Below are 57322 nucleotides of genomic sequence, written 5' to 3'. Positions count from 1 at the left end.
GTCGGCCAGGCCAGCCCTGACGCGTCCACCGCCGAGCTCGCCGAGCTGATGGTGGGTCGCCAGGTTGACCTCACGACCGCGAAGCGCGTGGCCACCCCCGGCGCCGACCGCCTCGTCGTCAAGGGACTGAGCCTCGTCTCGCAGACCGGTACCGTGCTGCTCGACGACGTGAACTTCACCATCCGTGCGGGCGAGGTGCTCGCGGTCGCCGGTGTGCAGGGCAACGGGCAGACAGAGCTCACCGAGACGCTGATCGGTCTCCGCCACGGCGCAAAGGGCAGCGTCAAGCTCGGCGGCACGGAGATGCTCGGCAAGTCGGTGCGCGATCTCATCGACTTGGGGATCGGATACATCCCCGAGGACCGTTCCAAGGACGGACTCGTCGGCGAGTTCTCCGTCGCCGAGAACCTCATGCTGAACCGCAGCTGGGGCGCCCCCTTCGTGCGCGCGGGCTCCATCCGGCGCGGGGTGCTCAGCGCGTTCGCGGACAAGGCGATCAAGGACTTCGATGTTCGCACTCGCGGCGCCAGCGCTAAGGCGGGGCGCCTGTCCGGCGGCAACCAGCAGAAGGTCATCATCGCGCGCGAGCTCGAGGCCGACCCACAGTTCTTTGTCGCGTCGCAGCCCACCCGCGGCGTCGACGTTGGGTCCATCGAGTTCATTCACGAGCGCATCATCGGCCTGCGCGATGCGGGGCTGCCCGTCCTGATCGTGTCGACCGAGCTGGACGAGGTCGTCAACCTCGCCGATCGCATCGCCGTGATGTACCAAGGCCGCATCGTCGGGATTGTCCCGTCGGACACGCCACGTACCAAACTGGGAGAGATGATGGCGGGGATCTCCGCATGAGTGAAACCTCGGCAACACCAGCCCCCGTGGCTCCCGCCCCCGCGCAGGATCCGGTCCCCCCGGGGACCGCGAATCTCGTGCTGCGCGAGATCCTCGGGTCGGGCTTCTTCCGCACCCTGCTCGCGATCGTGCTGGGCTTCGTCGTCGGCGGCATCCTCATGGCGGTCACGAACCAGGACTTCATTGACTCGGCCGGCTACATCTTCGGCCGCCCATCGGACGCACTCGGCGCCGGCTGGAACGCCATCGTCGACGGGTACACCGCGCTCTTCCAGGGGTCGATCTACAACCCCAAGGCCAAGTCGTTCGCGGGGGCGATCCGTCCCTTCACTGAGACGCTACGTTTCTCGGCGCCGCTCATTCTTGCCGGCCTCGGCATCGCGCTCGGCTTCCGGGTCGGCCTCTTCAACATTGGCGGTCTCGGCCAGATGCTCGCCGCGATTGGCGCGTCGTCGTACGTCGCCTACGCGTTTCCGCTGCCCGGCGCGCTGCACCTCATCGCAGCGATCGTCGCGGGCGTGCTCGCCGCGGCACTCTGGGGCGCGATCGCCGGCCTACTCAAGGCGACGACGGGCGCGCACGAGGTCATCGTGACCATCATGCTCAACTACATCGCCTTGAACCTGGTCACCCTGGCCATGCGCTCCGGGATCCTGCACGACCCGACAGCCGGCAGCAACCCCAAGACACCCGACCCGCTCGAGTCTGCGCTCTACCCGCTGCTGCTTGGCCCCCAGTTCAAGCTGCACGTCGGCTTCCTCGTCGCGCTTGCCGCGGTCGTGCTCTACTGGTGGCTGATGGAGCGCTCGGCACTCGGCTTCCGCCTGCGCGCCGTCGGCGAAAACCCGAACGCGGCGCGCACGGCCGGCATGAACGTACCTTTGCTCTACGTCATCGCGATGGGCGCGAGCGCCGGATTCGTGGGGCTCGCGGGCGTCAACCAGGTCCTCGGCAGCGTTGACGGCGTCACCCCCTCCATCCACTCGGGCATCGGCTTCGACGGCATCACCGTTGCGCTGCTCGGTGGCGGTGGCGGCATCGGGATCCTGTTCGCCGGTCTGCTGTTTGGCGCAATGAAGGCGGGCGGGCCCTCGATGCAGATTGCCGACGTCAGCCCGGAGGTGATGGTGGTGGTGCAGGGCGTGATCGTGTTGTTCATCGCCGCGCCGCCGCTCGTGCGCGCGATCTTCCGGCTGCCGAAGCCTGTGGCGAGTGGCCCGATCCGAAGACTCTTTACCGGGAAGAAGGGTGACGCCTGATGACTGAGCTCAAGCTGGCCGGGGTCGGCAGCGATACGCCTGTGCGTCGCCCGATCGACTGGCGCGCCCCGATTACGCTCAGCGTGGTCGCCGTGCTCGGATTCGTCGTATTTGGCCTGCTCGGCCGCGACCAGACCGTGACCTTCTCGTGGGCGTCGCGCGGCGTGCCCACCTTCATCCCTGACTGGGTCGCAAACTCGCAGGTCGTCGGTTTCGCGACCGGCGTGCTGATGCTCGTCATTGCGGTCTATGCGACCTGGCTTGCGGTGCAGCGGCGTCGGGTACCCGGTTGGTTTGTCGCCATCTTCGCGCTCTCCTTCCTCGTGGCCCTGCTCGGCTGGGTCGGCGCGGGGGACCGGGTGCCGTTCGTGTACCTGCTCACCGGCGCGATCGCGTTCTCCGTCCCCGTCGTGCTCGGCGCGCTCGCGGGCGTGCTCGGCGAGCGGGTCGGCGTCGTCAACATCGCGATCGAGGGCCAGCTGCTGATGGGCGCCTGCATGGCCGCCTTCGTGGGCACCCTGACCAATAACCTGCTGCTCGGGCTCTCGGCCGCCGTGATTTCCGGCGCGCTCGTCGGCATGGTGCTCGCCGTGTTCGCAGTGCGATATGCCGTCGAGCAGATCATCGTCGGTGTGGTCGTCAACGTGCTCGTCGCGGGCGTCACGAGCTTCCTGTACACGACGCTGATGACCCGCGACGAGGCCAGGTACAACAACCCGGGCACCCTGCCCTTCATCAAGATCCCGTTCCTGTCCGAGATTCCGGTCTTCGGCCCCGTGCTGTTCAACCAGCGCATTACGACGTACCTGATGTTCATTCTGATTCCGCTCATCGCAATCGCCCTCTCGAAGACCCGCTGGGGCCTGCGCCTGCGCGCCGTCGGCGAGCACCCGCTCGCGGCCGACACCGTCGGCATCAACGTGCCGCGCACGCGGTTCTGGGTCGTCACCGGTGCAGGCCTCTTGGCCGGCCTCGGCGGCGCGGCGATGTCGATCGGCTCGGTCGGCTCGTTCGTGCGAGATATGAGCGCTGGACAGGGCTATATCGCGCTCGCCTGTGTCATCCTCGGGCGCTGGAACCCGTGGGCCGCGACGGCCGCCGCCCTGCTGTTCGGATTCTCCAAGCAGTTCGGGGTGTGGGCCGGCCAGTCGGGCTCAGGGATCCCGAGCGACTTGATCGCGATGATTCCCTACATTGTGACGCTCATCGCCGTCGGTGGCTTCGTCGGGCGCTCGGTCGCGCCGGCCGCGGTCGGCAAGGCCTACACGAAGGCGGAGGGCTAGCCATGACCGACATCGACTGGGTCTCGCTTCGTGCGGCCTCGATCGAGGCGATGGGTCGCGCGTACGCGCCCTACTCGGAGTTCCCCGTCGGCTGCGCCGCGCTCGTGGACGACGGCCGCATCGTCACCGGCTGCAACGTCGAGAACGCGAGCTACGGCGTCGGGCTCTGCGCCGAATGCGCGCTCGTCGGCCAGCTGCACTTGAGCGGCGGCGGTCGGCTCGTCGCGTTCGACTGCGTCGACGGAAGCGGGGCGACGCTCATGCCCTGCGGCCGTTGCCGGCAGCTGCTGTACGAGGCGTCCGCGCCGGGCATGCTCCTGAACACGGTCTCCGGGATCCGGACGATTGACGAGGTGCTGCCCGACGCGTTCGGCCCGCGCCAGCTCGAGGAGTACGCGGAACGTCCAGACCAGGGATGAGGTCGCGGCAGTTCGAGGCGGGCCGCGGGCGTAGGATGACCCGGTGCTCACTCCCGAAATGAACCGTCGCTGATGGCCGCCCCTCAACCCATTCGCCCCTGGCCTGCGCTCTGGTCGCTGGTCATCGGCTTCTTCATGATCCTGGTCGACACCACGATCGTCTCGGTTGCCAACCCGACGATCAAGGACGCCCTTGGGACCGACCTCAACACGACGCTCTGGGCGACGAGCGCGTACCTGCTCGCGTATGCGGTGCCGCTACTCATCACGGGTCGCCTGGGCGATCGCTTCGGGCCGCGTCGGATCTACCTCATCGGGCTCGTCGTCTTCACGATTTCGTCCCTCGCCTGTGGCCTGTCCGGTTCGATCGAGGCGCTGATCGTCGCCCGCGTCTTCCAGGGCTTTGGCGCGTCCATGATGACGCCGCAGACGATGGCGGTCATTACCCGCATCTTCGCGCCGATGGAGCGCGGTGCCGCGATGGCGATCTGGGGCGCGACCGCGGGCGCCGCGACGCTCATCGGGCCGATCCTCGGCGGCCTCATCATCGACTCCCTCGGCTGGGAGTGGATCTTCTTCATCAACGTGCCGATCGGCATCATTGCCTTCGTGCTCGCGATGCGGAACGTCCCCGCCCTGCAGACCCACCCGCACCGCTTCGACCTCATCGGTGTGGCGCTCAGCGCGGTCGGCCTGTTCCTCTTGGTGTTCGGCATTCAAGAGGGTGAGAGCTACAACTGGGGCCAGATCTGGGGCCCGATCTCGGTCTGGGGCCTCATCATCGCTGGCGCCATCGTCATGGTGATTTTCGTGGTGTGGCAGCGCGTGCAAAAGGGCGAGCCGCTCCTCCCGCTTCGCGTCTTCCGCGACCGCAACTTCGCCGTCGGCAACCTCGCGATCACGACGGTCGGCTTCTCAGTCACGGGCATGGCCCTGCCCCTCATCTTCTACGCGCAGACCGTGCGCGGCATGACTCCGACCCAGTCGGCGCTGCTCATGGTGCCGATGGCGGTGCTCTCGGGCGTGCTCGCCCCGTTCGTCGGCAAGCTGATAGATCGCGGCGACCCCCGTTGGATCGCCCCGCTGGGGCTGTTCCTCATGGCCGTCGGCCTCGGCGCGTATTCGCTCGTGATGACGCCCGACGCCCCGATCTGGATGCTCCTCATCCCGAGCGTCATCCTCGGCTTCGCGAACGCCGGTATGTGGGGCCCATTGGCCTCGCTCACCACCTACAATCTGTCGCCCGCGCTCGCGGGGGCAGGATCCGGGGTCTACAACACCACCCGCCAGGTGGGCGCGGTGCTTGGCTCGGCCGCCATGGCCGTGGTCATGCAGGCGCGCTTGGCTGCCGAGTTGCCGGCCGCCGCCGGCGGGGGAGCGGGAATGGGTGGCGAGTCCGCCTCCGGTGTGCTCCCCGAGGCGCTGCACGAGGGGTTCTCCGCGGCGATGGCCCAGTCGCTGCTGCTGCCAGCCGCCGTCGTGCTGCTCGGTGCCGCCGTGGCGCTCTTCTTCGCACGGCGCGGGGCGCCCAAGCACGAGCAGGAGCGGACGGGCGCCGCGAAATAAGCGCGACTGGGTCCTGCCCGCCCTGCCCGCCTCTCCCGCCGCGCACCGCCACCGCAACATAGCTCCCAGGAGTACGCTCAACCCATGAGTATGGGTGGCGGGGGCGGTCGCGGCGGAGGCCGAGTGTCGAGTGGCGATTTTGCCGCGCAGCGGGCGGCTAACCGCCAGGCGCCGACGGTGGCGAACCTCGGCCCTCGCATTCTCGATTTGTTCCGCCCCTATCGGGCGCCGCTCATCGCCATTATCGGTCTCGTCATCGTCTCGGCGGCCCTCGGCATCGCCCCGCCGCTCTTGACCCAGCGCATCTTCGACGATGGGCTGTTCCCCAAGACTGGCGGCCCGAACCTAGACCTCCTGCTTTGGCTTGTCATCGCGATGGTGGCGGCGTTCGCCCTCTCCTCGGCGATTGGGCTTGTGCAGACGTTGCTCACCGCGCGGGTCGGCAATCGGGTCATGGGCGACCTGCGGATCCGGCTGTTCTCGCACCTGCAGGCGATGGAACTCGGCTTCTTCACCCGCACGAAGACCGGCGTGATCCAGTCCCGCCTGCAGAACGACGTCGGCGGCGTCTCGAACGTGCTCACGAACACGGTCAGCAACGTCGTCGGCAACACGGTGACGGTCATCGCGGCGTTCATCACGATGCTCGTGCTCAGCTGGCAGCTCACGGTGGTTGCGCTCCTACTCATGCCCGTGCTCGTCATCGCGCAGCGCCGGGTGGGCCAGGTGCGCGCACGCATCGCGGGTCAGACGCAGGAATCGCTGTCCGAGATGACCTCGATCACGCAGGAGGCGCTCTCGGTATCGGGGGTGCTGCTCGCGAAGACGTACTCGCGCCAGCGGGCCGAGACCGAGCGCTACTCCGACGAGAATGCGACGCAGATTCACCTGCAGGTGAAGCAGTCCATGAGTGGCCAGGGCTTCTTCGCCCTCGTGAACATCTTCCTCTCGGCAGTCCCCGCCGCCGTCTACCTCATCTCGGGCTGGCTCATTTCGGGCGGCGACATGACGATCACCGCCGGCACGATCGTCGCGTTCACGACGGTGCAGGCACGGCTGCTGTTCCCGATGATGGCGCTCATGCGCGTCGCGCTCGACCTGCAGACCTCGAAGGCGCTGTTCGCCCGCATCTTCGAGTACCTCGATCTGAAGCCGGCGATCGTGGATCGCCCGGACGCGCGGCCCCCGGTCGCGGCCCCCGGCTCGGCGCGCATCGCGTTCGAGGACGTCGTCTTCCGCTACCCCGACCAGACCCCTGACGAGCGCCCGACCCTCGACCACGTGTCGTTCACGGTCGAGCCGGGTGAGTTCGTGGCGTTTGTCGGCGCTTCAGGATCAGGCAAGACCACGATCAGCTACCTCGTGCCGCGCCTGTATGACGCCAGCGAGGGGACCGTCCGCTTCGGCCCCGATGACGTGCGCGAGCTGCAGCAGGAAGCGCTCATGGACCAGATCGGCATGGTGACGCAGGAGTCGTACCTGTTCCACGCGACGATCGCCGAAAACCTGCGGTACGCGAAGCCCGACGCGACGGACGCCGAGCTCGAGGCGGCGGCCCGCCAGGCCAACATCCACGACACCATCGCGGGCTTCACGGAGGGCTACGACACGATCGTCGGTGAGCGCGGCTACCGGCTCTCGGGCGGCGAGAAGCAACGCATCGCGATCGCGCGCGTGCTGCTCAAGAACCCGCCGGTGCTGATTCTGGACGAGGCGACGAGCGCGCTCGACACCGTGAGCGAGCGGGTCGTGCAGCGTGCGCTCGACAGCGCCCGGAGCGGCCGCACGACGATCGCGATCGCCCACCGGTTGTCCACCGTCATTGACGCCGATCGCATTTACGTGTTCGGCGCGGGGCGGATCCTGCAGCACGGCACCCACGAATCGCTGCTCGCCGACGGCGGGCCCTACGCCGAGCTGTACGCGCAGCAGGGTGGCACTGCGGTCTAGTGGGCACGGCGGCGTAACGTCGGCAGATCGGGTTGAATAGGGCTATGGCAATCCGGATCCTGGCAGTGGGCAAGAAGCACGAATCGTGGGTGCTTGACGGGATCGACCGATACGAAAAGCGCTTGGCGAAGCCCTGGCAGACGAAGTGGCAGTTGCTGCCGCACTCGGCGCGCGAGGGTGAGGCAGCGCGGGCCGAAGAGTCGGAGCGGATCCTGTCGAAGGTCGGGCCGGACGACTTCCTGGTGCTGCTCGACGAGCGCGGCAAGAACCTGGACTCGCCGGAGCTCTCGCGCACGGTGCGGAGCGCGCTTGACGCTAGCCGACCCGTGACGCTCGTGATCGGCGGCGCCTACGGGGTGGACGACCGGGTGCGCTCGCGGGCGAACGTCGTGTGGAGTCTGTCGAGGCTGGTATTTCCACACCAGCTCGTACGGCTCATCATCGCGGAGCAGCTCTACCGCGCGCAGGAAATCGCCGGGGGGCGGCCGTACCACCACGTCTAAGGCCCCAGTGTCGGCGGTCCTGTTTAGCGTGAGCCCATGAACCCGTTTCGCCTCACCACCCGTCGCATCCGCAGCCAGGCCCGCGCGCCGGGCCCGCCGCTCTGGCCGCTGGCGCCCCCGTCCGTGGCGCCGCGTCGACCGCGCTGGGGCGTCACGCCGGGGCCCGCCGCCTGCGCGGTGCCCTGGCGGGTGGTGCGGAGCGACGCGGGCGGGGTGATCGAGCTCCAGAACGTGGGCGGCGAACCGCTCGCCTCAGTACGCTTTGCGCTCGCGGGGAGCGGCATGCTCGGGCTTTCACTTCCGTGCAGGATCGAGCCGGGGGAGCGGCTGCGCGTGGTCGTGCGTGGCTCGCTCGCCGAGGGGGCCGCGGCTGGCGCCGACGCGATGCTCGTGGTGCGGTGGTTTCGCCCGGATGGGTCGGAGCTGTTGTGGCCGATTGCGCTGTGACGGTCCCGGCAGGTCGCCGTCCGCGTGCGGGCCGCGCCCTATTGGGCGTCGCGCTCGCGCAGCTGTTCTTCGCGGGCGCGGATCAGGTCGGCCGCGGTGATGCGGCGTTCGATCGGGGCGACGTGCTCGGCGGTGACGTACCGGGTGAGGTCAGAGACGCTGGTGTCGAGGGCGGTCGCGATGCGCGTCATGGTGTCGAGCTTGGGGTTCGCCTGGCCGCGCTCGATGCGCCCGATGTTGCTCGGGTCGACGTGCGCCAGCTCGGACAGGTCGTGCTGGCTGATGTTGAGCGCTTCACGGATCTCCTTCATGCGCTTGCCGAGGGCACGCGCCGGGAGGCGAGAGGAGGGGAGATCCATACTCATAATGCTGGCGGCGCCCCGGGTGTTTGATCTACAAGCGTTCGCGCCTAGGGCGTTTGTGCCCTTTTCGCGCAACCCGCGCGACACGCCAGGACCCGGCCTGTGGGGAAATTATTTCGCTCGCTCCACACCTGTGGATAACTGTCCGTTTGGGCCGGATTGCTGCCAAAAGTTCTCCCCAGGGCGCAGTGAAAGACCGTGAAAACCCCGTGGAATATGACACTGCTGTAACTACACCATGTTGTGGTCGGCAGAGGTGTGGTTCACTATATGTAGTGCCTCGGTCGAGGTTCTGGAGACTTAGCGGAGGGTTTACAAATGGCGATCACCGTCTACACCAAGCCGTCGTGCGTGCAGTGCACCGCGACCTACCGTGCGCTCGACAGCAAGGGTATTGAGTACAACATCCTCGACCTTTCGGAGGACCCTTCGGCGCTCGAAGCCGTCAAGGAGCTTGGTTACCTGCAGGCGCCCGTCGTGGTGACTGACGATGAGCACTGGTCGGGCTTCCGCCCCGACAAGATCGCGGAGCTCGCCGGCCGTCTGGCCGACTAACTTCCGCAGCAACGCCGCGCCCGCGAGGGCGCACCCGACGGGGCAATGGCGAAGGGGAGATGCGAAAGGAGCTGATCTCGTGGCAAACCTGGTGTACTTCTCGAGCGTCTCGGGAAACACGCACCGGTTCGTCGAGAAGCTCGGCCACCCGGCCCTCCGCATCCCGATCTTCGCCCACGACGAGCCACTTCACGTTTCCGAACCTTTCGTGCTCATCCTCCCCACATACGGTGGCGGGCCCGACACGCGCGCTGTCCCCAAGCAGGTCATCCGGTTCCTCAATGACGAGCGAAACCGGAACCACCTGCGCGGGGTCATCGCGGCGGGCAACACCAACTTCGGCGAGGCCTACGGGCTTGCGGGCGACATCATCGCCCGCAAGTGCGCGGTGCCTCACCTCTATCGATTCGAACTTTTTGGTACACCGGACGACGTCACCGCCGTCCACGAAGGATTGGAACACTTTTGGAGACTGCAGTAATGGCGTCCTCGAAGGTCAGCGAGATGGACTACCACTCGCTGAACGCGATGCTCAACCTCTACGACGCAAACGGCAAGATCCAGTTCGAGAAGGATCGTGAGGCGGCGCGGCAGTACTTCCTGCAGCACGTCAACCAGAACACGGTCTTCTTCCACAACTTTGAAGAGCGCCTGCGCTTCCTCGTGGACAACGACTACTACGAGAGCGAAATGCTCGAGCAGTACTCGCTGGAGTTCATCGAGACCCTCACCAACGAGGCGTACGCGATGAAGTTCCGCTTCCCGACCTTCCTGGGCGCGTTCAAGTTCTTCACCTCGTACGCGCTCAAGACGTTTGACGGCGGCCGCTACCTCGAGCGCTTCGAGGATCGCGTCGTGATGGTGGCCCTCGGGCTCGCCCAGGGCGACCAGGAGTTCGCCCGCAGCCTCGTCACCGAGATCATTTCGGGCCGGTTCCAGCCCGCGACCCCCACCTTCCTGAACCTCGGTAAGGCCCAGCGCGGAGAGCTCGTCTCGTGCTTCCTGCTGCGCATCGAGGACAACATGGAGTCGATCTCGCGCGGCATCAACTCCTCGCTGCAGCTCTCCAAGCGCGGCGGCGGTGTGGCGCTCTCGCTCTCGAACATTCGCGAGGCCGGCGCCCCGATCAAGAAGATCGAGAACCAGTCGAGCGGCATCATTCCCGTGATGAAGCTCCTCGAAGACAGCTTCAGCTACGCGAACCAGCTCGGTGCGCGTCAGGGCGCGGGCGCGGTGTACTTGAACGCGCACCACCCCGACATCATGAAGTTCCTCGACACCAAGCGCGAGAACGCGGACGAGAAGATCCGCATCAAGACCCTCTCGCTGGGCGTCGTGGTGCCCGACATCACGTTCGAGCTGGCCAAGTCGGGCGAGGACATGTACCTCTTCTCGCCGTACGACGTTGAGCGCGTCTATGGCGTGCCTTTCGGCGACATCTCGGTCACCGAGAAGTACCACGAGATGGTCGACGACGCGCGCATCAAGAAGACGAAGATCAACGCACGCCACTTCTTCCAGACCGTTGCTGAGCTGCAGTTCGAGTCGGGCTACCCCTACATCGTGTTCGAGGACACGGTGAATCGGGAGAACCCGATCAAGGGCCGCATCAACATGTCGAACCTCTGCTCAGAGATCCTGCAGGTCAACACCCCGACCACGTACAACGAGGACCTCAGCTACAACGAGATTGGCAAGGATATTTCTTGCAACCTCGGCTCGATGAACATCGCGATGATGATGGACGGCGCGGACTTTGCCGGCAGCGTCAACACCGCCATCCGCGGCCTCACCGCGGTGAGCAACATGAGCCACATCTCGTCGGTGCGTTCGATCGAGGACGGCAACGACAAGTCGCACGCCATCGGCCTCGGCCAGATGAACCTGCACGGCTACCTCGCCCGCGAGCGCATCCACTACGGCAGCGAGGAGGGGATCGACTTCACGAACATTTACTTCTACACGATCCTGTTCCACGCGCTGCAGGCCTCGAACGAGATCGCGATCGAGCGAGCTGAAACCTTCGTCGGCTTCGAGGACTCGAAGTACGCGTCGGGAGAGTTCTTCGACAAGTACACCGATCAGGAGTGGACGCCGGCGACCGCGCGCGTGCGCGAGCTCTTCGAGAACGCTGGTGTCGCGATCCCGTCGCAGGAGGACTGGGCCGCGCTCAAGTCCAGCATCATGACGCACGGCATCTACAACCAGAACCTGCAGGCGGTGCCGCCGACCGGCTCGATCTCGTACATCAACAACTCGACGTCGTCGATCCACCCGATCGCCTCGAAGATTGAGATTCGCAAGGAGGGCAAGCTCGGGCGCGTGTACTACCCGGCGCCGTTCCTCACGAACGACAACCTCGCGTACTACGACGACGCGTACGAGATTGGCCCCGAGAAGATCATCGATACGTACGCCGCGGCGACGCAGCACGTCGATCAGGGCCTGTCGTTGACGCTGTTCTTCAAGGACACGGCGACTACGCGCGACATCAACAAGGCGCAGATCTACGCGTGGCGTAAGGGCATCAAGACGATCTACTACATCCGTCTGCGCCAGCTCGCGCTTGAGGGCACTGACATGGAAGAGTGCGTCAGCTGCATGCTGTAGTGCGCGCTCGTTAGGCGCGAGCGACACCTGAATCGATTTTGAGACTACGAGCCGAAAAAGGAAACGATGAACCCGAAGCCGTTCAAGCTGGGACACGCGGTCCAGGCGATCAACTGGAACCGCATTGAGGACGAGAAGGACCTCGAAGTTTGGCACAAGCTGACGACGAACTTCTGGTTGCCCGAGAAGGTGCCGCTGTCGAACGACGTCCAGTCGTGGGCGACGCTGACGCCCGAAGAGCAGCTGCTCACCATGCGCGTGTTCACCGGCCTCACCCTGCTCGACACGATTCAGGGCACGGTCGGGGCGGTCTCGCTCATTCCTGACGCGATCACCCCGCACGAGGAAGCCGTCTACACGAACATCGCGTTCATGGAGTCGGTGCACGCCAAGAGCTACTCGTCGATCTTCTCGACGCTGTGCTCGACGCAGGAGATCGACGACGCGTTCCGCTGGTCGACGGAGAACGCGTATCTGCAGAAGAAGGCGCAGATCATTGTCGACTACTACGAGGGCGACGACCCCTTGAAGCGCAAGGTCGCCTCGACGCTGCTCGAGTCGTTCCTGTTCTACTCGGGCTTCTACCTGCCGATCTACTGGTCGTCGAAGGCGAAGCTCACGAACACGGCCGACCTCATCCGCCTCATCATCCGCGACGAGGCTGTGCACGGGTACTACATCGGCTACAAGTTCCAGAAGGGCCTCGAGAACGAGACCCCCGAGCGCCGCGAGGAGCTCAAGGACTACACGTTCTCGCTGATGTACGAGCTGTACGAGAACGAGGTGAAGTACACGCAGGACCTCTACGACGGCATCGGCCTGACTGAAGACGTCAAGAAGTTCCTGCACTACAACGCGAACAAGGCGCTCATGAACCTCGGCTACGAGGCGATGTTCCCCAAGGAGATGACGGACGTCAACCCGGCGATCCTCTCGTCGCTCTCGCCCAACTCGGGCGAGAACCACGACTTCTTCTCGGGCTCGGGTTCGAGCTACGTCATCGGCAAGGCTGAGGCCACCGAGGACGAGGACTGGGACTTCTAGGTCTCTTTTGCTTCACGCGAATGCGTGGTTCCCTTTCGAGGGTGCCGCTCATTCGGTGTTTCTGACGGCACCCTGGGCTACGCAGGATCCTGGCCGTCGGCCTGGGCCGAAGGGACGCGCCTGACGTTGAACCCGTGCAGGGTGGAACTCGAGGTGCTGGGCAAGTCACCGGGTCCTGGCGCGGCAGACCGTGCAGAGTGGTGCGATGGAATTCATCTTCGTCGTTACCGCGGCGGCGGCATTGGCCTCGCTACTCGTAATCCTGTTGGACTCGATTGAAAGACTCTTCGCGAATCGAAAGCAGATTGGCGAGTCGGGCAATCAGGTACCGGGTCTCGACGACTTGTACTCCAGCGAGGTGGTGTACCGAGCAGGTCTGCGCGACTTTCTACTGCCGATTCTGGCGTCCATGATTACCGGAGTCATCGCGGGGCTTATCTCAAGTCGAATCCCGGCGCTTTTCTCGTCATTAGAATCTCCCGAAGTCGTGCTCTTTGAGCTCCTTTACCTTCTGGGGTTAAGTGTCTTGGGTCTTTTTGCGGCGGCAATTGTCTTCCTCGTCTATCTGAAAGTTCCGAACCGTCTTGGCTCAATCGCGAGTTCCCCGGTGCTGGTCGTATCTGTGGCAGCCAAGATGCTTCGTGAGGGTCTGCTTGGTTCAGAGCTGCGTGAACTCCGAGAGAATTTGACTGGTTGGCCGGCGCGTCTCGCACGATACGCGGCAGGTGTGGCTGGTGATGCGCCTGTGCCAGAAGTTGGAAAGCGGCTTGCCTCCACAAGCGAGGAGCACCTGCGCTACATAGAAAACCCCTTCCGGCGCAAGAACAGAGAACTCTGGGTTGCGCTGTTGCGTGCGTTTCCCTTTCGATGGGGTTGGGGGCTAGCCGTCGCACTCGCTTTTCCAACAGTGCTTTCTGCGTCCATATTTTATTTCGGGTGGAAAGAGGGCTGGGGTTGGGAAGCCGGGTTCATTGTCCCCCTTTGGGTGGGATTGGCCATTGTTCCTGTCATGATCGCCGTGTTTGACGTAGCAACAAGACTGCCCTTCACCAAGCTCGCCTACCATCGCGGAGTCGCCGACATTGCACTGGCAGAGTCGATGGTGAACGAGCTGGAGCTCAAATTGGAAGCAGAACGTGTACGCGCGAGTGGGCAACTACGACCTGACGCACCAGGCCTGATCCGGCGGGCGTGGCGCAGGATCTGGTAGTCAAGCGCCGTGCGTCATCACTCCCGGCGGCGCCAACGCGTGACAAAATCACCCTGTGCGATCCATCACCCAGGCAAGGAAGCTGAGCGGCGTCCGATACGACGTGCGCGGCCCCATTCTTGAAGAGGCCGAGCGGCTCGAGCGTGAGGGCCATCAGATCCTCAAGCTCAACATCGGCAACCCGGCGCCCTTCGGGTTCGAGGCCCCGCCCGAGATCCTCGCGGAGATCACGCGCGCGCTCCCGTTCGCGCAGGGGTACAGCGACTCCCGGGGGATCCTGCCGGCCCGCGAGGCCGTCGCAAACTACTACAACCAACTGGGCGTGAAGGATGTCGGTCCCGAACACGTGCTCGTCGGGAACGGCGTGAGCGAGCTGATCTCGCTCGTGCTGCAGGCGCTCGTCGACGTCGACGACGAGATCCTCGTGCCGTCGCCCGACTACCCGCTGTGGACCGCCCAGGTCACGCTCTCCGGCGGCCGGCCCGTGCACTATCCCTGCGTCGAGGCGAACGGGTGGATGCCCGATCTCGAGGCGATCGAGGCGCTCGTCACCCCGCGCACCAAGGGCATCGTGCTCATCAACCCCAACAACCCGACCGGGGCGGTCTACTCGGCCGAACTGGTCAAGGGGTTCGCGGCCCTCGCCGAGCGGCACGGGCTGGTGCTGATGTCGGACGAGATCTATGAGCGCATCTTGTACGACGGGGCCGTCCATGAGCATGCGGCGCTGCACGTGTCCGAGACGCTCTGCCTCACCTTCAGCGGGCTCTCGAAGGCGCAGCGGGTCGCGGGGTTCCGCTCGGGCTGGGTGGTGACCTCGGGCAACCGCGCGATGGCGAAGGACTTCCTCGAGGGCTTGACGCTGCTCGCCAACATGCGCATGTGTGCCAACGTGCCGGCCCAGTATGCGATCCCGGTCGCCCTCGCTGCCGAGCACAACTGGTCGGGCATCTCAGAGCTGTGCGGGCCGGGCGGCCGGCTGCGCGAGCAGCGCGACGTCGCCCACCGCCTGCTCACCCAGATCCCTGGGGTGAGCTGCGAGCTACCGGGTGGCGCGATGTACCTCTTCCCCAAGCTCGACCCCGAGCAATACCTGATCGCCGACGACCAAGCGTTCGTGATCGACCTGCTGCGGGCGACGCGCGTGCTCGTCACGAACGGGCGCGGGTTCAACCTGGCGACCCCGGATCACCTGCGCTTCGTGACCCTGCCGACGACCGGGGTGCTGACCGAGGCGATCGGGCGCATCGCCGAGTACCTCGAGATGGTGCGTGTCCGGTAGCACCTCGGGTTCGCCCGCACCAGCAGGGGGACATGCCCGCTCCGCGTGGTACCCGCTGAGACTTTTGGCTGGGTGGAACGGCGGCCGTTCGTTGCGACGAGCACGATGGCGACGACGTGCCACCCGCTGAGGCTTCCGAGCGTGCTGGTCTCCCTGGTTCTCCGAGTATCGCCAGCATGGACAGGGTCTGCGAAACAGCCGCCCGCTGCGCCCACCCGACCACAAGTCGCGGAGTTCTGCTGCGGAGTGGGCGCCTCAGCGGGTAGGGCCAGGGGAGTGCAGGTAAATCACTCCGGAAATGAGAATCATGTCGGACCATTTCGGGCGAATTCGTCCTGAATGCTTGTCGTTTCCGTAATGTTTGACGGGGCCGGGCCGCCGGCGCAGGCCGCCGGCGCAGGCCGCCGGCGCGGGCCGGCGCAGGGCGCCGCCGCGCCTACGCCCCAAGCTCGGCCGAAATACGCGCCGGGGAGAGCGCGGCGTCGATCGCGAGTCGTGCAGCGCCGAGAATGGCCGAGTCGCCCGCCGCACGCGACGGCGCGATGGTCAGGTGCTCGGTCGAGAGCGGGATTGAGCGCGCGTAGACGACCTCGCGCACGCCTGCCAGCAGGTGCTCCGCCGCCTGCGCCATGGTGCCGCCGATCACGATCGTCGACGGGTTCATCAGGCTGACGCACACGGTGAGCACCTCGCCGAGGTCGCGGCCTGCCTGCCGGATCGCCTGGATGGCGCGCACGTCGCCGGCCTTGGCGAGCGCGACGACCTCGATCGGCCGTTCGAGCAGCGCGTCCGGGGTGCTCAGCGCGTGCGCGAGCGCGCGGCCCGAGGCGACGGCCTCAAGGCAGCCACGGTTGCCGCAGGCACAAGGGGTGCCGCTCGCACGGGTGAGGGCAACGTGGCCGATGTCGCCCGCCGCACCCTGCGCGCCCCGGCGCAGGGTGCCGCCGGAGATGATGCCGGCGCCGATGCCGCTCGCGACCTTCACGAAGATGAGGTCGGTGACGTCCGGCCACGACGACGTCTGCTCGCCGAGCGCCATGATGTTCACGTCGTTGTCGACGAGCACGGGTACGCCGAACTCGGCGCCGAGGGCGCCGGGGATGTCGAAGCGGTCCCAGCCCGGCATGATGGGCGGGTTGATGGGGCGCCCCGTCGAAAACTCGACCGGGCCGGGCACGCCGATGCCGATGCCCGCAATTTGGGAGGCGCTGAACGAGGTCTGGCCCAGCAGGGCCCGAGTGCTCGAGATGATCCACTCGATCGCCGGAGCTGGCCCGTCCGCGATGTCGCGCGGCGCCGAAATGTCGGCCAGAAGATTGCCTTCGAGGTCGGTGAGGGCGATGCGCCCGTGGATCGCGCCGAAGTCGACCGCCACGATAATCCGGGCGCGCGGCTGGAACGCGACCTGCGAGGAGGGCCGCCCGCCGGTGGACACTGCGTCTTCGACCGGCGCGATGAGCCCGAGCTCGAGGAGTTGATCGATGCGCTGCGAAACGGTGGGGCGTGAGAGGCCGGTGATCGCGGCGAGCTCGGCCCGGGTGCGCGGCTGCCCATCGCGGAGCAGCTGGAAGAGACCTCCCGCGGTGGAGAGGTTCTGCTCGCTTGATGAGGGAGGAGACGTCACGCTTCGAGTAAACCACAGTGCATAAGTTGGTAACAGTTCGATTACTTATGAAAAGAACTTGCCAAAAGATGCGCGTGTTCATTCATGATGGTCGCATGGTGTTCGAGTCAATGCTGCCTCACCCCGCCCCGCGCATCGGAATGCTCGGCGGCGGCTTCATGGCGCGCACGCACAGTCACGCAGCCCGGGTCGCGGGGGCGAGGCTTGAGGTGCTCGCGACCTCCCGCCTCGAGAGCGCCGAGCGCACCGCTGCTGATCTGGGGTACGCCCGAGCCGCCACCGCCGAAGAGCTCATCGCCGAGGCCCTGCCCGTCGTGCACGTCTGCACGCCGAACGGTAGCCACGTCGACTACGCCCGGGCGGCGCTCCGCGCCGGGTCCCACGTCATCTGCGAGAAGCCGCTCGCCACGAACGCCGCCGACGCGCGGGCGCTGGCCGACGAAGCCACCAGCCTCGGGCGCCCGGGTGCCGTGCCCTTCGTCTATCGCTACCACCCGATGGTGCAAGAGATGCGCGCGCGGCTGGCGAGTGGCGAGTCCGGCGCCCTGCTCACTGTGTCCGGGCAGTACCTGCAGGACTGGCTGCTCGCCCCGGGCGATGACAACTGGCGCGTCGCAACCTCGGCGGGTGGCCCCTCGCGGGCCTTCGCAGACATCGGATCACACCTGGTCGACCTGATCGAGTTCGTGACGGGGGACCGCATTGCGCGCCTCGTCGCCGCGACCCGCACGGTCCACGCCGAGCGCGGTGGCCGCGCGGTCGAGACTGAGGACGCGGTCGCGCTGACGGTCGAGCTGTCCTCCGGATCAATCGGCTCGATGCTCGTCTCGCAGGTCGCGCCCGGGCGCAAGAACGGCTTGGTCCTCGAGATCGCTGGGTCGGCGGAGAGCCTGCGTTTTGAGCAGGAAGACCCCGAGCGGCTCTGGGTGGGCAAGCGTGAGCACTCCCTGCTGCTGCGCCGCGACCCGGACGTGCAGACGGGCGAGGCGGCACGCCTCAGCACGCTCCCCGCCGGCCACCCGCAGGGGTACCAAGACGCCTTCAACTCCTTCGTCGCCGACGCCTACGCGGTCGCCGCGGGCGAGACGCGGGAGGGCCTGCCCACCTTCGCAGACGGCCTGCGCGCCGCGGTGATCACCGACGCGGTGCTCGAGTCTGCCCGCACCCAGGCCTGGGTCGAGGTGAGTGCAGCGTGAACGCCCCCATTCTGACCGTCACCGATGTGCGCAAGCAGTTCTTCGGCGTCGAGGTGCTGCACGGGGTGGGGCTCGAACTCGTCCCCGGGACCGTTCACGGGCTCGTCGGCGAGAACGGCGCCGGCAAATCGACGCTCATGAAGGTCATCGCCGGCGTGCACCGGCGCGACAGCGGCGACGTTCGATTCGACGGCCAGAGCATCGACTTCGGGCACCCCGCAGAGGCGGCCCGCGCCGGCATCGCCTGCGTGTTCCAGGAGTTCAACCTGCTGCCCGAGCGCACGGTCGCGCAGAACGTGTATCTCGGCCGCGAGCCTATGCGCCGTGGCCTCGTGGACGTCGAGGCCATGCGCCGCGACACCATGCAGCTCTTGCGGGATCTCGGTGTCGAGGGCATCTCGCCCGACGCCCAGGTCGGCGGCCTGACCGTCGCCGAGCAGCAGATCGTCGAGATCGTGAAGGCGCTCTCGGTGAACGCCCGCGTCATCGCGATGGACGAGCCCACGGCGGCGCTCGCCGACCACGAGGTCGGGATCCTGTATCGCGTGATCGCCCGCCTGCGCGAGCGCGGCGTGGCGCTGCTCTACGTGTCGCACCGCCTCAAGGAGATCTTCGACCTGTGCGACACGATCACGGTACTGAAAGACGGTGCGCTCGTCTCGACTGACCCGGCTGCCGACCTCGACCAGGCCACTCTCGTGCGCCGCATGGTGGGCCGACCGATCAGCGCGTTCTTCCCGCCGCCCGCGGACGGCACCACGCTGGGGGCAGCCCTCGTTGCGGTTCGTGGCGGCGGGAACGCCCAACTTGAAGGCATTGACATCGAGCTGCGCGCCGGCGAGGTCGTCGGAGTCTCCGGGCTGCAGGGCTCGGGGCGGACCGAGCTGGCCGAGGCGATCTTCGGCACCGCCCCGTTCACGCGCGGTGAGCTCCGCATCGACGGCGAGCCCACCCGGATCCGCGCGGCGCGTCAGGCGGTACGCCGCGGGATCGCGCTCGTCACGGAGGACCGCAAGCGCACGGGCCTCGCCCTGAACCAGTCGATCCTCGACAACGCCCTGCTCGCCATCCGTAGCGTCTTCCCCGGGCGCACCCGCCAGACGCGCGCCGCGATGCCGGGCATGTTCACCTCGCTCGAGGTCATCAGCCAGGGCGTCGGCCAAGAGGTCCAGGCGCTCTCGGGCGGCAACCAACAAAAGGTCGTGCTCGCGAAGTGGCTCGCGACCGAACCCCGCGTCGTCCTGCTCGACGAGCCGACCCGGGGCATTGACGTCGGCGCGAAGGTCGCCGTGTACCAACTGATCCGCGAGCTCGCGAAGCGCGGGGTCGCGATCCTGCTGATCTCGAGCGAGCTGCCCGAGGTGATTGGCATGGCCGACCGCATCGTGGTCATGCGCGACGGCCGGATCGCGGGCGAGCTGCCCGCCGGCTCGACCGAGGAGGCCGTGCTTGCATGCGCCACGGGGGTCACGGCCGGCCCGCCAACCCGCACCGCGATCGAACAGGAAGGTGACGAGCGATGAGCGCCCTCACGCGCCGCCTCCGCGGCCTCGACACGACCGTGATTGTCTACCTCGCGCTGATTGCCGTGCTCGTGCTGAGCGCCATCCTCGTGGCGACCGCCGGGCGCAACCTCTTCAGCCCCGGCAGCATCCGCGACATCCTGACCGGCATGAGCGTGCTCGGCCTCGTCGCGATCGGCCAGACGCTCGTCATCCTGGGCGGTTCCCTCGACCTATCGGTGCCCTACGTCGTGAGCCTCACGAGCCTGCTCGCGGCCCAAACCATGAACGGCCAGGCAAGCATGATCGTGCCGGCGGTACTGCTCGCGCTCGGCGTCGCCGCCCTCATCGGTCTCGCCAACGGCCTCATCGTCACCGTGCTCAAGGTGCACGGCTTCATCGCGACGCTCGGGGTCGGGCTGCTGCTCAAGGGGTACCTCGATACCCAGTACAAGGGCACGGCAGGATCCGTGCCGCGGGAGTTTCAGCTGTTCGGGGCGACCGGGATCGGGCCCGTGCCCGTCTCGACCATCGTCATGCTCGCGCTCGCCGCCGCGGTGGCCTTCCTGCTCGCCCGCAGCAAGTTCGGACACCACCTGTTCGCGGTGGGCGGCGGGCCCGAGGTCGCGCGGCTCTCGGGCGTGCGCACACAGCCCCCGCTGATCTGGGCGCACATGCTCTGCTCGGTGTTCGCCGGCATCGCCGGGCTGCTGCTCGCGAGTCGGCTCGGTGTCGGCAGCCCGACGGTGGGAACCCAGGGCGGGTACGACCTGCTCTCGATCGCCGCGGTCGTGCTGGGCGGCACGCTGCTCGCCGGCGGGCGCGGTTCGATCTGGGGCACGATCGGCGGCGTCGCCATCTTCGCGGTGCTCGACAACCTGATGAGCGTGCTGCAGGTGAACCCCTTCCTCAAGGACGTCGTGCGCGGGGCCGTCATCGTGATTGCCGTGGCGATCTACTCGCGCCGCCGACTGGTGGCCCGGCGCGAACGATTTACGAGCGCGGGGGCGGATGTGCAGGGCGGCTCCCCGGTACCCGCTGCTGCTGAAGGGACGGCGTCATGAGCACCCCGCTGGCTGTGCAGGATCGCGGCGCCGGATTCGGCGAGCGCGCCGGGGCGCTCGTGCGGGCCATGGTGAGCCCCCGCGGCGCGGTGTACCTCTTGCTCGTCGTGATCCTGATCGCGATTACGGCGCTGAACCCCTCGTTCGCGGAGCCGGGGCAGCTGATGCGCTACATCCAGCGCGTCGCGCCGATCGCGATCGTGGCGATCGGGCAGTACTTCGTCATCGTAAGCGGCGAGTTCGACCTGTCGATGGGCTCGCTCGTGACCACTCAGGTAGTGCTCGCAGGCACGTTGATTGGGCAGGACGAGAGCAAGATCCTCCCCGTCATGATCTTCCTGACGGTGCTGGGCATCGCGGTCGGGGTCGTCAACGGGCTCGTCACGACGCTGCTGAAAGTGCCCTCGTTCATCGTCACGCTCGGCATGATGCTCGCGCTCTACGGCGGCGTGATGTGGTGGACAGGTGGCGCGGCCACCGGCAACCCGGCCGACTCGTTCCGTCAGATCGGCCGCGGCGGCATCACCGATCTGCCGGTCATTGGCCTGCTTCCCTGGGCGGTCGTCGTCCTGGTCGTCGTCGTGGCGATCGCCGTGTGGCTTTCGAAGCGGCCCTACGGTCGGGTGCTCGTCGCGATTGGTGACAACCCCGCGGCCGGCGCCTTCGCCGGAGCGTCCGTGTGGCGCACCAAGACGCTCGCGTTCGTCATCTCGTCACTCTCGGCGACCATTGCGGGCGTGCTGCTCGTCGGCTATGCCGGTGTGCATCCCTCGGTCGGCAAGGGCTACGAGTTCATCGCGATCACCGCGGTCGTGCTCGGCGGGGTCGTGCTGGGCGGCGGGCGAGGAAGCGTGTGGGGTGCGCTCGCCGGGGCCTTCGCGCTCGAGTCCCTCTTCACCCTGCTGAACTTCGCCTCGGTGCCGTCGACTCTGCGCGACGCCATCCAAGGCGCCATCATCATCGCGGCCGTCGCCTACTCGGGTGTGGCGTTCGGTTCGCGTAAGCGTCGGCGTGCCGATCCCGGCACGTCGCAACCGAAAAACGATCCGTCCGGCGACGCCGGGCGGGCAGCGGCGGGGAGCACCCCGTCATCCGATTCCGCGGGCAGCGACGCTGCGCGGGAGCAACACAAGTAAAGGGAGTGAACGATCATGAAACGATCGCTAAGCACCGCGGCGAGTCTCGTCTGCGCCGCATCGCTGATCCTGCTGGCGGGGTGCACGACTGATCCGTCGGTCGAGGCACCGGATGGTTCGGCTGAGGAGGCTGCGCCGACGGAGGAGTGGTTCGACCAGGAGCTGTTCGACAAGCAGTTCGCCGAGCGCTCCGTCGTGCCCGAGGGCCCGGAGGAGCAGCCGTACCTGCAGACCATCAACGCGGAGATGGTCGACACGGCGGAGTTCGCGTCGGAGGGGCCGAAGAAGGTCTGCTTCGCAAACGCGTCAATCTCAAACCCGTGGCGCCAGACCGGCTGGATCACCATGAACGAGCAGCTGAAGGTGCTGCAGGAGTCAGGCGCTATCTCGGAGATGGAAACGCGCGACGCGAAGGACAGCGATGACACGCAGATTGCGGACATCGACTACTTCATCGCCGAGGGCGAGTGCGACAGCTTCGTCATCTCGCCGAACTCGACCGCCGCCCTCACCCCCGCGGTCGAGCGGGCGTGCGCGACGGGCAAGCCCGTGGTCGTTTTCGACCGCGGCGTGCAGACGGATTGCGCGGTCACGTTCATTCACCCGATTGGCGGCTTCGCGTGGGGCATCGACTCGGCTGAGTTCCTTATCGACAACCTCAAGGAAGGCGACAAGGTGGTCGCGCTCCGGATCCTGCCGGGCGTTGACGTGCTCGAGCAGCGCTGGGCCGGCGCGGACAAGCTGCTGTCGGAAGCCGGCATCGAGACGGCCGACTACTTCACCGGCGCAGACCCGGCCGAGATCAAGAAGATCATCTCGGACGAGCTCGCCAAGGGCGACGTGCAGGGCATCTGGATGGACGCTGGCGACGGCGCCGTCGCCGCGATCGAGGCCTTCGAGGACGCCGGCAAGCCCTACCCCGTCATGACGGGCGAGGACGAGCTGAGCTTCCTGCGCAAGTGGAAGGACACGGGGCTCACCGGCCTCGCCCCCGTCTACTCGAACTTCCAGTGGCGCACGCCGCTGCTGGCCCTCGAGAAGATCTTCAAGGGCGAAGAGGTGCCGAGCGAGTGGGTACTGCCGCAGAGCCCGATCACGGCTGAGGAACTCGACGACTACCTCGCGCGGAACGACGGCATGCCCGACGGTCACTACGCGAAGTTCGGCGGCGAGGACCTGCCGGGCTACCCGACCATCTGGCAGGATCGGGTCATGCCCTAGTTTCACCCGCTCGTGACGGTCTCTCGTCCGGGCAATCGGGTGCGAGGGGAACCAGCACGACTGGTTCCCCTCGCACCATCTGTGCAGGAGGGAGTCGCGATGCAGCGACAACTGGGAGTGAACACCTGGGTCTGGGTGTCGCCGCTTCGCGACGCCGACCTCGCGCGAATTGCGCGGCAGGCGCAGGGCATCGGGTACGAACTGCTCGAGCTGCCGGTCGAGTCGCTCGGCGACTGGGACCCGGCAGGGGCGGCCGAGACCCTCGGCGAACTCGGCATGGGGGCGCGCGTCGTCGGAGCGATGGGCCCCGGCCGCGACCTGATCGACGACGCCCATCGGGCGGCGACGCAGGACTACCTTCGGCACTGCGTGGATGTCGCGGTGCGCGTGGGGTCACCCACGGTCGCCGGCCCGTTTACCGCCGCGACCGGTCGCACCTGGCGAATGAGCGCGGCTGAGCGGGGGGCCACGATCGCGACGCTCCGCGGCGCGCTCCGTCCGGTCGCTGACTACGCGGCCGAGCGCGGGGTCAGCCTCGCGATTGAGCCGCTGAACCGCTACGAGACCAGCCTCATCAACACCGTCGATCAGGCGCTCGATGCGCTCGACCCGCTGCTCGGGGCCGGGGTCAGCCTCGCCCTCGACAGCTACCATCTCAACATCGAGGAGCGCTCGCCCACCGCCGCCATTCGCGCGGCTGGCGCGCACCTGCAGGTCTTCCAGGTCTGCGGTAACGATCGCGGGCCCGCCGGGCCCGACCACACCGATTGGGCCGCGACCCTCGACGCGCTCGACGAGGTCGGCTACGCCGGCCCCCTGACGCTCGAGAGCTTCACCGGCGACAACGACACGATCGCCACCGCGGCCTCGATTTGGCGCCCGCTCGCGGACAGCCAGGATGAACTTGCCCGCATCACCTACGACTTCTTTACCGATCTGCACCGACGCCGATCTGAACCGACCGAACGCGAAACAACTCTGGAGCCGCAGCCATGACCGACCCCACCTCGTCACACCCGGTCACGCTGTTCACCGGCCAGTGGGCCGACCTCCCGTTCGAGGAGGTCGCGCGCCTCGCCGCCGAATGGGGATACGACGGGCTCGAGATCGCCTGCTCGGGCGATCATCTCGACCTCAAGCGCGCTGATGAGGACGACGCCTACCTGCGCTCGCGGCTAGAGATTCTCGACCGACACGGCCTCGGCGTCTGGGCCATCTCGAACCACCTCGCCGGCCAGGCCGTGTGCGACGACCCGATCGACTTCCGCCACGAGGCGATCGTGCGTCCCTACGTCTGGGGCAACGGCGAGGCCGAGGGCGTGCGCCAGCGGGCGGCCGCGGACATGCAGCGCGCGGCCCGGGTCGCCCGCAAGCTGGGCGTCGACACGGTCGTCGGCTTCACCGGCTCGAAGATCTGGCCGTACGTCGCCATGTTCCCGCCCGTGCCCGCTTCGGTGATCGATGCCGGCTACGAGGACTTCGCGACGCGCTGGAACCCGATCCTGGACGTGTTTGACGCTGAGGGCGTGCGCTTTGCCCACGAGGTGCACCCGTCTGAGATCGCCTACGACTACTGGACGACGGTGAAGACGCTTGAGGCGATCGATCACCGGCCCGCGTTCGGGCTGAACTGGGACCCGAGCCACCTGCTCTGGCAGGGCGTCGACCCCATTGGCTTCATCACCGATTTCGCTGACCGCATTTATCACGTGGACTGCAAGGACACCCGGCTGCGGCCGCCGACGGGGCGCAGCGGGATCCTCGGCTCTCACTTGCCCTGGGGCGACCCGCGGCGCGGCTGGGACTTCGTCTCGACCGGGCACGGCGACATGCACTGGGAAGACGCGTTCCGCGCGCTCGGCTCGGTTGGCTACGGCGGCCCCATCTCGATCGAGTGGGAGGACGCGGGCATGGACCGCCTGCACGGCGCCGCCGAAGCAGTGGGCAGGATCCGCTCGCTGCTCTGGAAGCGTCCGACCGTGTCGTTCGACGCCGCGTTCTCGAACCAGACCTCGCCGGAGGGCGAGGCGGCGTAGTCGAGTGCGGCCCGTTCGGCGCTAGCGGATCCCGATCCTGCGGCGGCGGTCTCGTTGGCCCCGAAGATCGCGATTCAGTCGGCGGTCGCCATAGTAGAGGATGCCCTCCCAGTTGACCGGCTGAGACGGATCGACGAGATCCTCAGGCGCCTTCCGCTTCTCCTTGCGCGGGACGTGCAGCCAACCGAGGAAGCCGAGCCAGACGTCCACGAACGAGTTCCTGATGCCGATGTACGCGCGGATCGCGCCGGCGGCCATCAACGCGTTGAACGACGCGAAGATGACGTTGCCCCAGTTCTGCTCGGGGATATCGCGCACCAGGGTGAAGATCGAGAATGCCACGATCACGTACGGCACGATGACGTAGATGGCGGGGGCCGCAGTGCGGTCCTTCACCTTGGGTGTCCGCGCGAATGGGATCTTCTCACCGGTGATCATCTGCTGGAACGACTTTACGACGCCGGCGATATTGACGGGCAGTAGCACGAGGTTGAACCCGTAAATGCGGAAGATGTCGCTGAAGCGGTGGCCGCTCTCGCGGAGGTCGCTGCCCATCGCGATGAAGTACGGCAGTGCCGCGGCGAGCACGAACGGGCTGAGCAGTCGACCGTCAAACGGGTAGGCCAAGAGCAGCACCAGGCCGAAGCTTGCCCAAGAAATTGACGCCATGTAGTTGGCGCGCAACAGGAACTCGCTGAGAAGGACGCGCTCGCGCTTGAGGCGGCGCGCTCCCAGCTGATCCCAGAATTTCGGCAGGATCAGCAGGCCGCCGTTTGCCCAGCGACGCCGCTGCACGACCAGTGACCCGAAGTCGGGCGGGGTGGCGCTGTAGCTGAGGCGTTCCGGATAATTGACCAGCGACCAGCCGTGGGTCCCGAGGTCCACGCTGGACTCCGTGTCCTCGATCACCGTGCGGTCTTGGATGTACGTGCGGATCTCGAAGCCGCCGACGACCTCGACCTCGACGATGTCCTCGAGCGCCTCCTTGCGGATGACGGCGTTCGCCCCGACCCAGAAGGTCGCGTTGTAGTAGGACATGCCCTGGTGGAGCATGTGCTGCAGGTCAGTCGTGGCTCCGGCCACACGTTCGATGCGGGTGGGGGCGCCCCGGAATGACGAGTAGGGCGTTTGCGTGACGGCGACCCGCGCGTTCTCGGGCTGCTCGAGCAGATAGACGAGGCGCAGGCAGTAGTCGCGCAGCAGCATCGAGTCCGCGTCGAGGGTCAGGAGGTAGGTCGAATCGGGGAACGAAACGTCGCCTGCTTCACCCTCCGGCGCCGGGCGCAGCACCGTGCCGTCAGCGGTCTCCTCGACGTTCCACGACTTTCCCATCACTGAGATGTAGGAATTCAGGTTCATCGCCTTGTTCGCTTCGCTCGAGAGCGACGCGTACTTCTTGCGTTCGAAGGTGCTCATCTCTGCGCGGAAGATGCGCTCGAGCCGCCGCATGAGCGTGAGGATCCGGGCCGCATCAGGCCCGCTGCCCTGCTCAATCGAGGCGTCCAGCGCGAGCAGGGTCAGTCGCAGCTCGCGGGCGAGCCCCATGATGACCTGGTCGACGAAGAACTCATCGACATGGTCGTCAACCGGTTCGGATTCGGCGAACGCCTCGAGCCACTCGGCGGCGGAGCGATACTCGTCCGCCAACGCCTGCACATCTCCGGGTGCCACGGTGGGGTCGGAGGCGAAGCTCGCTGCGAAGCGGTCGGCTGCCTCGCGGAACTGTGCGGCGGGGGCGGCAAGTGCCTCCTGGATCTCAGCCGCAAGGCCCCGGGTCTGCTCGAGTTTTGCGCGCACATCGGGGTCTGTGGGGGAGGGCGGGTCATCGATGAGGAGCACGACGCGAAGGTCGGGGAACTCCTGGAGGGCCGCCGACCAGAGCGTGCCGCGCACGACATGGGGCTCTTCCGCATACGAGGGAACGAGCACGGTCACGGCCTCGTCATAGTCGCTGAAGTGCAGATCGAGCTCGCCTCGGGGAACGCGGCGGTGCTCGCTGAACCGGTAGAGCGCGCCCTGGCGTGCAATGAGATACATCAGCGCTGAGAAGGTCAGGAACGTGACCACGATCACGTACACGATCGCCTCGATGGTGAAGCGGAAGCCGGCATCCGGATTGTTCAGGAGCTGACGAATCACTGTCGAGACGACGTAGATGACCCAAAACACAATCGTCAGCAGGATCGCGACACGACCCATCGCGATCTTCCGCAGGCTCGGTCGGGGATGAATGATGGACAGCGGTTCGGACCGTCGCTCCGCGCCCCATTGTCGTCGCCTGGTCTTCGCGGGCGCGGTTGTAGTTGTCATCAGTGATTCCCCCGGGATTCCCAACGATTGCGGTGGCCTGCGCCGCCGGGTTGGGTACACTGCTCATGATAATGAACAGCTTCCACAATCGATACGAATCATCCGATTCTAGGGTCGAGAAGCGCGCATGTTCCAGGGGGAACCATGTCTCAACGCTTTCCTGGGCAAAAGCTCTCCATTCCGCGGGTCACTCTCGCCGGTCTGGTGCTTGCTGGTCTGGTGTTTGCCGGCGTGCAGGGGTGGAACTGGTTTGAGGACAAGTCTTCGGTGACCACGAAATCCTGGATGGCGGGATACGTCGATGTGACCGCGACGCCCTCGTACGCGTTCGAGGCCCCTACGGCCGGAGCGAACAAGAACGCCGTGCTGTCGTTTATCGTCGCCGACACGGCAGACGCGTGCGCCCCGTCGTGGGGCACCTTCTACTCGCTCGAAGAGGCGGGAGTCAGCCTTGACCTCGATCGCCGGGTGGCTCGCCTGAAGCAGCAGGGCGGGGACGTGCTGGTCTCGTTCGGGGGGCAGCTCAACGATGAGCTCGCGACCGCTTGCACCGATCCCGACAAGCTCGTCGCCGCCTACGAGGCGGTTATCGACCGCTACTCGCTGCGGACGATCGATGTGGACGTCGAGGGAGCAAACCTCACCGATCGCGCTGCCGGCGAGCGGCGAGCCCAGGCGCTCGCGGAGATCCAGAGCGCGCGGGCGGGCACCGATACGCCGCTCGCTGTGTGGCTCACGCTGCCCATTACCCCGGCCGGCCTGACCGAAGAGGGCACGGACGCGGTCACCCAGATGTTGGAGGCGGGCGTCGACCTGGCCGGCGTGAACGCGATGACGATGGACTACGGCGGCTCCCTTCCGGCGGGCACGTCGATGATCGACGGGACGAAGAGCGCATTGAACGCGCTCCACCAGCAGCTGCGCGTGATCTACCTACGCCAGGACATCCAGCTCGGCCCGATTGGGCTCTGGAGCAAGATCGGGGCTACCCCGATGATCGGACAGAACGACGTTCCAGCCGAGGTCTTCTCGCTCGACGACGCGGAGAAGCTCAACTCGTTCGCGCAAGAGAACGGCATCGGTCGCATGTCGATGTGGTCGCTCAACCGCGACGCTACCTGCGGCTCGAACTATGCCGACGTGCAGGTGGTGTCCGACTCGTGCAGCGGCGTTGACCAGGGCAACCTTAAGTTCTCAACCGTGCTCGGAGACGGTTTCAACGGTTCGCCCGACGCTCGGGCCGGCGACGTGACCACCTCCGACCCGTCGGCGGTGCCCGCGCCCATCGTCGACGACCCGGCGACCAGCCCATACCCGATCTGGAAGAAGACCGCCGCGTACCCCGCGGGGACGAAGGTCGTCTGGCACGGGTTCGTGTACGTCGCGAAGTATTGGACGCAAGGCGATGTCCCGGACAACCCGGTGCTGCAGGCGACGGAGACGCCGTGGCAGCTCGTCGGGCCGGTGCTGCCCGGCGAAAAGCCCATTCCCGTGCCGACGCTGCCGGAGGGTACCTACCCGGTCTGGGTGGGGGACACGATCTATACCCAGGGCCAGCGCGTGATGTTCGACGGCGTCGCCTACGTCGCCAAGTGGTGGACCCAGGGGGACAGTCCGCAGGCCGCTGACGAGAATCCGGACGGGTCGCCGTGGCGGCGGCTGTCGAACGACGAGATTCGCGAGATCCTGGGCGAAGCGCCAGTGGAGGGTGTTGATGGCTAGCTGGACCTGGCCATGGTGACGCTTCGGGCCTAGTGAAAAGGGAGAACTTCCGGGCTTGTGTGAGATGACGAAGTCATGAGATTCTCGCTTCTCACGCCAATGCCCGGCTCGCCCCTCGTCCTCGGATCGTGAACTGCGGGTGATTGACTCCCGCACAATTGCACGCTGCGACACTGCGCCCGTATGGTGACTTGAATCAGGGGTCGAGGCCAATCGGGTTAGGCGCAATTCGCTCTGTCCGGCACAGGGATGAGGCGGGCGCCCCGAACTGATGAGCGCCCGCCTCCTTCGAGTCACCGCTTACACGTGACGTCGAATCCGACCGGCAGCAAGAACCAGAGCCCCTAGCAGCATTGCGATCCCGCCGCCGACGAGAGCCGACGTTGTCGCAGCACCAGTCGCTGCCAGACCTAACGCTGCACCCGGCGCTGGAGTCTCTTTCGGGTCGGTCGCCTTCGGGCTTGGGTCCGCGGTGATGGTGTTTGTTAGGGAAACCTCGACTGCGCCTTTGCCATCAATTGTGACTGTCATTGACGACTCGGAGTCTTTCCCGCCCGCAGTGAACACAGGCTCTGCCCAGCTTGCGCCGGGAACCGGCATGGGAGTCCGCTCGGACAAGGTCACTACAGCACCGAACGGCAGCCCGTCAATTGCAATGGTATTGCCATCCGCTGGCACCGTGAGGGTTCCATCGCCGCCTTCGAACCCGATTCCGGCGAGATATGAGTAGTCAACTGTGAAGCTGGCGTCCTTGGATACCAGGCCTGCCCCGGTACCCGCAAGCTGCTTTCGGACCGCAATCGACCCGTGCTGGAGCTCGTACGTGTTCGTCAGGAGAACCTCGACAGGTTCGTCGCTGTCGATTGTAAAGTTGTTCAGACTAAACGAAGACTGGTGGTCTATCCCCTGGCGATCGACGGCGTCCTCGGTCAGCGTTACGTTCGCGCCGAACGGGATTCCAGTTACGGTGGCGGGCGCACCGGAACGTACCTGTACAGAACCGGAACCTGACTTAAACCCAAGGGTCGCGTCAGCCGGGTACGAGTAGTTCACCGTGAACTCCTCGCCAGCGCCAATGTGCCCAATGCCGCTGCCGGAGAGATTCTTGGCGACGGTGAAGCCTCCCATTGAACGCTCAATGGTGTTTACGAGCTCCACGCTGATGGGATCCGGTGAGCCGGTGATGGTCAAGGCTTCCGGCAGAACGGTTTTGTTTTCCTGCCAGGTGCCCCCGAGTGTCTTGGCGCCGTCGTTGATTTCCTCGGTAAAAGCCAGCTCTGCCCCGACGGGTATCTTGCCGCTGACGACGACGTCGCCGTTGCTCGGCAGCTCGAGCGTACCCGAACCTGCAATAAAGCCGAGTTCCGTGTTTGCCGGGTAGCTGTAGTTCAGGGAGAAGGTCGTCTCCGGCGAAATCACCAGACCGTCCGAATTCACAATTCTCTTTGATGCGGCAAAGCTGCCTGTCTGCAGCTCTGCGCTATTGGTGAGCACAATCTGGGTCTGCTTGCCCAGGTTGTTATTCTCCTTCGTGAACTTCAGTGTCAACTTGCCGTCGACGAAGGAGACGCCTGGCCCTTGTTGAACGTCAAATACTGGTGCTTGCCAGATGATCGCGTTTGTCGCGTTCGGGAGGATCTCCTCGATAGTGACCGTTGTGCCATCGATGAACTCGGGGGATTCGAAAGAGCCGTCTGCCTGGACCGCGAAGGTGTCCGACGTCGCGATTCCCTCAGCATCGATCGCTGAATAGCGTACCTGGAACTGCGGGATTGCTGCGATTTGGTCGGTACTGCTGGGGTCGATCTTCTTCGTCAGCTCGAATGCGCCGAAGTTAGTACCAATTCCCCATGCGGAACCGCTTTGACGCTTAGCTTCACCGATGATTCCGGTCGTCGGCTCGCCGGCAATTTCGTATCCAGCTTCGTTCGTGTACGTCCCTGCCTTGCCGAGATCGTTGACCTTGACCGTCCAAAGTACCTGGTAGAAACGTCCGTCGAGCCCAACCTCTTCCTGCTCGGTACCGTGATAATCCGAACCGAGGCCGGGCAGCGAAGTGAAGCTGAGTTCAAGGCCGTCATCGCTGTAGGTGACTACGGAATCACTGTCGTGCGCGAAGTTGCCCGTCATGGTGCCGTTGCCGGCGTCGCGGTGCACGCTCTTTGCAGAGTAGAGAACAGGCTTACCGATAGGCGTGAACGTCGCCAGGTCTAGTGAATCCCAGATCCGGATTTTCTGCCCGGCTGCAATGCCGGTCGCTGGGGCCGCTACCTGGACAGTCCAGAGAATGGTGTCGGTTTCCTTGTTGTAGTAACCCCATTTACTGTGCTTGATCTCGGCCAAGCCACAATTCTCAGTGCAACTACCTCCACTGGGTTGGATGCTCACTGTCGCGCTCAGGTTTCCGAACTCGAAATTCTTGTCGCCGGTGGTGCCTTCTGCCACGTTGACGGTGACCTCGAAGCGGATACCACCCTTCACTTTGAAGGAATTCTCGGAAATGAAGGTGTCGTCGACAGAGCAGACCACCTCGGTCTTTGTCACGACGCAGGTGCCAATCGGGTCTTGGCCATTCATCATCGGGAACGAATCCGTGTTTCCCTGAAGCTCTGCGGGAAGGGGCAGCACGATTCGCGCAGGGGCGACGGCCTTGGCCGGAATCTCCCACTTGGCGTTAATCCAGGTGGTCTGGCGATTCTGAACAGTGCTGCTGTCAAAAGCCACCTCGGTGATCGCCGGGGCACCTTCCGCTGCCTGCGCAGGGGCCGCTGCAATCAACCCGCCGGAAAGGATCATCGAAATAAGCGCTATGCCTAGCGTTACGTTTGCGAACCTTCTACGGCTCGAACTCCTGGAAACAGGATTCACCTTCATTGCTCCCTCATCGCCTGCCTGGCGCTTGTGGCGCCGTAAATCGTGCTGCGTCCCGCCCAGGCCGGCTTGGTCTTCCGGTCACTGGGAAGATTTCCTACAACGACGGAAGTATCTTCGCGACAAAAGGGTGGGGAGGCCCGAGTTGGGCCTCGAAGAGTATACACATGCAAGGCACAGGAAAGGTTGATGGCAGCGATATCCCCTCTGCCAAAACTTGGCCTGATGCGTCCGGCAGCTGTCCGTTCGTCGATCCTCGTTTCCCCGCTCAGGCAGGAGTGTTCACCGTCGCGCAGTGTGACACATTCTCCGCGTTAACGCCGGCATCGGGGGCACACCTCGCGGGCAAGTGTCTTCGAGGTCAAGACTCCAAATAGCTAGCCCCAGCCGAAGGCCGCGGACGGGTGGGTAAGTCGCCACCAGAGGTCGGGCTCGGCGATCGCCGCACCGGTGACCACTCGGATCTTCGCTGCCCCGGTGGGGGAGTCGATGGCGACCGAGCCGACCGCCTGGCCCGCCGGCCCTGCCGCGAGCGGATCGAGAGAGATCTTCCGGGACGCCGCCTCTCCAGGAACGAGCGTCCCGGCAGACGCGTGCGTCGCGAGTAGCGGGACTACCGCACCCGTCCAGGTCACAACCGAACCGAGCTTTTCGTCCTCGGCGACGAATTCACGCGGCTGCGCCAGTGCGTTCATGGCGGCGAGCACCCGGCGGCTTGAGTCGGCCCGCTCCTGGGCGGTGGGCCGCCCCAGCGTGACGGAGATCTTGACGACGGGGCGTCCATCGACGTCCCCGGTCTGCGCGGCGGCGAGGTTGTAGCCGGCGTCGCTCGAGCGCCCCGTTTTGAGGCCAATAACGCCCGCGGAACCGAGCAGCGGGTTCGTGTTTTCGACGATCCCGATGCCGGGCACGTCCGCGACCGGCAGGCGCGTGAGCGCTGCGAGCGTGGGGTCCGCGAGCACGAGCTGCCCGATCCGCACCACGTCAGCGGCACTCGCCTGGTTGCCCTCGTCCATGCCGCTCGGCTCGACGACGCTCAGGCTCTCGAGGCCGTGTTCTTCTGCCCACGCCGTCGCGGCGGCAACGAACGCCTCGTTACTGCCGAAGATGGAGTCAGCGTACGCCGCGGCAAAGTCGTTTGCCGAGGGCAGCAGCATGAGTGTCAGCATGTCATGCGCCGAGAACACCGTGCCTGCGGGCACCGGGAACGCCACCCCGTCGAGCGCGACGAGCTCGGCCTGGCGCTGCACGTCGGCCTCGGTCCAGGTGTAGCTCGGGCCGGCCTCGCCCGGTGCGACCGGTGCCGCCTGCTGGCACACCAGCACGGTGACGAGCTTGGTGATGCTCGCGAGCGGGTGCTGGGCCGGGTCGTTCGCGAACACCGTGTCCTCGCCCACCCAGCCGAACGCGGTCGGCAGCGCTTCCGCCTCGACGGCCGCCTCGGCGGGTGCGGTGTCAGCGGCGATGCTCGCGTTGGCCGGCACGAGCAAGGCTGGCCGCAGCGCGGGCAGGGGCGCCGCCGCGCAGGCGGCGACGTAGCCGCCCATCGCGAGCACGAGGACGAGCGCGGTGCCCCCGATAACGCGGAGGCGTGTGCGACGCTGACGAGGCATGCGCGGGCTCCGGCCGGCTGCGGGGTCGGCAGGAGCGTCGGTCATGCGTCCAGCCTAGCTTCGGCGCCCGCGGGACCGCCGAGGCGATATTCTCGACCTGACACACCGGGTCGGGGGAGGCGTAGCCGCATGATGGAGCAAGACCCCCAGCCACGCACCTCGGCGCTGCAGATTGTGGGTCGCGCGACTCGGAGCCTGCTTGAGCTGCCGCCGTCGCCTGGCCCCCGCACGTGGATCGCGCTCCGCGCCGCGCTTTCGGTCTCGCTTCCGTTCGGCGCGCTCACCCTGCTCGGGCACCCCGAGATCGGACTGCAGACCGCCGCCGGTGCCTTCGTCGCGCTGTACGCCGCAGGAATGGGAGCGGCAGAGCGAGCAAAGGTGCTGCCGTTCGTGGCCGCGGCGCTCATCGGCTGCACCGCACTCGGTGCGCTGCTGGCGCCGTGGCCGATCCTGCTCGCCATCGGGCTCGTAGGAGTGACGGTCGTCGCCAGCGCCCTGTGCTTTGCGTACCGGGTCGGACCGCCCGGCTCAGTGTTCTTTGCGCTGACCTTCGGTCTCTCCGCCAACATCACCGCGGTCGTCGACGGTGAGCGGCTGAATAGTCCCGTCACCCTCATGCTTGCGGTCTCTGGCGGTGCGCTGTTTTCCTACGCGCTCGCGCTCGCCCCATTGCTGCGGCGCGCTGAACGGGCCCGCCCGGTGCGGCCCGTGAACGAGCTGCTCCCCGGTCCCTGGCTGGGCGCCGGTGAACGTGAGCTCCTTGCCCGCGTCGCCGTGGTCGCCGTGCTCGGGACGGCGGTGAGCGTGCTCTGGATCGACCCGCACCGCGCCTACTGGACGGTCACCGCGGGCGTCGCGGTCGTCGGCCTCGTCGCCGGCCGCCGCCACGCGATCGGACGGGGGCTGCATCGCACGGTGGGCACGCTGATCGGCGCGGGCCTCTACCTGGCGATCGCTCCGCTCGGCAGGATCCCCCTGCTGCTCGTGCTCCTGCTCGGGATCCTGCAGTTCGCGGTCGAGTCGGTGGTGGTGCGCAACTATGCGCTCGCGCTCGTGTTCATCACGCCGCTCGTCCTCCTGATCTCGGGCGCGGCCACGGGCGGGGGAGACCTGTGGGGTTCGGCGCTCGAGCGCTTTCTCGACACGGCGGTGGGGGTGGCGATCGCGATGCTCACTGGGCTGATCCACCGGCGCTCGGCGCCGCGGGCGCACAGGTAGCCGCCGGCAGGATCCTTAGCCGACGACCTCGTAGACCGCGATCGTGGTGTGGGCGTCGGTCGACGCCGCCTGGCCGACGAAGGCCCGCTGCGTGAGCCACTGGTACTGCGGCGCGATAGTGCGGAACTGCGGGGTGGTGATGAAGAGCTCGTCCGCATCGCTGCCAGCGACCTCCGGGGCGATCCGGCCGACATTCACGATGTCGATCACCGCGCCGTCCTCGGTCCGGATCCAGTAGCGCGCCTCAACCTCGTAGGCGCCGTCGCTCCGGAGTCGGCACCAGTCGGCGCCGCCGGGTTCGACCGTGGCCGTGATCCTGCCGGTCACCGTTCCGCCGGTGATGGGGATGATGTCGAGCTGCTCGCCTGCGCGTGCCTCAACGGGGAGGGGCGGTGCCACCTCGGCCACGATGGTGAATGCGTACTCGAGTTGGGGCTGGCTCACGGCGGGCGCCTTTCATCTATGGCAGTGGGACGGTCGTGAAACACAGTATCGGTTCCGCACGCGGCCTCGAAGTTCCGCAGCTCCGTGGACTATCGTGGGCGTGAACGCAGGAGGAACTGACGTGGAAGCAACGCAGGCGAGTGCCGTCGTCGAAGGCGCCGATGTTCGCGGCGCCGTCGAATTGTTGCGGGATCTGATCCGCGCCGCCTGCGTGAACGACGGCAGCGACGCCTCGGGTCAAGAGATCCGGGCGGTGCAGGTGCTGCAGCGATTCCTCGCAGAGGTCCCGGCAGGATCCCGGCCGATCGAGATGCAGGTCTTCGAGGCGATGCCCGGCCGTGCCTCGCTCATCGCCCGCGTGCGTGGCACCGACGCGAGCGCGCCGGCGCTCGGGTTGCTGGGCCACCTCGATGTCGTTCCGGTGGACCCGGACGGCTGGACGCGGGACCCGCACGCCGCCGATCTCATTGACGGGGTGGTGTGGGGGCGCGGTGCCGTCGACATGCTGTACCTCACGGCCGTCTTTGCGTGCGTACTGCGCGAGACCGCGATCGCGAGCGATGCCCCGCGCGGGGATCTCGTGCTGATCGCCGTCGCCGACGAGGAGGCTGGGGGCGAGCGCGGGCTCAAATGGCTGCTGCGGCACCACGGCGACGCGCTGCGGGTGACCGAGGTGCTGTCCGAGTCGGGCGGCATGCGGATGGGCGCGCACGTCGCGATCGGTGTTGGCGAGAAGGGCTCCGCGGGGCGCAAGCTCGTCGTTTCGGGGCGCCCGGGGCACGCGTCCATCCCCTTCGGGGCGGACAACGCGTCGCTCCGCCTCGGGCAGGTGCTCGCCCGTCTCTCCGAGGCGGCCCCCGCCGTGCAACTCGGCCCGCTGTGGAATGCGTTCATCGACGCCCGTGTCGCCGACCCGTTGCTAGCGGAGCGCCTGCGCGACCCGGTCCGCCTGGACGCTGCGCTGACGGAGCTTGAGGGCATCGCGGGGTACGCGCACGCGGTCTCGCGCGTCACGATCTCACCGACCGTCGTACGGGCAGGATCCGCCCATAACGTGATACCCGGCGAGGGACGGGTGAACCTCGACATTCGCACGCTGCCGGGAGTCGACGATGCAGAGGTGGACGAGTTGTTGCATGCTCTGCTGGGACCGCTCGCCGAGCAGGTGCACATCAAGCATCTGCTGGGCTGGCCGGCGAGCTCGTCGCCCACCGACACCGAACTGTTCGCATCGGTGGTGCGCGCGGTGACCGTGGTCAGCGGGGCGCCCGTGGTGCCGATCATTGCGGCGGGCGGCTCTGACCTGCGCCACTTCCGGGCGCTCGGCATTCCCTGCTACGGATTTGGCCTGCTCAGTGCTGGGCTGAGCTACGAGGAGTACCGTCGGCGCATTCACGGGAATGACGAACGCATCGACGTCGAGTCGATCGCGCTGTCGCTTGCCGCCTTGCGCGAGGTCGTGCGCGATCGGGTCGGCGGCTAGCCGGGACTACGTGTTGCGCGGGTCGGGGATCGCCGAGTTCTCGTCGATCGCGTGCCAGGTGCGGTCGTGGTACACCAGGGGGCGCCCGGCGGCGTCTGCACCCGGGGTGTGGGTCTCGAGCGCGTGAATGACGAGCATGGTCGACGTTCCCGCCTCGAAGCTGTTCACAATCTCGCCCCGGATCCAGGTGTCGACGCCGTGGAACAGCGGCTCCCCGGTGGGCAGGCGGTCCCAGCGCGACGTGTCGGCGAAGCGGTCGATGCCGCTCGTGGCGCCGAGTGCGGCCAGGTCGACGTTCTTGTCAGTGAGCAGATGTACGACCACGGTCTTCGACCCCAGCAGCACGGGGGTGCTGGACGAGAGGGCCGACGCCGAGAAGATGAACAGGGGTGGTTCGGCGCTCACCGAGATGACCGAGGTCACCGTGATGGCGATCGGGCGGCTGCCGTCGTCGGCGGTCACGAGGGCGACGCCCCCCGGTTGGTGGCGGAACACCGCCTTGAGTTGGTCCGGGGAGATGCCGCCGGTAAATCGCGCGGTATCTACGAGCTCGTGCTCGGCGAGGGCGGCGAAATGCGGGGTCTGTGAGGCATCTACGGTCATGGCTCTAGCTTGCACCCGGATCCTGGTGGCCCGCTGACTGGGCCCGGGAATAGATTCCACCACGACTTGACCTTGACGTAACGTCAAGTTCTAACGTTGATCTCGACGGAAGGAACAGGGCCATGGAATGGTCGATTCAACAGATCGCCGGCGCCGCGGGGATTACTTCGCGCACACTTCGGCACTACGACCAGATCGGGCTGCTGGTGCCCGCGAGGGTCGGCGACAACGGCTACCGCTACTACGACGACGCGTCACTCGTGCGCCTGCAGCGCATCCTGCTGCTGCGCGAGCTGGGCCTCGGCCTGCCCGAGATCGCGGACGTGCTCGACGGCCAGGTCGCGGACGCGGAGGCGCTTGAGGCCCACGTGCGCTGGCTTGAGCAGGAAGCGGGCCGGATCCGGGACCAGATTCTTGCCGTCACCGCAACCATTGCCGCACTACAGAAAGGTGAGTCGCTCATGCCTGAGCACATGTTTCACGGGTTCGACCCGAGCCAGTACCGCACAGAGGTCGCTGAGCGTTGGGGTCCCGAGGCTGCCGCGAGATCCGAGCAGTGGTGGGCGAAGCTCGGCAGCGCCGGCCAGCAAGAGTTTCAGGGGCTGCACCGGGCGCTCCAGGACGACTACGACGCCGCGATACTCGCCGGCGAACTCCCGGAGGGAACGCTTGCGCAGGCGATCGCCGCCCGGCACGCTGCCTGGATCGCCGCGGGGTGGCAGGGTCGGCGGCCCGGCGCGAACGCACTGCGTGGCCTCGCCGACATGTATGTCAGTGACCCGCGCTTCGCGAAGAACTACACCCGGGTGGACCCGAAGGGCGCGGAGTTCGTGCGCGCTGCGCTGCATGCCTTCGCGGCCTCGCAGCCCGCGGAGTGACGCGGGGCGCGCGAAAAACGGGCCCACCGGATCCTGCAGGATCTCGGTGGGCCCGTTCGGGTCACGGTCTTAGAAGCGCCAGAATGCGGCGTTGAAGCCTGCCGGCGGCTCGGGAGTCCAGTTGGACTGCGCCTGCACGAGGCCGGATCCGCCGGGGTTGTTTGACTCGATGATGCTGAAGGTCCCATCGCCGTTCACGCCGGTGATGAGGACGGTGTGCACGCCGGTCACCCACGCGGTGGGGTCGGACGAGTACTCGTACTGGACGATGTCGCCGGGCTGGACCGCATCGTACGCGATGCGCGTGGCGGTGACGTAGTTCGAGACGGGGTTGCCGCCGCCGGACCAGTTGCCGCCGCCGGCGCGGATCCAGCGTTGCGCGGACATGATGCACTCACCGGGCTGGCTCCACCCGGTCGGACGCGAGGTGCCGATCTCGGCGGTGGCCTGCGCGATGGCCTGCTCGACGTTGAATCCGTGGGGGATGGCGGAGGTCGCGCTCGAGACCTCGATCATGGCCTCAAGGGGCGTGGCCGCGGCGGTGTCGATCTCGGTCACGAGAGACTGCGGAGTGCGGGGGGCGTGCACGGACGCTACGGCGTCGGCGGCTACGGGGGTTGAAATGGGGGCCACGGGGGAGGCGGCGAACGCTGGGGTTGCGCCGAGCGACAGTGTCAGCGACGAGATAGTCGCAAGAATTGTCGCTTTGGTATGGAACCGCATCGTGTAAAGAACTTCCTATCGGCCTGTCGGGGCACAGCCCGAATGAACAACAGGTAACAGTATGTGTTACCGATCCGTTATAAAGCAAGCGGGGCCCCTGTGAAGATCATGGATGTCGCTTCAAGTAATTGAATTCGCGCGGATCTGCGGGTGTCGGGCTGCGCGTGGGAGTGAGTGTCTAGTCACCCGCAAGGAGTCACGCAACGCAATGTCTCCCATAAGCTCCGCGAATGTGTCGTATGCTCGGTCAGTCGGGTCCGCTGGGGACCCTAGAGAGGACTACCCCCAATGTCGACAGCGACAATCTCGAGGCCCGCCCGGGCCTCACGTCTCCCGAAGTGGCTGACCTCCTTCGGGGTGCAAATCTTTGCCGCACTCGTGCTGGGCGTAGTGCTGGGCCTCATCGCCCTGCAGCTTGGTCCTGACGCGGAGGGCAACCCGAACGGCCTGCTCGCCACGCTCGACGTGGTCGGCGGAAAGTATGTGTCGATCCTGAAGGCAGCGGTCGTCCCGCTCATCTTCACCGCGATCGTCTCGAGCATCGTCGGCCTCCGCAAGGTCACGAACGCCGCCCGCCTCGCCGGGCAGACCCTGCTCTGGTTCGCGATCACCGCGCTCATCTCGGTCTCGATCGGCATCGCGCTCGGCATCATTCTGCAGCCCGGCTCGCACGGCTCGAAGACCGAGCTGACCCCGGGCGATCCGTACGCGGTCGGCACCTGGTGGAACTTCCTCGCCGGCATCGTGCCGAGCAACTTCCTCGGTCTCTCGGTCGGCACGTCCGCCGACGAGGCTGGCGCACTCACCTCGAGCGTGAACTTCAATGTGCTGCAGGTCATCGTCCTCTCGGTCGTCGTCGGCATCGCGGCGCTCAAGATCGGCGAAAAGGCAGAGCCGTTCATTCGCGTCACCGAGTCGGCGCTCTCGATCATCCAGAAGGTGCTCTGGTGGATCATTCGCCTCGCCCCGATCGGCACCCTCGCGCTCATCGGTAGCGCGGTCGCCAACTACGGCTGGGCCAAGATTGGCTCGCTCGGCTGGTTCGTCGGCGCCGTCTACTTGGGCCTCGCGATCGTCCTGTTTGTGGTCTACCCGGTCCTGGTAAAGAGCCATGGACTCTCGGTTCGTCAGTACTTCTCGGGCGTCTGGCCCGCCGTGCAGCTCGCCTTCGTGAGCCGCTCGTCGATCGGCACCCTGCCGCTGACCGAGCGCGTAACCGAGCGCAACCTCGGCGTGCCCCGCGGCTACGCCTCGTTCGCCGTCCCGCTCGGTGCCACCACCAAGATGGACGGTTGCGCCGCGATCTACCCGGCGATCGCTGCGATCTTCATCGCGCAGTTCTTCGGCCTGGACCTCTCGATCACGCAGTACCTCCTGATCGTGCTCGTCTCGGTCGTCGGCTCCGCCGCCACGGCGGGCACCACGGGCGCAACCGTCATGCTCACGCTGACGCTGTCGACGCTCGGCCTGCCCCTCGAGGGCGTCGGCCTGCTGCTCGCCGTCGACCCGATCCTCGACATGGGTCGTACCGCGGTCAACGTCGCCGGTCAGGCGCTCGTGCCGACCATCGTCGCGAAGCGCGAGGGCATCCTCGACATCGAGCTGTACAACGCTCCGCGACGCGGCGAGGCCTTCGACAACGCCGACGCGGTGGGCGAGGACGGGCAGGATCCTGCCGGAGAAACCCTCGCCGAGGCAGCCGCACCGGCCGTGGATGGCCGCGAGGTGCACGTCGCTCGCGAGTCGGCTGACGCGCAGAGCGGACGCTAGCGCCCAGCGTTTGCCGCCGCGATTTCAGACGGACGTACTTCGTCCCGTATGATTGAAACGGCGTGCAAACGCTAGGAGATGTGCCAGAGCGGCCGAATGGGCTTCACTGCTAATGAAGTGTCGGGGTTAACTCGACCGGGAGTTCGAATCTCCCCATCTCCGCCACAATGAAGGCCCCGAGTTCCGCGAAGTATCGCGGGAGTCGGGGCCTTTTGGCGTTGGGGCCTGTGCTGCGCGGGGCGTTGCGGTGGCCGCGGGCCGTCCCTGGTCGCGTCACTCATGTCGGAAATGCCAATCATGCAGGCCTCGCAAAACGATTTCGCGGCCGAAATTCGTGAAATCTCCGACATGAGTGACGGGCGGGGTGGGCAGGCGGCGGGGTCGGGCAGGGTCGGCACGCGGCGGGCAGACGCGGCGGGAAGGCGGCGGGCAGACGCGTCGCCGAGCGCACAAACGGCGAGGGGGCAGGATCCTGTGATCCTGCCCCCTCGCCGCGGGAGATGCGTGCCGACTACTTCGCGTCGGAGCTCTGCTGTGCCTTCTGGGAGAAGTAGACCGGAATGAGTGACAGCAGGATGATGATCGTCGCGACGACGTTGACCTGGTTCGCCTCGTTCGGACGCGCCATCTGGTTCATGATCCAGAGCGGCAGCGTGTCGACGCCGGGCGGGGCCGTGAAGATGGTCACGACGATCTCGTCAAAGCTCAGCGCGAAGGCGAGCAGGCCGCCGGCGATGAACGCGCTGCGGAACTGTGGGAACGTCACGAGCCGGAACGTCTGGCTGATGCCAGCGCCGAGGTCCATCGAGGCTTCCTCGAGGTTCGGGTTCATGCGGCGCAGGCGTGCGATCACGTTGTTGAACACCATCACGACACAGAACGTGGCGTGCGAGATGATGAGGCCCCAGTAGCCCACCTGGATGCCGATCGGGCTGAGCACGTTGTGGAAGGTGTTCGAGAGCGCCACACCGGTGACGATGCCGGGCAGCGTGATCGGCAAGATGATCAGCAGGTTTACGACGTCGCGGCCGAAGAACTTGAACCGCTGCAGCGCGAAGGACGACAGCGTGCCGAGCACGAGGGCGATGGCGGTCGCGGCCGCGGCAACGATGACCGAGTTGAGCACCGCGGCGTGCACGTCGGGGTTGGTCAGCGCCTTCTCCCACCAGACGAGGGAGAAGCCGTCGAGCGGCCAGCCTGCCACACGGCTCGAGTTGAACGAGTTCAACACGATGACCATGAGGGGCACGTAGGTGCAGATGATGACGAGAGCGGCGATCGTGCTGAGCAGGATCTTGGCACCGCGGCCGAGTCGCAACATTGCGGGCTCCTAAAGGTTCTCGAGGGCGCCGGTGCGACGCACGGCGAGCAGGTAGACAAGGACAAGCGCGATCGGGACGACTGAGAACGCGGCCGCAACCGGCGGGTTGAGGTTGATGTTCGACGCGATGATCGTGCCGATCATCTGGGTCGAGCCGCCCACGAATTTCGCCGCGATGTAATCACCGAGGCTGAGCGAGAACGTGAAGATCGAGCCGGCGATGAGGGCGGGCTTCAGCAGCGGAAGGACGACGGTTCGGATCGTGCTCATGCCGCGGGCGCCCAGGTCGGACGAGGCGTCGAAGAGGTTGACCGGGATCTGCGACACCGCGATGTAGACGGGAATCGCCATGTACGGGAACCAGAGGTACACGAGCGCGATGGTCGTGACGAAGGCGCCATACCCGGGGCCGGAGATGCCGAGCGGCCCGAGCAGCCAATTGAGGAAGCCCTCCTCGCTGAACACGATCCGGACGGACAGGATCTTGACGAGGTAGCCGGCCCAGAGAGGCAGCGTGACGGCGACGGCAAGCACGGCGCGCAGCCAGGGCTTCGCCATCTTCGCCATGAAGATGGCGAGCGGCACCGCGAGCACGGCGCAGATCACGGTCACCGCGATCGAGATGGCGAGCGTGCGCAGCGCCGTCATGAAGTAGGCCTCGACGGTGAAGATGCTGATGAAGTTGTCGAGGGTGAAGCCGGGCTTGACCTTCGAGGTAAAGGGGTCGGTCACCCAGAAGGCGGTGACCAAGAGCAGCGCGAGCGACAGGATGTACACGCCGACGAGCCACACCATGGGCAGGCCGAGCAGGGACGCCAGGCGCCCGCGCGGGTGCCGGTGCAGGGCGGAGGAGAGCGGCTTGGGCTTGCTCTCAAACAGAGTTGGGGTGGTCACGACGGTTCCTCGCAGGGGTGATTCGGTACAGCGGGGCGGGCGGGGTGCCCGGCAGATGGTGGTGGGGCGAAGGGGAGCCTCACCCCACCACCGGTCAGGGGACTAACCCTTGACAGTGACCCAGGCGTCGGTCCACTGCTGGAAGTTGGTGCACTTCACGTCGGTGCGGCCGTCGATGCACTGCTCGATGGGCGTGGTCCAGAACCAGACCTTCTTGAAGTACTCCTCGTCCGTGGCGTTGAACGTCTCGCAGTGCTCGCGAGCTTCGTCGCTGGTCTCGCAGAACGCGGCGTTGGCGGGGGCCATACCGAAGTTCATCGCGATCGCGCCGTTGACCTCGGGCGAGCTGGTGTAATCCATCCACGCGTACGCGCAGTTGACGTTCTTCGACTTGGCGCCGACCATCCAGGCATCCGACCAGCCGGTCGATCCCTCTTCGGGGAGCGTGCCCTCGAGCTTGGGGTTCTCCGACAGCTTGCGCAGGACCTCCCACGAGGTGCCAACCACGACGTCGCCGCCGTTGAACGCGGTGATCTGCTTCACCGGGTCAGCCCAGTAGTCGCCGATGATCTCGTTCTGCTGCTTGAGCAGGTCGACGGCGGCAGCGAGCTGCTTCTCGTCGAGCGCGTACGGGTTCTTGATGCCGAGATCGGGCTGGGTCGCCATCAGGTAGACGGCAGCGTCGGCGATGTAGATCGGGGCGTCATAACCGATGATCTGACCGGCGTAGGGGCTGTCTGCCTCCCACGCGACGTCCCAGCTGGTGGGGGCTTCCTTGACCACGTCGGTGTTGTACTGCAGGATGTTTGCGCCGCGGCCGATCGGCACGCCGTAGCTCTTGCCGTTCAGCGTGTCATAGACCTGTCCCTGCATGCCCTCGACGATGTCGTCGCCGAAGTTCGGGATGAGTTCCTGGTTGATCGGCTGAACGTCGCCGCCGACGATGAGGCGGAGGCTTGCGTCACCCGACGCCGACACGAGGTCGTACTCGCCCGTGCGCATGAGGGTCACCATCTCGTCGCTGGTGCCAGCGACGCGGCGGTTGACGACGCAACCGGTCTCTTCGGTGAACGCGTCGGTCCAGGCCGGCTCGACGAAGCCCGACCAAGCCACGATGTTGACCTGACCCTCATTTTCGCCGAGTTCGGTGACCATGGGGATGTCGGGCACGTCAATCTTCAGCTCGCCGGGCGCCGCGTCGCCGCCGGCATCGGTGCTTGCGCACCCCGAGAGCATGAGGCCCATGGCTGCCGCGATTGCGGGCAGAGCCAACAATTTCTTCATCAGAACTCCTTTGTGTGATGGGTTTCGCCGAGGTGGCGAGGATCGAGTTGTTGTCGGGGCGGATGCCCCGGCCCCGGCTCGATCCAGGCCGGGAGGTTGGATGGGGCGGGTTACGCGGCGGCGGCAGCGGAGACGCTGCCGGGGATCGCGGTCGCGAACTCGCGGGGGAACGTCACTGAGACCCGATCGCCACGGCGGATGCCGGTCTCGACGGAGGGGGCGTGCGCGTTCTGCTGTTCCGCGATGAAGCGGACGCCAGCCTCGGTCTCGACGAGGAACCGGGTGTGCGGTCCCGCATAGACGGTCTCGGCGACGGTGCCCGCGAGCGAGACCATCCCGCCGCCGACGGGCGCTCCCGCAGCCACGAGTGAGACGCGCTCGGGCCGGATCGAGTGCGTCTCGGGGCGGCCGAACAGCTGCTCTGAAAGTGCTGCGGGGATCAGGTTCGTGACGCCGAGGAAGCTCGCGACAAACTCGGTCTGCGGGAACTCGTAGACCTCGCGGGGGCTGCCGACCTGCTCGATGTGGCCGTTGTTGTAGACGGCGACGCGATCTGAGAGGGTGAGCGCTTCTTCCTGGTCATGGGTGACGAAGATGAAGGTGATGCCGACCTCCCGCTGGATCTGCTTGAGCTCGATCTGCATCTGCTCGCGCAGCTGCTTGTCGAGGGCGCCAAGCGGCTCGTCGAGCAGCAGCACCTTGGGGCGCAAGATGAGCGCGCGAGCGAGCGCAATGCGCTGGCGCTGGCCGCCCGAGAGCTGCGAGGGCAGGCGGTCGGCGACGTGGCCGAGCTGCACCTGTTCCAGGGTCTCGCGGACCAGGCGGTCGCGCTCGGCCTTCGGGACCTTGCGCACGCGCAGGCCGTAGGCCACGTTCTCGGCGATTGAGAAATGCGGGAACAGCGCGTAGTCCTGGAAGACGGTGTTGACGTTGCGGTCGAAGGGCGCGGCCTTCGTGACGTCTTCGCCGTGCAGCAGGATCTTGCCGGCGGTCGGCTCCTCGAAGCCGGCGATCATGCGCAGCACGGTCGTCTTGCCTGAGCCCGACGGGCCGAGCATGGAGAAGAACTCGCCGGCGCGGATGTCGATGTCGAGGTCGCGCACCGCGGTGAGTTCACCGAATCGCTTGGTGACGCCCTGAACCGAGACGGCGATATCCGCGTGCTCGTGGGGTGTGGTGGGGGTGGTGTCAGTCATGGTGACGTGCGCTCCTCAACGTCGTTGTCGATACTGAAATGGACTCTAACATATGAAATTAGATGATTTAGGTTTAGGTTCAGGTGGGGCGGTTACGATTCGGTCACGGGAATGCGCCGAGAGCCACCAGGTCAGGCGCCGCCTCGTGTGCCACACTCGACACGTGCAAGGAATGGAAGGGCTGGGGATGCCGCAGGTACAGAGCCGTTCCAGCCGTCTGCAGGTCGCCGCGTTCGCGCCGATCGGCGAGGAGGGCCGCACTGCTCTCGTGGAGATGCAGCTCGCCCAGGCCATCTCCGCAGGCGCATTTGGTGACGGTGAACGGCTGCCCAGCGAGCCGGAGCTCGCGCGCCTGATGGGTGTCGCGGTCGTGACCGTGCGCGAGGCCCTGGTCTCGCTGCGCCACCGCGGCCTGATCGACACGCGCCGGGGGCGCAACGGCGGCAGCTTTGTCCGCTCGAGCCTCGTCTCAGCGGAGACCTACAACGCGCAGTCGCTGATGGCGATGCCGCGCGTCGCATTGTCCGACCTTGGCCTCCACTACGAGATGATCTCGGCCGCCTGCGCCGAGTACGCGTGCCTGCGTGCGACGCCGGACGAACTCGCCGTGGTGCGTGACATCCTCGTCGAGACCCGGGACCTGCCGCGCGAGGACTGGCGACGACGGGTCACCGACGTGCAGCTCGAGCTTGCCGGTCTGAGCCAATCGGTGCGGCTGACCCAGGAACATGTCCGGATCCAGGCCGAGGTCACCCCCCTGCTCGCGCTGCAGGACGCCGAGGAGCAGGAGCGTCTCGCCACTCACGACTCTCTGATCGCCCAGATCGATGCGACCCAGGCGCGCGACGTGACGCAGGCCCGCGGGATTGTGCGCGAAAGCGTGCGCCGGTCGATGCGCTGGCTCGTTGGCTTCCGCGCGCTCCTGCTGCAGAGCACCACGGAGGACGAGCTTCGTGCCACACTTGAGTCTCGCGCGCGGGTCGTCGACGTCGACGTCGCGCAGTAAACATCATTTCGGGCAGGATCCAATGGGGGAGGTAGCCGTGACGCAGCACGATACGGCCGGGGAGACCCGCGGGCTGGTCGTCGTTGACGCCTTCTTCGGCGCGGTGTTCAAGCAGCTCGAGCGCTGGCGGCCCGAGCTCGAGGCGCAGTTGTCGGCGCGCATGGCCGCTGGGCCACTCTCGGGCGCCCAGCTGAGCGAGCTGGTCGAGGACGAGGCGAACCGCCTGCTTCAGGACGATGCGCTTCCTCTTTATGGGGCAGGATTTTGCGCCAGCGACGCGATTGTTGCCAGCGGAAGCCCCCTCTCCTGGTGGCAGGGCCCCGACCGCTCGCCGCTCGTCGCGTCCACCTTCGGAGTAGGCCAGGGGGCCATCGATCTGCGCCGCCTCGAGTGGTATCGCGTGCCTGAGGCAACCGGCCAGCGTCACGTGGCCGGCCCCTTCGTCGACTACCTCTGCTCGAACGAGATCACCATGACCTCGGCGGTGCCGCTCACCCTCGACGGCGTCTTCGCGGGCGTGATCTGCGCCGACGTACTGGTGGCGACCCTCGAGCGGGAACTGCTCCCGCAGCTCGGCGACGGCGCAACCCTGTTGAGCTCAGCCGGCCGTGTGATCGTCTCGGCCGACCCGAGTTGTGAAACCGGCGATCTGTTCACCGAGATTGACATTGCTGGGGGCGAGCGCGAGCTCGCCGGTGCGCGGGTGGAGTCATCGTCCGACTCGTCCTTCGTCATCATTGCGCCCGCCGAGTAGCAGACTCACGGCGCGCACGCTCCACCGCAGCGGGATCTTCTCAGCCTTGCCCGCCGCCCGCAGAGTAGGCTGACGAATCGTGCTCGACTCCCCGGAATCCCTCGAATACGTCTCCACGATTGCGCTCTACTCGGCGATGATCGTGTACGCGATCGCCTTCGTGTTCTATGCCGTCGACCTCGCGAACCGCAGCGGGGACCAGATCGCCGAAACGAAGGGGCGCACGCGCTTCGTGCGCATCGCGTTCTCGCTCACCGTGCTCGCCTGGCTCTTGCACCTCGGGGCCACTGTGCTGCGCGGCATTGGTGCCGAGCGCGTCCCGTGGGCGAATATGTACGAGTTCGCCCTCACGGCGACGCTCTCCGCAGTGTTCATCTTCCTGCTCGTGCAGTTCTTCGTCGACATCCGGTTCCTCGGCACCCTCGTCACGGGCGTCGCGATCCTGTTCCTCGGGGTCACCAAGATCAACTACTACGTGCCGATCGTGCCGCTGCCGCCGGCGCTCGACTCGTACTGGCTCGTCATTCACATCATTGTGGCGGTGCTTGCGGTCGGATTCTTCACCATCTCGTTCGGCCTTTCGGTCATGCAGCTCATGCAGTCCCGCCGCGAGGCACGTCTGGCGGCCGGTGCCGATACGAAGCTCCGCTTCCTCGGCGGTATCCCTGGCGCGGACCGGCTCGAAGATCTTGGCTACCGCGTTGCGATCATCGGCTTCGTGTTCTGGACCTTCACCCTGATCGCCGGCTCAATCTGGGCTGAGCACGCCTGGGGTCGGTACTGGGGTTGGGACACCAAAGAGGTCTGGACCTTTGTGATCTGGGTGCTCTACGCCGGCTATATCCACGCCCGCGCGACCCGCGGTTGGCGCGGCACTCGCTCGGCATGGCTCGCGATCATCGCGTACGCCGCGGTCGTTTTCAACTTCTCCATCGTCAACGTCTTCTTCAAGGGCCTGCACGCCTACTCCGGCCTGCCCCAGTAAAGGAACCACCCCAGTGACCCCCAAGAAACTCTTCAAGATCGTCGCCGTCGCCGAGATGGTGACGTGGACCGGCCTCATCGTCGGCATGATCTTCAAGTACGCATTCGGGAACGACAACGTGGTGCCGATCACGGGAGGCATCCACGGCTTCGTGTTCCTTTGCTACGGCGTGACCACGGTCTTTGTCTGGGTGAACCAGAAGTGGAAGCCCGGCGTCGGCATCGTCGGCCTCTTCTCGACGATCGTCCCGTACGCAACTGTCCCGTTTGAGCTCTGGGCGCAGAAGCGCGGTCTGCTCGAGGGTCCCTGGCGTCTCGTGCCCGGCGGCGAGGCACCCCAGAACTTCCCGGAGCACGTCGAAGCCTGGGTCTTGCGTCGCCCGGTCATCGCCATCGCGCTGGTCGTCGTCGCCATCGTCGCAGTGTTCGCCACGCTGCTCTGGCTCGGCCCTCCCGGCGGACCCCGCGGCTAGTCGTCGCGCTCCAGCTCGCGCACACCCAGCAGGATCCTGCCCCGAAACTTCTCGGGCAGGATCCTGCTGGCGTTAGAGGAGGTGACCGCCGCCCGAGAGGCGCATGCGGTTGACGAGATTCTTCACGTCCTGCGCGCGGTCCTTCGTCGTGACGAGCAGCACATCGGCCGTGTCCACGACGACGACGTTCTCGACGCCGACGAGGGCGACGAGCCGGTTGCTCTCCGAGACGACGATGCCGCTTGAGCCGTCAGACAGTACCTGCGCGCCATCGCCGAGCACCGCGAGGTCACTCGAGCGGCCGCGGGTCAGCAGCGTCGCGACGCTCGCGAAGTCCCCGACGTCGTCCCACTCGAAGTGGGCGGCAACGCAGACCATCTTGCCCCGGGCCGCGGCGGGCTCGGCCACTGTGTAGTCGATGGCGATCTTCGGCAGTGCGGGCCACAGCCGCTCGCGCACGGCAGCCGCTCGGTCCGTCTCCCAGGCCGCGGCGATCTCGCGCAGGTCGGCGACCATCTGGGGGTCGGCGAGCGCCATCTGGTCGAGCAGCACGCTCGCGCGTGCGATGAACATGCCGGCGTTCCAGAGAAAGTCGCCGCGCGAGAGATAGTCGCGCGCGGTCTCCTCGTCCGGCTTCTCGACGAACTGGCGCACGTCGTAGACGTCGAAGGGGGCGATGTCGCCGCGGGCCTCGCCGCTTTCGATGTAGCCGAAGCCGGTCGAGGGCTCGGTGGGGTGGATCCCGATGGTTGCGATATAGCCCTGATCGGCCGCCCGCACCGCGGTGCGCACGGCGCGCTCGAACAGGACGGTGCCGCGGATCACGTGGTCCGCGGCGAAGGAGCCGACGATCGCGTCGGGGTCGCGGCGCTCGAGAATGGCGGCGGCCAGGCCGATCGCGGCCGAGGAGTCCTTCGGTTCGCTCTCGGTCACGAGATTGCCGGGGTCGAGTTCGGGGAGCTGCTCGAGGACCGAGGGGCTGTGGGCGTTGCCCGTGACGACCATGATGCGTTCGGCGCCAACAAGCGGGGTCAGGCGATCCCAGGTGGCGCGCAGGAGTGAGGTGCCGCTGCCGGTGAGGTCGAGGAGAAACTTGGGTGCATTGGCGCGAGAAAGCGGCCACAGCCTCGAACCAACCCCGCCAGCAGGGATGATGCAGGTGAAGCGGCTGATTGCATCGTCGGTGCAGGTCATGGTCCCAACCCTACCGATCGCGGGCTGAACGGGACTTGCGATTCGCTCGGCATGAAGATACTGGCGGGGGCAGCCCGCGAACAGTGCCATAATAAAAGGCGCAGTGATCTCTCAGGATCCGCGGCGGGGGCGTCTCGTGGCGGGTGACCTACACGGGTCGCTGCATCAGTCTGCCGGGCGTGCGAGGCCCGGAGAGTTCACCTGAGGAGGATGCTCGTGTCACCCCAATCGGCAAATACCGCGGAAGCGGCTGCGAAGCGGAAAGTGCGCCCCGGCGGCACGCTGTACCGCGGCAACGAGGGCATGTGGTCCTGGGTGTTGCACCGCATCACCGGCGTCGCCATCTTCTTCTTCCTTCTCGTGCACGTGCTCGACACTGCGCTCATCCGGGTCAGCCCCGAGGCGTACAACGCGGTCATCGGCACCTACCAGACGCCGCTCATGGGCGTCGGCGAGGTTGCCCTGGTCGGAGCGATCGTGTTCCACGCCTTCAACGGCATTCGGATCATCTTGGTCGACTACTGGAGCAAGGGCACGATGTACCAGCGCGCCATGTTCTGGTTCGTCATCGCCGCATGGGTCATCACCATGCTCGGGTTCGTGCCTCGGCACCTGATCAACGTGTTCAGCCACTAGGCGCGGGAGGGACATCACCATGACTACAACGATTGAATCCCCGCGAAGCGGCTCGGTACGTAAGTCCGGCACGAACTGGGAAAAGTGGGGCTGGATCTACATGCGCGCCTCGGGCGTGCTGCTCGTCGTGCTGATCTTCGGACACCTGTTCGTCAACCTGATGGTCGGCGAGGGCGTCAAGGCGATCGACTTCGCGTTCGTGGGCGGCAAGTACGCCACCCCGTTCTGGCAGATCTGGGACTGCCTCATGCTCTGGCTCGCGCTGATCCACGGCTCGAACGGCATGCGAACCATCGTGAACGATTACGTTGCGAAGCCCGCGGTCGCGAAGGCGCTGAAGGTTGCGCTCTTCCTCGCCGCAGCTCTCCTGATCATCCTCGGCACCCTCGTGATCTTCACCTTCGATCCGTGCCCCGCCGGCGCCGACCCCGCGCTCGTCGCGTCGTTCTGCCCGGTTTCTTAAAGCTTTCGAACGGAGTAGCAAACTCGTGACCACCAACATGCACGCGGACGAAGAGACTCAGGTCGTCGACGGCGTCACCTACCACCAGTACGACGTCGTGATCGTCGGTGCCGGCGGTGCCGGCATGCGTGCCGCCATCGAGGCTGGCCCCAAGGCGAAGACCGCGGTCATCTCCAAGCTCTACCCCACCCGCTCGCACACGGGTGCGGCGCAGGGCGGCATGGCCGCGGCGCTCGCCAACGTTGAGGACGACAACTGGGAGTGGCACACCTTTGACACGGTGAAGGGCGGCGACTACCTGGTAGACCAGGACGCGGCCGAGATCCTGGCCAAGGAAGCCATCGACGCGGTCATCGACCTCGAGAACATGGGCCTGCCGTTCAACCGCACGCCCGAGGGCAAGATCGACCAGCGCCGCTTCGGTGGGCACACGCGCGATCACGGCAAGGCCGCGGTCCGCCGCGCCTGCTACGCCGCTGACCGCACGGGCCACATGATCCTGCAGACGCTGTTCCAGAACTGCGTCAAGCTCGGCATCAACTTCTACAACGAGTTCTACGTGCTCGACCTCGTCATGACCGAGGTCGACGGCGAGAAGCGCCCCTCGGGCGTCGTCGCCATCGAGCTCGCCACGGGCGACCTGCACGTCTTCCAGGCCAAGTCGATCGTCTTCGCGACCGGCGGCTTCGGCAAGATCTTCAAGACGACGTCGAACGCTCACACCCTCACGGGCGACGGCGTCGGCATCATCTGGCGCAAGGGCCTGCCCCTCGAGGACATGGAGTTCTACCAGTTCCACCCGACCGGCCTGGCGGGCCTCGGCATCCTCCTCACCGAGGGTGCCCGCGGCGAGGGCGCGATCCTGCGCAACGCCTCGGGCGAGCGCTTCATGGAGCGGTACGCGCCGACCATTAAGGACCTCGCCCCCCGCGACATCGTGGCTCGCTCGATGGTGCAGGAAGTCCTCGACGGCCGCGGCGCCGGCCCCCACAAGGACTACGTCTACCTCGACTGCACCCACCTGGGCGCCGAGGTGCTCGAGACGAAGCTCCCCGACATCACCGAGTTCGCGCGCACCTACCTCGGCGTCGACCCGGTGACCGAGCCTGTGCCCGTCTTCCCGACCGCGCACTACGCCATGGGCGGCATCCCGACGAACGTTGCGGCCGAGGTTCTCTCGGACAACAACACGGTCGTGCCCGGCCTGTACGCCGCGGGCGAGTGCGCCTGCGTTTCGGTGCACGGCTCGAACCGCCTCGGCACCAACTCGCTGCTCGACATCAACGTGTTCGGCAAGCGCGCCGGCAACAACGCGTCGGACTACGCGGCTACGGCCGAGTTCGTCCCGCTGCCGAACGACCCGGCCAAGGAGATCCGCGAGCTCGTCGAGACGCTGCGTTCGAGCACCGGCACCGAGAGCATCGCGACGATTCGCCGTGAGCTGCAGGAGTCGATGGACCGCGGCGCCCAGGTCTTCCGCACGGAAGAGTCACTCACCGAGGTGCTCGGTGTGATCCACGGCCTGCGCCTGCGGTACAAGAACATCGCGGTGCAGGATCGCGGCAAGCGTTTCAACACGGACCTTCTGGAGGCGATCGAGCTGGGCTTCCTGCTCGACCTCGCCGAGGTGCTCGTGTTTGCTGCGCGCAACCGCAAGGAGAGCCGCGGCGGCCACATGCGCGACGACTACCCCAAGCGTGACGACGAGAAGTACATGAAGCACACCATGGCGTACCTCTCGGGCGACCCGCACTCGGCCGATCCCGAGGATCACATTCGACTCGACTGGAAGCCGGTCACGATGACGCGCTACCAGCCCATGGAGAGGAAGTACTAGGTCATGAGCACCGAAACGACCACGCCGTCGGCTCCCGTCGACAATGCGCCCAAGCCGTTCACCGTCACGCTGCTGATCCGGCGCTTTGATCCTGAGATCGACGAGCAGGCGCGCTGGGAAGACTTCGACGTCGAGATGTACCCGACCGATCGTATTCTTGACGCCCTGCACCGCATCAAGTGGGACCAGGACGGCTCGCTGACGTTCCGCCGCTCGTGCGCGCACGGCATCTGCGGCTCGGATGCCATGCGCATCAACGGCCGCAACCGCCTCGCGTGCAAGACGCTGATCAAGGACCTCGATATTTCGAAGCCCATCTACGTCGAGGCGATCAAGGGCCTGCCGCTCGAGAAGGACCTCATCGTCGACATGGAGCCCTTCTTCGAGTCGTTCCGCAAGGTGCAGCCGTTCCTCGTGGCGAGCTCGAAGCCGGAGGACGGCAAGGAGCGCATTCAGGACGCTGCCTCGCGTGAGCGCTTCGACGACACCACCAAGTGCATCCTCTGCGCTGCGTGCACGTCGAGCTGCCCCGTGTTCTGGACCGACGGGCAGTACTTCGGCCCGGCCGCGATCGTGAACGCGCACCGCTTCATCTTCGACTCGCGCGACGAGAATGCCCAGGTCCGCCTCGACATCCTCAACGACACTGAGGGCGTGTGGCGCTGCCGCACGACCTTTAACTGCACGGATGCGTGCCCGCGAGGGATCCAGATCACCAAGGCTATCGCCGAGGTCAAGTCTGCGATCATCTCGGGGAAGACCTCGTAACTCAATCCATATGACAGCGACGCCTCGCGTTCCGCGGCCCTCGGGCCAGGGAAGCGAGGCGTCGCTGTTTGTGCGGTTGCGCGTGCTCGCGTTGCTCGTCTGGGGCGTGATCACACACATGCGACCGGTGCGCGCGTACGGGCACTTCGTCAACGTCGGCGGGAGCGTCCTGACGGCTGGTATGAGCTATCAGGCGCTCTTCGCTGTGTTTGCGGCGGTGTGGGTGGGCTTTGGTGTCTTCGGCATCCTACTCAGCTCGCAGCCCGAGATGCTCGACGCGGTGGTTCGGCAGATCAACCAGTTGGTGCCCGGATTGCTGGGCGATGACGGGGTGATCTCGACGCAGACCTTGCTCGACGACCGAGGCTTCGACTGGACTCGCATCGTGGCGAGTGCGTCGCTGCTCTGGGTCGCCGTATCGTGGTTCACCGGTACCCGGCGCTCGATTCGCATCATTTTCGGGCTGGAGGTACGCCAGTACCGCAATGCCGTGCTGCTCAAGCTGCGGGACCTTGCCCTCGCGATCGGGTTCTCGCTTGCCATCCTCGCCTCTTCGGCGCTGACGGTACTGGGCGCAGACCTCTCATCAAGCTTGTTGGAGCTGTTCGGTCTGCGCGAGGACCACTGGCTCGTGGGCGGCGTCGGTACCTCCGCACGGCTGGCCGCGATGTACGTCTTTGACGTCCTACTGCTCGTCGCCATTCACTACTGGCTCGCCGAGATTCGTATTTCGTTCTGGGCGCTGCTGCGCGGCTGCGCTCTGGGAGCACTGGGCATGCTCGTGCTCAAGGTGCTCGGCGGGTTGCTGCTGGGCGGCGCCAGCAGCAACCCCCTCCTTGCCTCGTTCGCAGTCTTCATTGGTTTGCTGATCTGGTTCAACCTCATCTGCCGGATGCTGCTGCTGACGTCCACCTGGATCGCGACGGGTCAGGATCGCACGCTCGGTCTTCCCGCACGGCCGCTGAAGTAGCTCACGCTGTTGCCCGCTGCGCTGGCGCAGTAGCCTGGGCGCATGGCGAACACGGAACAGACCAGAGTAGAGCCCTTCGACGTCGTCGACTTGATCACCGAGAAACGGTTCGGACGCGAGCTCGACACCGACGCGATCGACTGGCTGGTCGACGCGTTCGTCCGAGAGGTCGTCGCCCCGGAGCAAATGAGCGCGCTGCTCATGGCCATCATGATCCAAGGGATGGACCGGCGCGAGATCAAGGATCTCACTGCCGCGATGATCGCGAGCGGCGAGACGATGGATTTCACGAACCTGGGTCGCCCGGCCATCGACAAGCACTCGACGGGCGGCGTGGGGGACAAGATCACGCTGCCGCTCGTCCCGCTGGTCGCGTCGTTCGGCGTCGCGGTACCCCAGCTCTCGGGCCGCGGGCTCGGGCACACGGGCGGCACGCTCGACAAGCTTGAGAGCATTCCGGGCTGGCGGGCCAACATCACGAACGAGGAGATGCGGCACGCGCTCAGCACCATCGGCGGCGTCATCTGCGCGGCGGGTTCGGGGCTCGCGCCCGCGGACCGGCGTATGTACGCGCTCAGGGATGTGACTGGCACGGTCGCGGCGGTGCCGCTCATCGCGTCGTCCATCATGTCCAAGAAGATCGCGGAGGGAGCGCATGGCCTGGTGCTCGACGTGAAGTTCGGCTCGGGCGCCTTCCTGCCGGCCATCGAGGACGCGCGCGAGCTCGCCGCGGCGATGACCCGGCTGGGGGCCGACTCGGGATTGCGTACGGTCGCCCTGCTTACCGACATGGATGCGCCCCTCGGCCGCGCGGTGGGGAATGCGAACGAGGTGATCGAGTCCGTCGAGGTCCTCGCCGGCGGCGGACCGGACGACGTGATCGAGCTCACGCTGGCGCTCGCGCGGGAAATGCTGGACCTGGCGGGGATGCCCGACGCCGACCCCGCGGCAGCACTCGCTGACGGGCGCGCGATGGATTCCTGGAGGCGCATGATCGCGAGCCAGGGCGGCGACCCGGACGCGCCCCTCACGGTTGCACGTGAAACACAGACCGTACTCGCTCCGGCTGACGGGATTGTGCAGCGCGTTGACGCCCGCGCGGTGGGCGTCGCCGCCTGGCGACTCGGCGCCGGACGGGCCCGGCCCGGTGACCCGGTCGACCACTCGGCGGGCGTCGAGGTGCTCGTGAAGCCCGGCGATCGGGTGCGCGCTGGCCAACCTATGCTTGTGGCGGCATGTGATCATGATGGGCGCATGGCGCGGGGTCTCGAGCTCTTGCCCGGAGCGGTCACGCTGGGCGACACCGCCCCGCCCGACCGCCCGATCGTGGCGGAGCGCGTCGTCGGCGAGTAGCGGTCTCGACCGGGCCGGGGAACTTCTTGTGTACGCCGCCTGAATGCCCGTTTCGCCTGGGCGGGGCGGCGGTACGCTAGATGGTGGGCGCGCCTTGCCCAGCCATCCCTGCCGAGCGGAGCCCTGCCATGGAGAACATCGAAGACTTCGACGACGAGCCGAGCATGTTGCTGCCAGGCGGCGTCAGCATTGAGGCGCTGCCGAAGATCAGCCTGCACGACCACCTCGATGGTGGCCTGCGGCCCGAGACGATTATTGACATCGCGAAGCGCGAGGGGCTGCCGCTGCCGACGGAGGACGCGGACGAGCTCGCGCAGTGGTTCATTGACCAGTGCACCGGCGGCACGCTGCCCGAGTACCTGGAGACGTTTGAGCTCACCCTCTCGGTCATGCAGCACCCCGAGGACCTGCGTCGCGTCGCGCACGAGTGGGTGCTCGACCTGGCCGACGAGGGCGTGATCTATGGTGAGGCTCGCTGGGCCCCCGAACAGCACTTGCGCGGCGGACTCACGCTCGAGGCCGTCGTCGAGTCGGTGCAGGCCGGCCTCGAGGACGGCATGGCGCAGGTCATGGCGGAGGAGGGCGAGATCCACGTGAACCAGGTGCTCTGCGCGATGCGTCAGGGAGACCGCAGCCTCGAGATCGCTCGGCTCGCGCTGCACCACCGCGACAGCGGTGTTGTCGGCTTCGACCTCGCGGGCCCCGAGGAGGGTTTCCCCGCAAGCAACCACCGCGAGGCGCTTGAGCTGCTCGCGCAGCACCAGTTCCCGACGACCATTCACGCCGGCGAGGCTGACGGGCTTGACTCCGTGCGCGGGGCCCTCGTCGACGGGCGCGCGCTGCGCCTCGGCCACGGGATCCGGCTCGCCGAAGACGTGAAGATCGAGACGCAGGACGACGACGCCATGCAGGTGTCGCTGGGCCGGGTCGCCCAATGGGTGCGGGATCGCGGCATTGTGCTCGAGTGCTGCCCGTCGTCCAACGTGCAGACCGGCGCATTCTCGCAGTGGGGTGACACGCTCGCCGACCACCCGTTCGACCTGTTCTACCAGCTCGGCATGGCAGTCACGGTCGGCCCCGACAACCGCCTCATGAGTGGCACCTCGGTGAGCCGCGAGCTCGCGCTGCTCGCCGAAGTGTTCGCCTACGATTTGGGCGACCTGCAGCAGTTCCAGGTGAACGCCGCGATGGCTGCCTTCCTGCCCCTCGAGGACCGCAAGGCCCTCGTAGACGAGATCGAAGAGGGCTTCATCGAGGCCGTACAGCAGTCGCGCCTCGCGCGCGGCTAGCGGCTCTGCATCGGGTATTCCTGCTGCGCCTCTGCTCAGCTCCGTCCCCCATCCGCTCCCTCATGTCCCTCCTCGCCGTCGAGGGGGGGGGGGAGGTGTATGGGGGAGGGGGGGGGGAGCAAACAGGGCGTGGAAACCCCTGAGGGG

50 protein-coding genes and 1 tRNA gene (1 of these 51 cut by a window edge) are annotated in these 57322 nt (G+C 66.5%); 38 read left to right on the top strand and 13 right to left on the bottom strand.

The window, feature by feature from the left end:
- The 8 genes from KOE53_RS13215 to KOE53_RS13180 form a co-directional block, all read left to right on the top strand.
- Positions 1-849, top strand: partial view of an ABC transporter ATP-binding protein gene (locus KOE53_RS13215; protein ID WP_188046045.1) — the 3' portion only. 651 nt of this gene lie to the left of the window's left edge; only the last 849 of its 1500 coding nucleotides appear in the window; the start codon falls outside the window, past its left edge; its stop codon occupies positions 847-849.
- On the top strand, positions 846-2108 hold the full coding sequence (locus tag KOE53_RS13210) for an ABC transporter permease (RefSeq protein ID WP_188058805.1): 1263 nt from the start codon (positions 846-848) through the stop codon (positions 2106-2108). The genes KOE53_RS13215 and KOE53_RS13210 overlap by 4 nt, the downstream gene beginning before the upstream one ends.
- A complete protein-coding gene (locus KOE53_RS13205; RefSeq protein WP_188046043.1) occupies positions 2108-3391 on the top strand; it encodes an ABC transporter permease in 1284 nt (427 codons plus the stop codon). The genes KOE53_RS13210 and KOE53_RS13205 overlap by 1 nt, the downstream gene beginning before the upstream one ends.
- 2 nt (positions 3392-3393) lie before the next feature.
- Positions 3394-3810: a cytidine deaminase gene (locus KOE53_RS13200; RefSeq protein WP_188046042.1), complete on the top strand. Its 417-nt coding sequence runs from the start codon at positions 3394-3396 to the stop codon at positions 3808-3810.
- A 72-nt stretch (positions 3811-3882) separates the two neighbouring features.
- Entirely contained in the window at positions 3883-5376 is a 1494-nt protein-coding gene (locus KOE53_RS13195; protein WP_188046041.1) for a DHA2 family efflux MFS transporter permease subunit, read from the top strand.
- A gap of 90 nt (positions 5377-5466) precedes the next feature.
- Positions 5467-7326, top strand: a complete 1860-nt coding sequence (locus tag KOE53_RS13190) for an ABC transporter ATP-binding protein (RefSeq protein ID WP_188058833.1) — start codon at positions 5467-5469, stop codon at positions 7324-7326.
- Between the two features lie 44 nt (positions 7327-7370).
- Positions 7371-7829, top strand: a complete 459-nt coding sequence (locus KOE53_RS13185) for a 23S rRNA (pseudouridine(1915)-N(3))-methyltransferase RlmH (protein ID WP_188046040.1) — start codon at positions 7371-7373, stop codon at positions 7827-7829.
- Between the two features lie 36 nt (positions 7830-7865).
- Complete coding sequence (locus tag KOE53_RS13180) at positions 7866-8276, top strand: hypothetical protein (protein WP_188058804.1); 411 nt, start codon at positions 7866-7868, stop codon at positions 8274-8276.
- A gap of 38 nt (positions 8277-8314) precedes the next feature.
- On the opposite strand, the gene KOE53_RS13175 is transcribed toward KOE53_RS13180, so the two are convergent.
- Positions 8315-8635: a helix-turn-helix domain-containing protein gene (locus tag KOE53_RS13175; protein ID WP_188046038.1), complete on the bottom strand. Its 321-nt coding sequence runs from the start codon at positions 8633-8635 to the stop codon at positions 8315-8317.
- 321 nt (positions 8636-8956) lie between these two features.
- Here KOE53_RS13175 and nrdH point away from each other — a divergent pair, with 321 nt between their 5' ends.
- The 6 genes from nrdH to KOE53_RS13145 all read left to right on the top strand — a co-directional run bounded on the left by nrdH (position 8957) and on the right by KOE53_RS13145 (position 15339).
- The gene (gene nrdH, locus KOE53_RS13170; protein ID WP_188046037.1) at positions 8957-9193 is read left to right on the top strand and encodes a glutaredoxin-like protein NrdH; all 237 of its coding nucleotides are present in this window, start codon (positions 8957-8959) and stop codon (positions 9191-9193) included.
- A gap of 79 nt (positions 9194-9272) precedes the next feature.
- Positions 9273-9674: a class Ib ribonucleoside-diphosphate reductase assembly flavoprotein NrdI gene (nrdI, locus tag KOE53_RS13165; RefSeq protein ID WP_188046036.1), complete on the top strand. Its 402-nt coding sequence runs from the start codon at positions 9273-9275 to the stop codon at positions 9672-9674.
- A complete protein-coding gene (gene nrdE / locus KOE53_RS13160; protein ID WP_188046035.1) occupies positions 9674-11803 on the top strand; it encodes a class 1b ribonucleoside-diphosphate reductase subunit alpha in 2130 nt (709 codons plus the stop codon). The genes nrdI and nrdE overlap by 1 nt, the downstream gene beginning before the upstream one ends.
- A gap of 66 nt (positions 11804-11869) precedes the next feature.
- Positions 11870-12847 (top strand): class 1b ribonucleoside-diphosphate reductase subunit beta, encoded by a 978-nt coding sequence (gene nrdF, locus KOE53_RS13155; RefSeq protein WP_188058803.1) that lies wholly within the window; start codon positions 11870-11872, stop codon positions 12845-12847.
- A 205-nt stretch (positions 12848-13052) separates the two neighbouring features.
- Positions 13053-14057 carry a hypothetical protein gene (locus KOE53_RS13150; protein ID WP_188058802.1) on the top strand — a complete coding sequence of 335 codons (1005 nt, stop codon included), beginning with the start codon at positions 13053-13055 and terminating at the stop codon, positions 14055-14057.
- 55 nt (positions 14058-14112) lie between these two features.
- Entirely contained in the window at positions 14113-15339 is a 1227-nt protein-coding gene (locus KOE53_RS13145) for a pyridoxal phosphate-dependent aminotransferase (protein WP_188058801.1), read from the top strand.
- A 436-nt stretch (positions 15340-15775) separates the two neighbouring features.
- Here KOE53_RS13145 and KOE53_RS13140 read toward each other — a convergent pair whose 3' ends face one another.
- Positions 15776-16963, bottom strand: a complete 1188-nt coding sequence (locus KOE53_RS13140; RefSeq protein WP_188058800.1) for an ROK family transcriptional regulator — start codon at positions 16961-16963, stop codon at positions 15776-15778.
- A 95-nt stretch (positions 16964-17058) separates the two neighbouring features.
- On the opposite strand from KOE53_RS13140, the gene KOE53_RS13135 reads away from it, so the two are divergent.
- From KOE53_RS13135 to KOE53_RS13105, 7 genes are all read left to right on the top strand, one after another.
- Positions 17059-18159 carry a Gfo/Idh/MocA family protein gene (locus tag KOE53_RS13135; RefSeq protein ID WP_251364359.1) on the top strand — a complete coding sequence of 367 codons (1101 nt, stop codon included), beginning with the start codon at positions 17059-17061 and terminating at the stop codon, positions 18157-18159.
- Complete coding sequence (locus KOE53_RS13130) at positions 18156-19682, top strand: sugar ABC transporter ATP-binding protein (RefSeq protein ID WP_188058799.1); 1527 nt, start codon at positions 18156-18158, stop codon at positions 19680-19682. The genes KOE53_RS13135 and KOE53_RS13130 overlap by 4 nt, the downstream gene beginning before the upstream one ends.
- Positions 19679-20725, top strand: coding sequence for an ABC transporter permease (locus tag KOE53_RS13125; protein ID WP_188058798.1), 1047 nt, complete (start codon positions 19679-19681; stop codon positions 20723-20725). Before KOE53_RS13130 ends, KOE53_RS13125 begins: the two co-directional genes overlap by 4 nt.
- A gap of 68 nt (positions 20726-20793) precedes the next feature.
- Positions 20794-21861 carry an ABC transporter permease gene (locus KOE53_RS13120; RefSeq protein ID WP_251364363.1) on the top strand — a complete coding sequence of 356 codons (1068 nt, stop codon included), beginning with the start codon at positions 20794-20796 and terminating at the stop codon, positions 21859-21861.
- A 15-nt stretch (positions 21862-21876) separates the two neighbouring features.
- Positions 21877-23082 carry a substrate-binding domain-containing protein gene (locus KOE53_RS13115; RefSeq protein ID WP_188046028.1) on the top strand — a complete coding sequence of 402 codons (1206 nt, stop codon included), beginning with the start codon at positions 21877-21879 and terminating at the stop codon, positions 23080-23082.
- Positions 23083-23181: 99 nt separating this feature from the next.
- Positions 23182-24078, top strand: a complete 897-nt coding sequence (locus KOE53_RS13110; RefSeq protein ID WP_188058796.1) for a sugar phosphate isomerase/epimerase family protein — start codon at positions 23182-23184, stop codon at positions 24076-24078.
- Positions 24075-25118, top strand: coding sequence for a sugar phosphate isomerase/epimerase family protein (locus tag KOE53_RS13105; RefSeq protein WP_188058795.1), 1044 nt, complete (start codon positions 24075-24077; stop codon positions 25116-25118). Before KOE53_RS13110 ends, KOE53_RS13105 begins: the two co-directional genes overlap by 4 nt.
- A 21-nt stretch (positions 25119-25139) precedes the next feature.
- On the opposite strand, the gene KOE53_RS13100 is transcribed toward KOE53_RS13105, so the two are convergent.
- Entirely contained in the window at positions 25140-27428 is a 2289-nt protein-coding gene (locus tag KOE53_RS13100; RefSeq protein ID WP_188058794.1) for a glycosyltransferase family 2 protein, read from the bottom strand.
- 144 nt (positions 27429-27572) lie between these two features.
- Here KOE53_RS13100 and KOE53_RS13095 point away from each other — a divergent pair, with 144 nt between their 5' ends.
- Entirely contained in the window at positions 27573-29150 is a 1578-nt protein-coding gene (locus KOE53_RS13095) for a carbohydrate-binding protein (protein WP_188058793.1), read from the top strand.
- Between the two features lie 300 nt (positions 29151-29450).
- On the opposite strand, the gene KOE53_RS13090 is transcribed toward KOE53_RS13095, so the two are convergent.
- Both KOE53_RS13090 and KOE53_RS13085 read right to left on the bottom strand, forming a co-directional pair.
- Positions 29451-31946 carry a DUF5979 domain-containing protein gene (locus tag KOE53_RS13090; RefSeq protein WP_188058792.1) on the bottom strand — a complete coding sequence of 832 codons (2496 nt, stop codon included), beginning with the start codon at positions 31944-31946 and terminating at the stop codon, positions 29451-29453.
- A gap of 452 nt (positions 31947-32398) precedes the next feature.
- Entirely contained in the window at positions 32399-33679 is a 1281-nt protein-coding gene (locus KOE53_RS13085; protein WP_188058791.1) for a D-alanyl-D-alanine carboxypeptidase family protein, read from the bottom strand.
- A gap of 84 nt (positions 33680-33763) precedes the next feature.
- Between KOE53_RS13085 and KOE53_RS13080 the strand changes: the two genes are divergently transcribed.
- The gene (locus KOE53_RS13080) at positions 33764-34852 is read left to right on the top strand and encodes an FUSC family protein (protein ID WP_251364358.1); all 1089 of its coding nucleotides are present in this window, start codon (positions 33764-33766) and stop codon (positions 34850-34852) included.
- A gap of 15 nt (positions 34853-34867) precedes the next feature.
- Here KOE53_RS13080 and KOE53_RS13075 read toward each other — a convergent pair whose 3' ends face one another.
- Positions 34868-35296 carry a DUF3237 domain-containing protein gene (locus KOE53_RS13075; RefSeq protein WP_188058790.1) on the bottom strand — a complete coding sequence of 143 codons (429 nt, stop codon included), beginning with the start codon at positions 35294-35296 and terminating at the stop codon, positions 34868-34870.
- Between the two features lie 121 nt (positions 35297-35417).
- On the opposite strand from KOE53_RS13075, the gene KOE53_RS13070 reads away from it, so the two are divergent.
- Positions 35418-36779, top strand: coding sequence for a M20/M25/M40 family metallo-hydrolase (locus KOE53_RS13070; protein WP_241095501.1), 1362 nt, complete (start codon positions 35418-35420; stop codon positions 36777-36779).
- A gap of 6 nt (positions 36780-36785) precedes the next feature.
- On the opposite strand, the gene KOE53_RS13065 is transcribed toward KOE53_RS13070, so the two are convergent.
- Entirely contained in the window at positions 36786-37382 is a 597-nt protein-coding gene (locus KOE53_RS13065; RefSeq protein WP_188058789.1) for a flavin reductase family protein, read from the bottom strand.
- A 122-nt stretch (positions 37383-37504) separates the two neighbouring features.
- Between KOE53_RS13065 and KOE53_RS13060 the strand changes: the two genes are divergently transcribed.
- Complete coding sequence (locus KOE53_RS13060; RefSeq protein WP_188058788.1) at positions 37505-38260, top strand: MerR family transcriptional regulator; 756 nt, start codon at positions 37505-37507, stop codon at positions 38258-38260.
- A gap of 69 nt (positions 38261-38329) precedes the next feature.
- Here KOE53_RS13060 and KOE53_RS13055 read toward each other — a convergent pair whose 3' ends face one another.
- The gene (locus KOE53_RS13055; protein WP_188058787.1) at positions 38330-38983 is read right to left on the bottom strand and encodes a CHAP domain-containing protein; all 654 of its coding nucleotides are present in this window, start codon (positions 38981-38983) and stop codon (positions 38330-38332) included.
- Positions 38984-39271: 288 nt separating this feature from the next.
- Here KOE53_RS13055 and KOE53_RS13050 point away from each other — a divergent pair, with 288 nt between their 5' ends.
- Both KOE53_RS13050 and KOE53_RS13045 read left to right on the top strand, forming a co-directional pair.
- Positions 39272-40753 carry a dicarboxylate/amino acid:cation symporter gene (locus KOE53_RS13050; protein ID WP_188058786.1) on the top strand — a complete coding sequence of 494 codons (1482 nt, stop codon included), beginning with the start codon at positions 39272-39274 and terminating at the stop codon, positions 40751-40753.
- A gap of 74 nt (positions 40754-40827) precedes the next feature.
- Positions 40828-40918, top strand: a tRNA-Ser gene (locus tag KOE53_RS13045).
- A gap of 346 nt (positions 40919-41264) precedes the next feature.
- On the opposite strand, the gene KOE53_RS13040 is transcribed toward KOE53_RS13045, so the two are convergent.
- The 4 genes from KOE53_RS13040 to KOE53_RS13025 all read right to left on the bottom strand — a co-directional run bounded on the left by KOE53_RS13040 (position 41265) and on the right by KOE53_RS13025 (position 45448).
- The gene (locus KOE53_RS13040) at positions 41265-42074 is read right to left on the bottom strand and encodes an ABC transporter permease (RefSeq protein WP_188046016.1); all 810 of its coding nucleotides are present in this window, start codon (positions 42072-42074) and stop codon (positions 41265-41267) included.
- A gap of 9 nt (positions 42075-42083) precedes the next feature.
- Positions 42084-42968 carry an ABC transporter permease gene (locus KOE53_RS13035; RefSeq protein WP_206348611.1) on the bottom strand — a complete coding sequence of 295 codons (885 nt, stop codon included), beginning with the start codon at positions 42966-42968 and terminating at the stop codon, positions 42084-42086.
- A 102-nt stretch (positions 42969-43070) separates the two neighbouring features.
- Positions 43071-44252: an extracellular solute-binding protein gene (locus KOE53_RS13030; protein WP_188058785.1), complete on the bottom strand. Its 1182-nt coding sequence runs from the start codon at positions 44250-44252 to the stop codon at positions 43071-43073.
- A 110-nt stretch (positions 44253-44362) separates the two neighbouring features.
- Complete coding sequence (locus KOE53_RS13025; RefSeq protein WP_188058784.1) at positions 44363-45448, bottom strand: ABC transporter ATP-binding protein; 1086 nt, start codon at positions 45446-45448, stop codon at positions 44363-44365.
- Between the two features lie 172 nt (positions 45449-45620).
- Between KOE53_RS13025 and KOE53_RS13020 the strand changes: the two genes are divergently transcribed.
- From KOE53_RS13020 to KOE53_RS13005, 4 genes are all read left to right on the top strand, one after another.
- Positions 45621-46454 (top strand): FadR/GntR family transcriptional regulator, encoded by an 834-nt coding sequence (locus KOE53_RS13020; protein WP_251364361.1) that lies wholly within the window; start codon positions 45621-45623, stop codon positions 46452-46454.
- Positions 46455-46491: 37 nt separating this feature from the next.
- Positions 46492-47208, top strand: coding sequence for a PDC sensor domain-containing protein (locus KOE53_RS13015; RefSeq protein WP_188046013.1), 717 nt, complete (start codon positions 46492-46494; stop codon positions 47206-47208).
- A 136-nt stretch (positions 47209-47344) separates the two neighbouring features.
- The gene (gene ccsB, locus KOE53_RS13010; RefSeq protein ID WP_188046077.1) at positions 47345-48193 is read left to right on the top strand and encodes a c-type cytochrome biogenesis protein CcsB; all 849 of its coding nucleotides are present in this window, start codon (positions 47345-47347) and stop codon (positions 48191-48193) included.
- Between the two features lie 13 nt (positions 48194-48206).
- Complete coding sequence (locus KOE53_RS13005) at positions 48207-48665, top strand: DUF3817 domain-containing protein (protein WP_188046012.1); 459 nt, start codon at positions 48207-48209, stop codon at positions 48663-48665.
- Positions 48666-48737: 72 nt separating this feature from the next.
- Here KOE53_RS13005 and KOE53_RS13000 read toward each other — a convergent pair whose 3' ends face one another.
- Entirely contained in the window at positions 48738-49859 is a 1122-nt protein-coding gene (locus KOE53_RS13000; protein WP_188046011.1) for a mannose-1-phosphate guanylyltransferase, read from the bottom strand.
- A gap of 210 nt (positions 49860-50069) precedes the next feature.
- Between KOE53_RS13000 and sdhC the strand changes: the two genes are divergently transcribed.
- The 7 genes from sdhC (at position 50070) to KOE53_RS12965 (ending at position 57175) form a co-directional block, all read left to right on the top strand.
- Positions 50070-50495, top strand: coding sequence for a succinate dehydrogenase, cytochrome b556 subunit (gene sdhC / locus KOE53_RS12995; RefSeq protein WP_188058783.1), 426 nt, complete (start codon positions 50070-50072; stop codon positions 50493-50495).
- Positions 50496-50514: 19 nt separating this feature from the next.
- Positions 50515-50958, top strand: coding sequence for a succinate dehydrogenase hydrophobic membrane anchor subunit (locus KOE53_RS12990; RefSeq protein WP_188046009.1), 444 nt, complete (start codon positions 50515-50517; stop codon positions 50956-50958).
- Positions 50959-50995: 37 nt separating this feature from the next.
- Positions 50996-52795: a succinate dehydrogenase flavoprotein subunit gene (sdhA, locus tag KOE53_RS12985; protein WP_188058830.1), complete on the top strand. Its 1800-nt coding sequence runs from the start codon at positions 50996-50998 to the stop codon at positions 52793-52795.
- Between the two features lie 3 nt (positions 52796-52798).
- Complete coding sequence (locus tag KOE53_RS12980) at positions 52799-53563, top strand: succinate dehydrogenase iron-sulfur subunit (RefSeq protein ID WP_188046008.1); 765 nt, start codon at positions 52799-52801, stop codon at positions 53561-53563.
- Between the two features lie 10 nt (positions 53564-53573).
- A complete protein-coding gene (locus tag KOE53_RS12975; protein ID WP_251364357.1) occupies positions 53574-54533 on the top strand; it encodes a YihY/virulence factor BrkB family protein in 960 nt (319 codons plus the stop codon).
- A 42-nt stretch (positions 54534-54575) separates the two neighbouring features.
- Positions 54576-55886, top strand: a complete 1311-nt coding sequence (locus KOE53_RS12970; protein ID WP_188058781.1) for a thymidine phosphorylase — start codon at positions 54576-54578, stop codon at positions 55884-55886.
- Between the two features lie 128 nt (positions 55887-56014).
- Positions 56015-57175, top strand: a complete 1161-nt coding sequence (locus tag KOE53_RS12965) for an adenosine deaminase (RefSeq protein ID WP_251364356.1) — start codon at positions 56015-56017, stop codon at positions 57173-57175.
- Positions 57176-57322 lie beyond the last annotated feature (147 nt).

It is taken from the genome of Leucobacter sp. CX87, from assembly GCF_018682295.1.
Classification (GTDB): Bacteria; Actinomycetota; Actinomycetes; order Actinomycetales; family Microbacteriaceae; genus Cx-87.
This window is presented reverse-complemented; position numbering and strand designations above follow the sequence as displayed.

Excerpts from the sequence above, each read along its gene's own strand:
- KOE53_RS13125 (WP_188058798.1), top strand. The coding sequence starts at position 19,679 with ATGAGCGCCCTCACGCGCCGCCTCCGCGGCCTCGACACGACCGTGATT.
- nrdH (WP_188046037.1), top strand. The coding sequence starts at position 8,957 with ATGGCGATCACCGTCTACACCAAGCCGTCGTGCGTGCAGTGCACCGCG.
- KOE53_RS13090 (WP_188058792.1), bottom strand. The coding sequence starts at position 31,946 with ATGATCCTTTCCGGCGGGTTGATTGCAGCGGCCCCTGCGCAGGCAGCG.
- KOE53_RS13200 (WP_188046042.1), top strand. The coding sequence starts at position 3,394 with ATGACCGACATCGACTGGGTCTCGCTTCGTGCGGCCTCGATCGAGGCG.
- KOE53_RS13115 (WP_188046028.1), top strand. The coding sequence starts at position 21,877 with ATGAAACGATCGCTAAGCACCGCGGCGAGTCTCGTCTGCGCCGCATCG.
- KOE53_RS13040 (WP_188046016.1), bottom strand. The coding sequence starts at position 42,074 with ATGTTGCGACTCGGCCGCGGTGCCAAGATCCTGCTCAGCACGATCGCC.
- KOE53_RS13025 (WP_188058784.1), bottom strand. The coding sequence starts at position 45,448 with ATGACTGACACCACCCCCACCACACCCCACGAGCACGCGGATATCGCC.
- KOE53_RS13060 (WP_188058788.1), top strand. The coding sequence starts at position 37,505 with ATGGAATGGTCGATTCAACAGATCGCCGGCGCCGCGGGGATTACTTCG.
- sdhA (WP_188058830.1), top strand. The coding sequence starts at position 50,996 with ATGCACGCGGACGAAGAGACTCAGGTCGTCGACGGCGTCACCTACCAC.
- KOE53_RS13190 (WP_188058833.1), top strand. The coding sequence starts at position 5,467 with ATGGGTGGCGGGGGCGGTCGCGGCGGAGGCCGAGTGTCGAGTGGCGAT.
- KOE53_RS13020 (WP_251364361.1), top strand. The coding sequence starts at position 45,621 with ATGGAAGGGCTGGGGATGCCGCAGGTACAGAGCCGTTCCAGCCGTCTG.
- sdhC (WP_188058783.1), top strand. The coding sequence starts at position 50,070 with ATGCTCGTGTCACCCCAATCGGCAAATACCGCGGAAGCGGCTGCGAAG.
- KOE53_RS13150 (WP_188058802.1), top strand. The coding sequence starts at position 13,053 with ATGGAATTCATCTTCGTCGTTACCGCGGCGGCGGCATTGGCCTCGCTA.
- KOE53_RS12970 (WP_188058781.1), top strand. The coding sequence starts at position 54,576 with ATGGCGAACACGGAACAGACCAGAGTAGAGCCCTTCGACGTCGTCGAC.
- KOE53_RS13110 (WP_188058796.1), top strand. The coding sequence starts at position 23,182 with ATGCAGCGACAACTGGGAGTGAACACCTGGGTCTGGGTGTCGCCGCTT.
- KOE53_RS13095 (WP_188058793.1), top strand. The coding sequence starts at position 27,573 with ATGTCTCAACGCTTTCCTGGGCAAAAGCTCTCCATTCCGCGGGTCACT.
- KOE53_RS12975 (WP_251364357.1), top strand. The coding sequence starts at position 53,574 with ATGACAGCGACGCCTCGCGTTCCGCGGCCCTCGGGCCAGGGAAGCGAG.
- KOE53_RS13055 (WP_188058787.1), bottom strand. The coding sequence starts at position 38,983 with ATGCGGTTCCATACCAAAGCGACAATTCTTGCGACTATCTCGTCGCTG.
- KOE53_RS13000 (WP_188046011.1), bottom strand. The coding sequence starts at position 49,859 with ATGACCTGCACCGACGATGCAATCAGCCGCTTCACCTGCATCATCCCT.
- KOE53_RS12990 (WP_188046009.1), top strand. The coding sequence starts at position 50,515 with ATGACTACAACGATTGAATCCCCGCGAAGCGGCTCGGTACGTAAGTCC.
- KOE53_RS13180 (WP_188058804.1), top strand. The coding sequence starts at position 7,866 with ATGAACCCGTTTCGCCTCACCACCCGTCGCATCCGCAGCCAGGCCCGC.
- KOE53_RS13135 (WP_251364359.1), top strand. The coding sequence starts at position 17,059 with ATGGTGTTCGAGTCAATGCTGCCTCACCCCGCCCCGCGCATCGGAATG.
- KOE53_RS12965 (WP_251364356.1), top strand. The coding sequence starts at position 56,015 with ATGGAGAACATCGAAGACTTCGACGACGAGCCGAGCATGTTGCTGCCA.
- ccsB (WP_188046077.1), top strand. The coding sequence starts at position 47,345 with ATGATCGTGTACGCGATCGCCTTCGTGTTCTATGCCGTCGACCTCGCG.
- KOE53_RS13185 (WP_188046040.1), top strand. The coding sequence starts at position 7,371 with ATGGCAATCCGGATCCTGGCAGTGGGCAAGAAGCACGAATCGTGGGTG.
- nrdE (WP_188046035.1), top strand. The coding sequence starts at position 9,674 with ATGGCGTCCTCGAAGGTCAGCGAGATGGACTACCACTCGCTGAACGCG.
- KOE53_RS13100 (WP_188058794.1), bottom strand. The coding sequence starts at position 27,428 with ATGACAACTACAACCGCGCCCGCGAAGACCAGGCGACGACAATGGGGC.
- KOE53_RS13195 (WP_188046041.1), top strand. The coding sequence starts at position 3,883 with ATGGCCGCCCCTCAACCCATTCGCCCCTGGCCTGCGCTCTGGTCGCTG.
- KOE53_RS13080 (WP_251364358.1), top strand. The coding sequence starts at position 33,764 with ATGATGGAGCAAGACCCCCAGCCACGCACCTCGGCGCTGCAGATTGTG.
- KOE53_RS13030 (WP_188058785.1), bottom strand. The coding sequence starts at position 44,252 with ATGAAGAAATTGTTGGCTCTGCCCGCAATCGCGGCAGCCATGGGCCTC.
- KOE53_RS13105 (WP_188058795.1), top strand. The coding sequence starts at position 24,075 with ATGACCGACCCCACCTCGTCACACCCGGTCACGCTGTTCACCGGCCAG.
- KOE53_RS13120 (WP_251364363.1), top strand. The coding sequence starts at position 20,794 with ATGGTGAGCCCCCGCGGCGCGGTGTACCTCTTGCTCGTCGTGATCCTG.
- nrdF (WP_188058803.1), top strand. The coding sequence starts at position 11,870 with ATGAACCCGAAGCCGTTCAAGCTGGGACACGCGGTCCAGGCGATCAAC.
- KOE53_RS13065 (WP_188058789.1), bottom strand. The coding sequence starts at position 37,382 with ATGACCGTAGATGCCTCACAGACCCCGCATTTCGCCGCCCTCGCCGAG.
- KOE53_RS13085 (WP_188058791.1), bottom strand. The coding sequence starts at position 33,679 with ATGACCGACGCTCCTGCCGACCCCGCAGCCGGCCGGAGCCCGCGCATG.
- KOE53_RS13210 (WP_188058805.1), top strand. The coding sequence starts at position 846 with ATGAGTGAAACCTCGGCAACACCAGCCCCCGTGGCTCCCGCCCCCGCG.
- KOE53_RS12980 (WP_188046008.1), top strand. The coding sequence starts at position 52,799 with ATGAGCACCGAAACGACCACGCCGTCGGCTCCCGTCGACAATGCGCCC.
- KOE53_RS13205 (WP_188046043.1), top strand. The coding sequence starts at position 2,108 with ATGACTGAGCTCAAGCTGGCCGGGGTCGGCAGCGATACGCCTGTGCGT.
- KOE53_RS13050 (WP_188058786.1), top strand. The coding sequence starts at position 39,272 with ATGTCGACAGCGACAATCTCGAGGCCCGCCCGGGCCTCACGTCTCCCG.
- KOE53_RS13175 (WP_188046038.1), bottom strand. The coding sequence starts at position 8,635 with ATGGATCTCCCCTCCTCTCGCCTCCCGGCGCGTGCCCTCGGCAAGCGC.